This is a genomic window from Microbispora sp. ATCC PTA-5024 (assembly GCF_000511135.2).
Lineage (GTDB): Bacteria > Actinomycetota > Actinomycetes > Streptosporangiales > Streptosporangiaceae > Microbispora > Microbispora corallina.
Map to the genome: position 1 here is coordinate 2,432,359 of NZ_KI866522.1, position 44,804 is coordinate 2,477,162.

The 44,804-nt window shown below is 72.8% G+C and carries 44 protein-coding genes and 2 pseudogenes; 24 read left to right on the plus strand and 22 right to left on the minus strand.

Translation table 11 applies throughout. The features are described from left to right. The coding region (dnaG, locus tag MPTA5024_RS11000; RefSeq protein WP_232326394.1) for a DNA primase at positions 1 to 1,386 on the minus strand (1,386 nt) is incomplete at its 3' end. 171 nt (positions 1,387 to 1,557) lie between these two features. Between dnaG and MPTA5024_RS11005 the strand changes: the two genes are divergently transcribed. Next, entirely contained in the window at positions 1,558 to 2,373 is an 816-nt protein-coding gene (locus MPTA5024_RS11005; RefSeq protein ID WP_036323940.1) for a M23 family metallopeptidase, read from the plus strand. Positions 2,374 to 2,389: 16 nt separating this feature from the next. On the opposite strand, the gene MPTA5024_RS11010 is transcribed toward MPTA5024_RS11005, so the two are convergent. Then, positions 2,390 to 2,818 carry a MarR family winged helix-turn-helix transcriptional regulator gene (locus MPTA5024_RS11010; protein WP_036322201.1) on the minus strand — a complete coding sequence of 143 codons (429 nt, stop codon included), beginning with the start codon at positions 2,816 to 2,818 and terminating at the stop codon, positions 2,390 to 2,392. Positions 2,819 to 2,895: 77 nt separating this feature from the next. Here MPTA5024_RS11010 and MPTA5024_RS11015 point away from each other — a divergent pair, with 77 nt between their 5' ends. Together MPTA5024_RS11015 and MPTA5024_RS11020 are read left to right on the plus strand one after the other, a co-directional pair. Next, positions 2,896 to 3,531, plus strand: coding sequence for a TIGR03086 family metal-binding protein (locus tag MPTA5024_RS11015; protein ID WP_036322203.1), 636 nt, complete (start codon positions 2,896 to 2,898; stop codon positions 3,529 to 3,531). Positions 3,532 to 3,706: 175 nt separating this feature from the next. After that, entirely contained in the window at positions 3,707 to 4,834 is a 1,128-nt protein-coding gene (locus MPTA5024_RS11020; protein WP_036322205.1) for a sensor histidine kinase, read from the plus strand. Positions 4,835 to 4,868: 34 nt separating this feature from the next. On the opposite strand, the gene MPTA5024_RS11025 is transcribed toward MPTA5024_RS11020, so the two are convergent. Continuing rightward, on the minus strand, positions 4,869 to 6,221 hold the full coding sequence (locus MPTA5024_RS11025; protein WP_051457928.1) for a deoxyguanosinetriphosphate triphosphohydrolase: 1,353 nt from the start codon (positions 6,219 to 6,221) through the stop codon (positions 4,869 to 4,871). Positions 6,222 to 6,432: 211 nt separating this feature from the next. On the opposite strand from MPTA5024_RS11025, the gene MPTA5024_RS11030 reads away from it, so the two are divergent. Next, positions 6,433 to 7,257 (plus strand): hypothetical protein, encoded by an 825-nt coding sequence (locus MPTA5024_RS11030; protein ID WP_036322207.1) that lies wholly within the window; start codon positions 6,433 to 6,435, stop codon positions 7,255 to 7,257. A gap of 19 nt (positions 7,258 to 7,276) precedes the next feature. On the opposite strand, the gene MPTA5024_RS11035 is transcribed toward MPTA5024_RS11030, so the two are convergent. After that, entirely contained in the window at positions 7,277 to 9,130 is a 1,854-nt protein-coding gene (locus MPTA5024_RS11035; RefSeq protein ID WP_036322209.1) for a M14 family zinc carboxypeptidase, read from the minus strand. Positions 9,131 to 9,277: 147 nt separating this feature from the next. Beyond that, on the minus strand, positions 9,278 to 11,926 hold the full coding sequence (ppdK, locus tag MPTA5024_RS11040) for a pyruvate, phosphate dikinase (protein WP_036322210.1): 2,649 nt from the start codon (positions 11,924 to 11,926) through the stop codon (positions 9,278 to 9,280). A gap of 363 nt (positions 11,927 to 12,289) precedes the next feature. Between ppdK and MPTA5024_RS11045 the strand changes: the two genes are divergently transcribed. After that, positions 12,290 to 13,771 (plus strand): alpha/beta hydrolase, encoded by a 1,482-nt coding sequence (locus tag MPTA5024_RS11045; protein ID WP_036323943.1) that lies wholly within the window; start codon positions 12,290 to 12,292, stop codon positions 13,769 to 13,771. A gap of 37 nt (positions 13,772 to 13,808) precedes the next feature. Here MPTA5024_RS11045 and MPTA5024_RS11050 read toward each other — a convergent pair whose 3' ends face one another. Further along, positions 13,809 to 14,831: an aldo/keto reductase gene (locus MPTA5024_RS11050; protein ID WP_036322212.1), complete on the minus strand. Its 1,023-nt coding sequence runs from the start codon at positions 14,829 to 14,831 to the stop codon at positions 13,809 to 13,811. Positions 14,832 to 14,937: 106 nt separating this feature from the next. On the opposite strand from MPTA5024_RS11050, the gene MPTA5024_RS11055 reads away from it, so the two are divergent. Then, the gene (locus tag MPTA5024_RS11055; RefSeq protein WP_051457929.1) at positions 14,938 to 15,903 is read left to right on the plus strand and encodes an AraC family transcriptional regulator; all 966 of its coding nucleotides are present in this window, start codon (positions 14,938 to 14,940) and stop codon (positions 15,901 to 15,903) included. A 99-nt stretch (positions 15,904 to 16,002) separates the two neighbouring features. Here MPTA5024_RS11055 and MPTA5024_RS11060 read toward each other — a convergent pair whose 3' ends face one another. The 3 genes from MPTA5024_RS11060 to MPTA5024_RS11070 form a co-directional block, all read right to left on the minus strand. Beyond that, a complete protein-coding gene (locus tag MPTA5024_RS11060; RefSeq protein WP_051457930.1) occupies positions 16,003 to 16,584 on the minus strand; it encodes an ATP-dependent Clp protease proteolytic subunit in 582 nt (193 codons plus the stop codon). Between the two features lie 188 nt (positions 16,585 to 16,772). Further along, positions 16,773 to 18,158, minus strand: coding sequence for a glycine--tRNA ligase (locus tag MPTA5024_RS11065; protein WP_036322216.1), 1,386 nt, complete (start codon positions 18,156 to 18,158; stop codon positions 16,773 to 16,775). 168 nt (positions 18,159 to 18,326) lie between these two features. Next, a complete protein-coding gene (locus MPTA5024_RS11070) occupies positions 18,327 to 18,641 on the minus strand; it encodes an antibiotic biosynthesis monooxygenase family protein (protein ID WP_036323946.1) in 315 nt (104 codons plus the stop codon). A 165-nt stretch (positions 18,642 to 18,806) separates the two neighbouring features. Between MPTA5024_RS11070 and MPTA5024_RS11075 the strand changes: the two genes are divergently transcribed. From MPTA5024_RS11075 to MPTA5024_RS11085, 3 genes are all read left to right on the plus strand, one after another. Further along, complete coding sequence (locus tag MPTA5024_RS11075) at positions 18,807 to 19,238, plus strand: DUF6703 family protein (protein WP_036322218.1); 432 nt, start codon at positions 18,807 to 18,809, stop codon at positions 19,236 to 19,238. A 105-nt stretch (positions 19,239 to 19,343) separates the two neighbouring features. Continuing rightward, positions 19,344 to 19,739 (plus strand): Fur family transcriptional regulator, encoded by a 396-nt coding sequence (locus tag MPTA5024_RS11080; protein WP_036322219.1) that lies wholly within the window; start codon positions 19,344 to 19,346, stop codon positions 19,737 to 19,739. A 124-nt stretch (positions 19,740 to 19,863) separates the two neighbouring features. Next, complete coding sequence (locus MPTA5024_RS11085) at positions 19,864 to 20,412, plus strand: CGNR zinc finger domain-containing protein (RefSeq protein ID WP_157099377.1); 549 nt, start codon at positions 19,864 to 19,866, stop codon at positions 20,410 to 20,412. 13 nt (positions 20,413 to 20,425) lie between these two features. Here MPTA5024_RS11085 and MPTA5024_RS11090 read toward each other — a convergent pair whose 3' ends face one another. Then, positions 20,426 to 21,205, minus strand: coding sequence for an isoprenyl transferase (locus MPTA5024_RS11090; protein WP_036322221.1), 780 nt, complete (start codon positions 21,203 to 21,205; stop codon positions 20,426 to 20,428). 492 nt (positions 21,206 to 21,697) lie between these two features. Continuing rightward, positions 21,698 to 22,420: pseudogene (recO, locus tag MPTA5024_RS11095) on the minus strand (DNA repair protein RecO); the annotation flags it as partial. Between the two features lie 253 nt (positions 22,421 to 22,673). Here recO and MPTA5024_RS44220 point away from each other — a divergent pair. Both MPTA5024_RS44220 and MPTA5024_RS44225 read left to right on the plus strand, forming a co-directional pair. Next, on the plus strand, positions 22,674 to 24,257 hold the full coding sequence (locus MPTA5024_RS44220; protein ID WP_036322223.1) for a CDP-alcohol phosphatidyltransferase family protein: 1,584 nt from the start codon (positions 22,674 to 22,676) through the stop codon (positions 24,255 to 24,257). After that, complete coding sequence (locus tag MPTA5024_RS44225) at positions 24,254 to 24,967, plus strand: DUF5941 domain-containing protein (RefSeq protein WP_036322225.1); 714 nt, start codon at positions 24,254 to 24,256, stop codon at positions 24,965 to 24,967. Before MPTA5024_RS44220 ends, MPTA5024_RS44225 begins: the two co-directional genes overlap by 4 nt. A gap of 116 nt (positions 24,968 to 25,083) precedes the next feature. On the opposite strand, the gene MPTA5024_RS11110 is transcribed toward MPTA5024_RS44225, so the two are convergent. Both MPTA5024_RS11110 and MPTA5024_RS11115 read right to left on the minus strand, forming a co-directional pair. Continuing rightward, positions 25,084 to 25,737: a maleylpyruvate isomerase N-terminal domain-containing protein gene (locus MPTA5024_RS11110; protein ID WP_036322227.1), complete on the minus strand. Its 654-nt coding sequence runs from the start codon at positions 25,735 to 25,737 to the stop codon at positions 25,084 to 25,086. A 176-nt stretch (positions 25,738 to 25,913) separates the two neighbouring features. Further along, positions 25,914 to 26,339, minus strand: a complete 426-nt coding sequence (locus MPTA5024_RS11115; protein ID WP_051457931.1) for an ATP-binding protein — start codon at positions 26,337 to 26,339, stop codon at positions 25,914 to 25,916. 378 nt (positions 26,340 to 26,717) lie between these two features. Here MPTA5024_RS11115 and MPTA5024_RS11120 point away from each other — a divergent pair, with 378 nt between their 5' ends. Then, complete coding sequence (locus tag MPTA5024_RS11120) at positions 26,718 to 27,542, plus strand: helix-turn-helix domain-containing protein (protein ID WP_232326437.1); 825 nt, start codon at positions 26,718 to 26,720, stop codon at positions 27,540 to 27,542. Here MPTA5024_RS11120 and MPTA5024_RS11125 read toward each other — a convergent pair. From MPTA5024_RS11125 to MPTA5024_RS11135, 3 genes are all read right to left on the minus strand, one after another. Continuing rightward, positions 27,539 to 28,453: a LysR substrate-binding domain-containing protein gene (locus MPTA5024_RS11125; protein WP_036322233.1), complete on the minus strand. Its 915-nt coding sequence runs from the start codon at positions 28,451 to 28,453 to the stop codon at positions 27,539 to 27,541. The genes MPTA5024_RS11120 and MPTA5024_RS11125 overlap by 4 nt on opposite strands. A 70-nt stretch (positions 28,454 to 28,523) precedes the next feature. Beyond that, on the minus strand, positions 28,524 to 29,252 hold the full coding sequence (locus MPTA5024_RS11130) for an ABC transporter permease (RefSeq protein ID WP_036322235.1): 729 nt from the start codon (positions 29,250 to 29,252) through the stop codon (positions 28,524 to 28,526). Further along, complete coding sequence (locus MPTA5024_RS11135; RefSeq protein WP_036322237.1) at positions 29,249 to 29,992, minus strand: ABC transporter ATP-binding protein; 744 nt, start codon at positions 29,990 to 29,992, stop codon at positions 29,249 to 29,251. The genes MPTA5024_RS11130 and MPTA5024_RS11135 overlap by 4 nt, the downstream gene beginning before the upstream one ends. Before the next feature lie 72 nt (positions 29,993 to 30,064). Here MPTA5024_RS11135 and MPTA5024_RS11140 point away from each other — a divergent pair, with 72 nt between their 5' ends. From MPTA5024_RS11140 to rocD, 4 genes are all read left to right on the plus strand, one after another. Then, positions 30,065 to 30,763 carry a TetR/AcrR family transcriptional regulator gene (locus tag MPTA5024_RS11140; RefSeq protein WP_051457933.1) on the plus strand — a complete coding sequence of 233 codons (699 nt, stop codon included), beginning with the start codon at positions 30,065 to 30,067 and terminating at the stop codon, positions 30,761 to 30,763. Positions 30,764 to 30,836: 73 nt separating this feature from the next. Continuing rightward, complete coding sequence (locus MPTA5024_RS11145) at positions 30,837 to 31,286, plus strand: Lrp/AsnC family transcriptional regulator (protein WP_036323952.1); 450 nt, start codon at positions 30,837 to 30,839, stop codon at positions 31,284 to 31,286. Between the two features lie 181 nt (positions 31,287 to 31,467). Beyond that, positions 31,468 to 32,238 carry a dimethylargininase gene (gene ddaH, locus MPTA5024_RS11150; protein WP_051458091.1) on the plus strand — a complete coding sequence of 257 codons (771 nt, stop codon included), beginning with the start codon at positions 31,468 to 31,470 and terminating at the stop codon, positions 32,236 to 32,238. Continuing rightward, positions 32,235 to 33,452: an ornithine--oxo-acid transaminase gene (gene rocD, locus MPTA5024_RS11155; protein WP_036322240.1), complete on the plus strand. Its 1,218-nt coding sequence runs from the start codon at positions 32,235 to 32,237 to the stop codon at positions 33,450 to 33,452. Before ddaH ends, rocD begins: the two co-directional genes overlap by 4 nt. Positions 33,453 to 33,482: 30 nt before the next feature. Here rocD and MPTA5024_RS11160 read toward each other — a convergent pair whose 3' ends face one another. Then, positions 33,483 to 35,066 carry an alkaline phosphatase D family protein gene (locus MPTA5024_RS11160; protein WP_036322242.1) on the minus strand — a complete coding sequence of 528 codons (1,584 nt, stop codon included), beginning with the start codon at positions 35,064 to 35,066 and terminating at the stop codon, positions 33,483 to 33,485. A gap of 461 nt (positions 35,067 to 35,527) precedes the next feature. Between MPTA5024_RS11160 and MPTA5024_RS43390 the strand changes: the two are divergent. Continuing rightward, positions 35,528 to 35,792 (plus strand): annotated as a pseudogene (locus MPTA5024_RS43390) (Glu/Leu/Phe/Val dehydrogenase dimerization domain-containing protein); the annotation flags it as partial. 51 nt (positions 35,793 to 35,843) lie between these two features. Beyond that, the gene (locus tag MPTA5024_RS43395; RefSeq protein WP_232326438.1) at positions 35,844 to 36,584 is read left to right on the plus strand and encodes a Glu/Leu/Phe/Val family dehydrogenase; all 741 of its coding nucleotides are present in this window, start codon (positions 35,844 to 35,846) and stop codon (positions 36,582 to 36,584) included. A 95-nt stretch (positions 36,585 to 36,679) separates the two neighbouring features. Here the strand turns inward: MPTA5024_RS43395 and MPTA5024_RS11170 are convergent, their stop codons facing one another. Further along, a complete protein-coding gene (locus MPTA5024_RS11170) occupies positions 36,680 to 37,567 on the minus strand; it encodes a Gfo/Idh/MocA family protein (RefSeq protein ID WP_036322244.1) in 888 nt (295 codons plus the stop codon). Between the two features lie 67 nt (positions 37,568 to 37,634). On the opposite strand from MPTA5024_RS11170, the gene MPTA5024_RS11175 reads away from it, so the two are divergent. The 3 genes from MPTA5024_RS11175 to MPTA5024_RS11185 are packed head-to-tail and all read left to right on the plus strand — an operon-like array spanning position 37,635 to position 38,498. Beyond that, complete coding sequence (locus MPTA5024_RS11175) at positions 37,635 to 37,964, plus strand: PadR family transcriptional regulator (RefSeq protein WP_036322246.1); 330 nt, start codon at positions 37,635 to 37,637, stop codon at positions 37,962 to 37,964. A 1-nt stretch (position 37,965) separates the two neighbouring features. Next, positions 37,966 to 38,295 (plus strand): hypothetical protein, encoded by a 330-nt coding sequence (locus tag MPTA5024_RS11180; RefSeq protein WP_036322248.1) that lies wholly within the window; start codon positions 37,966 to 37,968, stop codon positions 38,293 to 38,295. Next, complete coding sequence (locus MPTA5024_RS11185; protein WP_036322250.1) at positions 38,292 to 38,498, plus strand: hypothetical protein; 207 nt, start codon at positions 38,292 to 38,294, stop codon at positions 38,496 to 38,498. Before MPTA5024_RS11180 ends, MPTA5024_RS11185 begins: the two co-directional genes overlap by 4 nt. On the opposite strand, the gene MPTA5024_RS11190 is transcribed toward MPTA5024_RS11185, so the two are convergent. Together MPTA5024_RS11190 and MPTA5024_RS11195 are read right to left on the minus strand one after the other, a co-directional pair. Next, complete coding sequence (locus MPTA5024_RS11190) at positions 38,464 to 39,393, minus strand: NAD-dependent epimerase/dehydratase family protein (protein ID WP_036322252.1); 930 nt, start codon at positions 39,391 to 39,393, stop codon at positions 38,464 to 38,466. The two genes, MPTA5024_RS11185 and MPTA5024_RS11190, sit on opposite strands and share 35 nt — an antisense overlap. Before the next feature lie 45 nt (positions 39,394 to 39,438). Then, complete coding sequence (locus MPTA5024_RS11195) at positions 39,439 to 39,786, minus strand: YrdB family protein (RefSeq protein ID WP_036322254.1); 348 nt, start codon at positions 39,784 to 39,786, stop codon at positions 39,439 to 39,441. A 112-nt stretch (positions 39,787 to 39,898) separates the two neighbouring features. Here MPTA5024_RS11195 and MPTA5024_RS11200 point away from each other — a divergent pair, with 112 nt between their 5' ends. Then, complete coding sequence (locus MPTA5024_RS11200; RefSeq protein ID WP_036322256.1) at positions 39,899 to 40,597, plus strand: TetR/AcrR family transcriptional regulator; 699 nt, start codon at positions 39,899 to 39,901, stop codon at positions 40,595 to 40,597. Positions 40,598 to 40,617: 20 nt separating this feature from the next. Here the strand turns inward: MPTA5024_RS11200 and MPTA5024_RS11205 are convergent, their stop codons facing one another. Next, on the minus strand, positions 40,618 to 41,553 hold the full coding sequence (locus tag MPTA5024_RS11205) for an NADP-dependent oxidoreductase (RefSeq protein WP_036322258.1): 936 nt from the start codon (positions 41,551 to 41,553) through the stop codon (positions 40,618 to 40,620). 105 nt (positions 41,554 to 41,658) lie between these two features. Between MPTA5024_RS11205 and MPTA5024_RS11210 the strand changes: the two genes are divergently transcribed. Continuing rightward, the gene (locus MPTA5024_RS11210; protein ID WP_051457934.1) at positions 41,659 to 42,279 is read left to right on the plus strand and encodes a TetR/AcrR family transcriptional regulator; all 621 of its coding nucleotides are present in this window, start codon (positions 41,659 to 41,661) and stop codon (positions 42,277 to 42,279) included. 123 nt (positions 42,280 to 42,402) lie between these two features. On the opposite strand, the gene leuA is transcribed toward MPTA5024_RS11210, so the two are convergent. Then, a complete protein-coding gene (gene leuA / locus MPTA5024_RS11215; protein WP_232326396.1) occupies positions 42,403 to 44,166 on the minus strand; it encodes a 2-isopropylmalate synthase in 1,764 nt (587 codons plus the stop codon). A 302-nt stretch (positions 44,167 to 44,468) separates the two neighbouring features. On the opposite strand from leuA, the gene MPTA5024_RS11220 reads away from it, so the two are divergent. Then, positions 44,469 to 44,714 carry a DUF2630 family protein gene (locus MPTA5024_RS11220; protein ID WP_036322260.1) on the plus strand — a complete coding sequence of 82 codons (246 nt, stop codon included), beginning with the start codon at positions 44,469 to 44,471 and terminating at the stop codon, positions 44,712 to 44,714. The last annotated feature ends 90 nt before the right edge of the window (positions 44,715 to 44,804 follow it).

The window sequence follows — 44,804 nt, forward strand, 5'->3', positions numbered from 1 at the left end:
CGGCCTGCCGGGGCGGGCGGCGGCCTGCTGCCCCGGGCCGCGCTGCGGACCGCGCTGCAGGCCGGCGACCTGCTGGATGCGCTGGATGACGAACCCCTCGTCCATGAAGCCGAGCCAGCGGTCGAGGTCGACGAGGTAGGCCTTGCGCAGGCCGGGGTCCTTGATGGAGGCGACGACCGGGGCGGCGGCGTCCAGCGCGGCGAGCCGGCCCTCGTTGGTGTTCAGGTCGTAGCGGGAAAGAACGCTGCGGATGGCGAAGGCGAACAGCGGCTCGCGCCCCGCGATGAGATCGCGCACGGCCGCGTCGCCCTGCTTGACCCGCAGGTCGCAGGGGTCGAGGCCGTCGGGCTGGACCGCGACGAAGGTCTGCGTGACGAACTTCTGCTCGTCCTGGAACGCCCGCAGCGCGGCCTTCTGGCCGGCCGAGTCGCCGTCGAAGGTGAAGATGACCTCGCCGCGGAACTCGGCCTGGTCGAGCAGCAGCCGGCGCAGGACCTTGATGTGGTCCTCCCCGAACGACGTGCCGCAGGTGGCCACCGCGGTCGGGACGCCGGCCAGGTGGCAGGCCATCACGTCGGTGTACCCCTCGACGATGACGGCCTGGGACCGCCGCGCGATCTCCCGCTTGGCCAGGTCGACGCCGTACAGCACCGAGCTCTTGTGGTAGATCGGGCTTTCGGGCGTGTTGAGGTATTTCGGGCCGTCGTCGGAGTCGAGCAGCTTGCGCGCCCCGAAGCCGATGACGTCGCCGGTGATGTCGCGGATCGGCCAGACGAGCCGGCCGCGGAAGCGGTCGACCGGCCCGCGGCGGCCCTCCCGGGCGAGCCCGCCCTTGATCAGCTCCTGCGAGGTGAAGCCCCGGGCCATGAGGTGGCGGGACAGGGCCTCCCACTCTGCGGGGGCGTATCCCACCCCGAAGTGCTCGGCGTCGGCCCGCTCGAAGCCCCGCTCCGACAGGAACCGCCGCCCCGGCGCCGCATCGGGCGTGGCGAGCTGGGCGGCGTAGAACTCGGCGGCGGCCTTGTGGGCCTCGATCAGGCGCAGCCGCTCCCCCTGCTCGCGCCCCGGCACGTAGCCGCCCTGCTCGTACCTGAGCTGGATGCCGGCCCGCTGGGCGAGCCGCTCCACGGCCTCGGTGAAGGTCAGGTTCTCGATCTTGCGGACGAACGTGATGACGTCGCCGCCCTCGGCGCAGCCGAAGCAGTAGTAGTAGCCCCGGGCCGGCGTGACGTTGAACGAGGGCGACTTCTCGTCGTGGAACGGGCACAACCCCTTGAGGTTGCCCCCGCCCGCGTTGCGCAGCTGGATGTGCTCGCCGACGACGTCGGCGATCGGCGAGCGCTCCCGCACGAGCGCGATGTCCTCGTCACTTATCCGCCCTGCCACGCTCGCGAGTCTAGAGCGTGGGGACGACACGTTGAGCTGCGCCCGTCTCATCGGCATCACGGATGAGATCGGTCCACCACGGTACGGATACGACTTTCGCCAACTGGTCGTGACGAATGCGATCGTCCCGGTAAAAAGGACAGGTTCGGTAATGTCGACCAGGTGGAGATCATGCGATCGGGGAGACTGGCCGCCCTCGCGGGCGCCACGTGCCTGGCCGTCTCGTGCGGCGCGCCCGCCGGGGTGGCCGGTGTGAGCACGCTGCCGCCCTCGCCTCCGGTGCCCGTCGCCGGGCATCCGTCCCCGGGCGGGATCGTTCCGCCCCCGGCCGAGGACCCGGTACGGGTGCCTCCGCCGAAGCTGTCGCCCTACACCTACGCCTTCCCGGTGAAGGGGTGCCGGGTGTCCTACTCGCGGAAGCTGCTGGTTCTGCCGAAGACCACGATCTGGGCGGGCCGGGGGTGCGCCTTCGTGTCTCCCGTGGACGGCGTGGTGACCGAGGTGAACGTCCGGAACCAGTGGACGCCGTCCACCGACCGCGGGGCGGACCGCGAGGGCCGCTTCGTCACCGTGAAGGGCGAGGACGGCGTGCTGTACCTGGGCGGCCACCTCGACTCGGTCGAGGACGCCGTGCGGGTGGGCGCCAAGGTGAAGGCGGGGCAGCTTCTCGGCAGGGTGGGCAACTCGGGCAACGCCCGCGACACGGCGCCCAACCTCTACTTCGCGATGTCGTGGCCGGCGCCGCCGCAGTACTGGTGGATCCGCCGCGGCATGGTGCCGCCGTGGACCTACCTGGACTCCTGGGACGACGGCAACCGGACGCTGTCGCCGCGCAAGGAGACCCTGGCGCTGCGCAAGCGGCTTGGCACGCTCCCGGGCTGCGTCCAGCTGTGCGCCTCCAAGCCGGGCTCCCCGCAGAAGGAGCAGGAGACCAAGCCGCCGAAGAAGGCCGACCCCGACGACACGCGGGTGGTCGTGCCCCTGTAGGAGGCGCCGATCGGCTTTACGGCGAGCCCGGCGGGAGGGCGGACAGCGTGCGCAGGGAGCGCAGGAACGGCTCCCTGTCCTCCTCCGCCAGCCGGGCCAGCACCCGTTCCTCCATCGCCCGGATGCCCGCCCGCGCGGCGTCCCGCACGCGGCGCCCCTCCGGCGTGAGCGACAGCAGCCGGGCGCGCCGGTCGCCCGGGTCGGGCACGCGGTCGATCAGGCCGCGGCCCTGCAGGCCGTCGAGCACGGCGATGATCCGCGTCTTGTCGGCCCCGATCGACTCGGCCAGTGCGGCCTGCGTCCGCAGCGGCCGGTCGCCGAGCGCCAGCAGCACCACGTAGGCCCACATCGTCAGGCCGTGCTCCTCCAGCACGGGCCGCTCGGCCTCCACCAGCGCCCGGCTCAGCGTCTCCGTCATCGCGGCCAGGTCGGGACGGTCTCGCACCCGTCACAGCGTACGCGTTGGCAAATGATAAGCATGCGCATACGATATGCACCTGCTTATCTTTTGCGGGAGGCGCAATGGACATACGGGACCTGGACCGGCGGGCCGTCCTCGCGAGCGTGGCGATGGTCGCGCGGATCGGGGCGGGCGATCTCGCCCGCCCCACGCCGTGCGCCGGGTGGACACTGGCCGACCTGCTCGGGCACATGACGGCCCAGCACCACGGCTTCGCGGCGGCCGCCGAGGGCACGGGCGCAGATCGGGAGGCCTGGCGGGTCCGCCCGCTCGGGGAGGACCCGCCTGCCGCCTACGCCGCGGCCGCCGAGCGGGTGACCGCGGCGTTCGCCGCGGAGGGGGTGTTCGGCCGCCGGTTCGCCCTGCCCGAGTTCGGGGATGGGGCGGTGTTCCCCGCGGCGCAGGCCATGGGGTTCCACTTCGTCGACTACCTCGTGCACACCTGGGACGTGGCGCGGTCGCTCGGGACCGTTTACGAGCCCGAGCCCGGCCTGGCGGAGGCGTGCCGCCCGCTCGCCCTGGCCGTGCCGGACGGGGGGACGCGCCTGGCGCCGGGGGCGGCCTTCCGGCCGGCTTTGCGCGCTCCGGCCGAGGCGTCGCCGTTCGCCGAGATCCTCGCGTTCCTCGGCCGTTCCCCCACGTGGGATCCCGTCGCCCGGTCCGCCCCGGGACGGAGCACGGACCCCGAAATCCAGTAGACCTGCCCCGGCCGCCGCGGCGGGGGCACCGGCCGCGGTCAGGACGGCCGCGCACCCTTACGGCGCCCGCCTACCGCGAGCGCCGTAGGAGCCGCGAAGATACTGCGCGTGCGGTAGCCGGCCGATCCTCCGCGCGCAGGAGTCGCCCGCGCCGGCCTCCGGTTAGGGTGCGCGCATGAGCACAGGACGGTCCGCTGTCCGGGCCGGTGCCGGAGACTGGGCGATCGCCGTCTGCGTGGCCGCGACGCTGCTGTTCACCGGGCTGTCCGGGCGGCACTCCGCCACGAACCTCGACCTGCCCGGCTACGCGCTGCTGGCGGCCGGCGGCCTGGCGCTGGGCGCGCGCCGCCGCGCGCCGGTTCCCGTCCTGGCCGTCACCGGGCTGTGCGCGGCGGGGTACCAGGCCGCCGGTTTCGACATTCCCGCCGTCGCGTACCTGTTCGCGGTGTACGGGGCCGTGCGGGCGGGACACCGCACCACCACGGTGGTGGTGAGCGTGATCATGCTGGCCGTTCTCCCCCTCGCGGCGCTGGCCTCGGGCCTGCACGACATCGGCGCGGCCCTGGCGCAGGCCCGAGGAGCCCTCGAGCTGGCCTGGCTGATCGCCGCCGGCGCCGCGGGGGAGGCGCTGCGGCAGGCCGAACGGCGGGCGGACGAGGCCGAGCGCACCCGGGAGGAGACCGCGCGGCGCCGCGCCGACGAGGAGCGGCTGCACATCGCGCGGGAACTGCACGATTCGCTCACCCACCAGATCTCGGTCATCAAGGTGCAGGCCGAGGTCGCCGTCCACCTGGCCCGCAAGCGCGGCGAGAAGGTGCCGGACGCCCTGCTGGCGATCCAGGAGGCCGGGCGGGAGGCGATGCGGGAGCTGCGCGCCGCCCTGGAGGCGCTGCGCGACGACGGCACGGCCCCGCCGCGTGGGCTCGACCACGTACCGGAGCTGGTGAAACGGGCCCGTACGAGCGGACTGGACACGACGCTGACGATCGGCGGACGGCGATGCGATCTGCCGGCGGCCGTGGACCGGACCGCCTATCGCATCGTCCAGGAGTCGCTAACCAACATCGCCCGCCACGCGGCCGCCACCACCGCCTCGGTCCGGATCGACTACCGTCCGGACGCCCTCGCCGTACGGGTCGACGACGACGGCAAGGCCGCGCCGGGCGCCGTCCCGATGCCCGGCATCGGACTGCTCGGGATGCACGAACGCGTCGCCGCCCTCGGCGGCCGGCTGCGCGCCGAACCCCGCGACGAGGGCGGCTTCACCGTCCAGGCCGAGCTTCCCATCGGCAGCACGCCGTGATCCGTGACCTGCCGGGCGGCCTCACAGCGAGCCGTCACCAGGACTGGCGGCGGCCCCAGGACGTGACCCGTGACGGCACGGCCCGGGCGGCCGGCGGCGCGGACGCCAAGCGGCGGTGCCAGGCCATGGCGGAGGCGTCGGTGAGCGAGGCGATCTGGTCCACGACCGCGCGCAGCCGGGCGGCGTCGTCGGGCGCGTTCGCGAAGTCGGCCCGCAGGGCCGGCTCGAGCGTCTCCGGCGCGCCCTGGACGATCAGCGCGCCGAGCTCGGCGATCAGCTCGCGCTGCCGCGCCTGGGTGGCGTGGTGGTCCTCCCGGGACATCACGTAGCGGCCGGTGACGCCCTTGAGCAGCGCGCACTCCAGCCGGGTGAGGCGGGGCACGACCAGGTCGGCCGAGTAGCGGCCGTCCGGCTCGTCGTGCGACCGCGGCCCCGCCAGGGCCCGGTACCCGTACGCCTCCCGGGTGGCGTCCTGCGCCGAACGGCAGAAGCGGCCGATGAGCGCGCTGGTGAGGCGCTTGAGAGCGGCCAGGTCGACGAGCCCGGAGTCGAACCGGCCCGGCCACAGCGGCCCGGCGACCAGCCGGGCGAAGATCTCGGCCAGCTCGTTCAGGTCGGCGTCGGGGACGTACCAGGCCCGGGCGAGCCGGCACACCTCCAGGCGCTCCTCGGGGTCGCGCAGCTCGGCCGCCGTGACGTACCCCGACAGCAGCGCGTCCTCGAGGTCGTGGACGGAGTAGGCCACGTCGTCGGCCCAGTCCATGATCTGCGCCTCGAAGCTCAGCCGGCGCTCGGGGGCGCCCTCCCTCACCCAGGCGAAGACGCCCAGGTCGTCCGGGTAGACGCAGTACGGCTGGCCCTCGCCGGCCTGGGGGACCCCCGGGAGCCGGCAGGTCGAGGCGGCCCAGGGATACTTGCAGACCGCGTCGAGCGAGGCCCGGGTCAGGTTGAGCCCGGCGCTGCGGCCGTCCTCGGTGACGACCTTGGCCTCCAGCCGGGTCAGCAGCCGCAGGTTCTGCGCGTTGCCCTGGAACCCGCCGCACGGCCGCGCGAGCTCGTCGAGCGCCGCCTCGCCGTTGTGCCCGAACGGCGGGTGGCCGAGGTCGTGGGCGAGGCAGGCCGTCTCCACGAGGTCGGGGTCGCGGCCGAGGACCTTGCCCATCTCCCGCCCGATCTGGGCGCACTCCAGCGAGTGGGTGAGCCGGGTGCGGGGGCTGTGCAGGCTGGAGTAGTCGGCGGGGGTCACCACCTGGGTCTTGGCGGCCAGGCGGCGCAGCGAGGCGCTGTGGAGCACCCGGGCCCGGTCTCGCTCGAACGCGCTCCGCTCGGGGTCTCCCGGCGGCTCCGGCACCCATCGTGCCTGGTCGTGCTCGTCATAGCGGGCCATTGGTCCTCCTTGCCTCACCGCTTGTGCGACGCCTCCCTCCGGCCGTCCCCGGCAGCGGGGAATGGAGCGTACCCGCGTTCGTCCCGTCTCACGACACCCGATCCGCAGTAGTGGTGAAATAGACCTCTTCGTCCCTCTTGTCGCGACCCCTGGCATGAGTGATACTCGGCTTTCCTCGGACACTCTGGGAACTCCCCGAGAAGGAGCCCTGGTGGTGGATCACGAGCTCACGGAGGTCCTCCGATCGGGGCCCTTCGAGCACGCCCTGCGGGCCGCCATCCGGGCCCGGGGGCTGAGCCTCGACCGCCTGCACGCCCGGCTGCGCGAGCGCGGCGTCCGGGTGAGCCTGTCGAGCCTGAGCTACTGGCAGCGCGGCCGGTCGCGTCCCGAGCGGCCCGCGTCCCTCGCGGCCGTCCGGGAGCTGGAGGCCATCCTCGCGCTGCCCGACTACTCCCTGATCGGCCTGCTCGGGCCGCCCCGGCCCCGCGGCGGGCTCGCCCAGCGGGCCCGCGACCCGCTCGCCGTCCTCAGTCACCACGAGCAGGTGACGGTGGACCCCGAGCGCGGACGGCACCGGGCGCACGCGCGGACCGTCCTCCGGGCCACCGTCCCCGGGGTGGACCGCCACCTGGTCGCGCTGCCGCCCGGCGCGACGCTGCTGCGGGCCGAGTACTGCCGGGTGGGGCGCAGCAGCGCGGACGAGACCGGCACCGGGCTGCTCACCGAGCTGATCTTCGACAGGCCGCTCGCCGCCGGGGAGACCCACGTCGCCGAGTACTGGGCGGCGTTCTCCCCCGCCGCGCCGCGGGCCGACCGGCACGAACGGCGGATCCGGGTCCCCGTGGGCCAGGACCTCGTGCAGGTCAGGTTCAAGGGCGCCCGCCTGCCTGTCCGGTGCTTCCACACCTGGTCCCCGGACGCCTCGGCCCCGCCGCGGGACGCGGGCGAGCTGCGCGTCGACGCGTTCGGCGCCGCGCACCTGCTCGACACCGACGTACGGCCGGGCGTCCGTGGGATCCGGTGGGAGTGGGTGTAGGCCCGCCCCCACCGGACGGTCAGGACTTGGTGATCTTCACGTCGTCGATCCCCGCCTCGACGAGGCTCGCCGTCGACGCGTCGGCGGCCTCGATCTGGAGCCGCACGGTCTGGCCCGCGAACGCGTTCAGCGACGCGGTCGCCACGCTCCACGAGCCGTTGCGGTTGACGGCGGCGCCGAGCTGCTCGAACACCGTGCTCGTCGTGCCGCCCACCACCTTGACCCGCAGGTAGTCGGCCGACGACGCGTTCGACCCGTGGGCCAGGTACCACGAGAACGACAGGCTGAGCGTCCCGGACGCGGGCAGCGTGATCGCCGGCGAGCGGATCGTCGTCACCCCGCCGTCGACGTCGTTGTCGCCCGCGCTCGCGCCGGCGGAGGCGCCCGTCACCAGGTCGTAGCTGCCGCTGACCGTGGTGCCGAGCTGCTTGGCCCCGCTGGAGGTCGTGGCGGCGGGGTCGGCCCGTTCCCACGCCCCGGACGTCGCGGTGTCCGTGCCCGCCGGGTTCGCGGTCCATCCGGTGGCCGTCTCGAACGTGTCGGAGTACACGGTCGTGGGCGGGGTGCCCGTGCCGCAGTAGGCGGCCTCCTTGCCGATGACCCGGTAGACGCAGTCGGCGTACTGCGTGAGCAGCAGCACCGCCGCCCGGTTGCGCGAGGTCTGCGCCGCGATCGCCTCGTCCGGCGGGTAGAACCCCGGGCTGTCCGTCGTCGGGTACATCTCGAACGTGTACGTGAAGATCTTCTGCGTGCCCCACATCCAGTCGTCGATCGAGCCGTCCGTGATGTAGAGGTCGCTGGCCTGCTCGGGCGTGTAGCCGTTGGTCGCGGCCATGCTGCGGCCCAGCGTCGCGTACGCGTCGTGGTCGTCCTGGGTGAGGCCGGGCCCGGTGTCGGCCGTCGTGTACCCGTACGGCCAGAGGATCAGCTCGCTGTAGGTGTGCCAGTCGATGGCCGCCTTGATCTGCTGGACGCCGCCGACCACCCGGCTGCGGACCCAGTTGGCGGCCGCCTTGACCTCGGGCGCGGACTCGGCCGCCGAGCCGCGGTAGGTCTCGCTCGACGCGCTGCCGGACGAGCCGCCGCAGCAGCCCCAGTTGTAGGCCCAGTTGCGGTTGATGTCGGTGCCGACCGCCGACGATCCGGAGTTGGGCTGGCGGTTCTTGCGCCACGACCGGTACGACCCGGTCGCCACGTCGTACTCGGTGCCGTCCGGGTTGAGGTCGGGCAGGATCCAGATCTCCCGCGAGTTCACCAGGTCGGTGATCTGGCTGTCGGTGCCGTAGTTGTCGGCGAACAGGTGCATCAGGTAGAGCGCCATCTCCACCGTGAGGTGCTCGCGGGCGTGCTGGTTGGCCGTGAAGAGCACCTCGGGCTCGTTCTCGTCCGTCCCGACGTTGTCGCTGATCTTCACGCCGATCAGGTCGCGCCCCTCGTAGGAGCGGCCATAGGTGAACGTGCTCGCGATGGCGGGGTGGGCGGCGACGATCGCGTTCACCTCCGCCGTCAGCTCCGCGTAGTTGTGGTAGCCGGAGTCGGCCGACGGGAAGTCGAGGATCTGCGCCTCCTCGAGCTCCTTGACCGTGTAGCCGAGCCGGCGGATCGCCGCGGCCTCGTCGGCGGTGGCGGTCACGGTCACGCTGCGGCCGTGCACGGCGTCGATGGCGGCCCCGGTCCTGGCCACCGCGGTCCGCTGCGCGGCGGTCGCCGGGCCGTCGACCGTGTACCGCAGGGACGGCGGCGGCTCGGGCGCGGACGCGGCCGTCCCCGCCGGCCCCGCCGAGGACACGGCCGGCGACGGCGTGCCCACGAGCAGGACGGCGAGGAGCGCCGCGACGCTTCCCAGCACGGGCAGGTGGTGACGTCTTCTCACTCCACGTCCTCCCTCGGGTAGGTACGTAGAGTGATCAAACCGTTCCGGGCCATCAATAGCCCGGAACCCGCCGCGGCGCCTCCGTCAACCGCCGCCGTTTTGACCAGCGGCTTCCACAATCGGTCGCGATGCTCTGTGGATTTCCACTCAGCGGGTGTCGGACCCTCCGCTCACCAGCGCCGCGCGCCCCGCCTCGAGCCGGGCCACCGGGATGCGGAACGGCGAGCAGGAGACGTAGTCGAGCCCGAGGTCGTGGCAGAAGTGCACGGAGTCGGGGTCGCCGCCGTGCTCGCCGCAGATGCCGAGCTTCAGGTCCGGGCGCGCCCTCCTGCCCTCCTCGACCGCGATCCGCATCAGCCGCCCGACGCCCTCCCTGTCGATGGACTCGAACGGCGAGACGCCGAAGACACCGAGGTCGAGATACTTGCCGAAGAACGAGCTCTCCACGTCGTCGCGTGAGAAGCCCCAGGTCATCTGGGTGAGGTCGTTCGTGCCGAACGAGAAGAACTGCGCGGCCCCGGCGATCTGCCCGGCGGTGAGCGCCGCGCGCGGCACCTCGATCATGGTGCCGATCAGCGCGCTCACCCCCGCCTCCGCCAGGATCCGCACGGCCTCCTCACGCACGATCTCCAGTTCCTGCACCGCCCCGACGAGCGGGATCATGATCTCCGCGCGGGGGTCGGCGCCGCGCCGCGCGGTGGTGGCGGCGGCGGTCGCGACGGCCCGCACCTGCATGGCGAACAGCCCGGGGACGGCCAGGCCGAGCCGCACCCCGCGCAGGCCGAGCATCGGGTTCTCCTCGTGCAGCCGCCTGACGGCCTCCAGGAGCCTGCGGTCCCGCGCGGACGCCCCGTCCCCGGCGAGGGCCACCCGGACGGCCAGATCGGTGAGGTCCGGCAGGAACTCGTGCAGCGGCGGGTCGATGAGCCTGATGGTGACCGGCAGGCCCTCCATCGCGGCGAACAGGCCGGTGAAGTCGTCCGTCTGGAGCGGTTCGAGCGCGTCGAGCGCGGCCTGCCGCTCCTGCGGGGTCGAGGCCAGGATGAGGTCCTCGACGAGGCGGCGGCGCTCCCCGAGGAACATGTGCTCGGTCCGGCACAGCCCGATGCCCTGGGCGCCGAACCTCCGGGCGCGGGCGGCGTCCTCGGGGGTGTCCGCGTTGGCGCGCACGGCCAGGCGGCGTACGGAGTCGGCGTGGGTCATCAGCCTGTCGACCGCGGCGACGAGCTCGCCGTCCACGGACCGGCCCTCGAAGTACTGGGCGACGGGCGACGGCGCCACCGGCACCTCGCCGAGGTAGACGGCGCCGGTGCCGCCGTCGATGGAGATGACGTCGCCCTCCTCGACCGTGATCCCACCGGGGGCGGTGAAGCGCCGCTCGTGGGGGTCGACGTCGAGCTCTTCCGCGCCGCAGACGCACGTCTTGCCCATGCCGCGGGCGACGACGGCGGCGTGCGACGTCTTCCCGCCGCGCGAGGTGAGGACGCCGCGCGCGGCGATCATCCCGGACAGGTCGTCGGGGTTGGTCTCCCTGCGGACGAGGATGACGTCCTCCCCGCGCCCGGCGAGCTCGACGGCCCGCTCCGAGCTGAACACCGCCTTGCCGACGGCCGCTCCGGGCGAGGCGTTCATGCCGGTCGTCAGCCGGCGGTTGTCCGACGTACCGGAGAAGCGGGGGAACATCAGCTGCGCGAGCTGGTCGCCGGTGACGCGCACGACGGCCTCGTCCAGATCGATCAGGCCCTCGTCCACCAGCTGCGAGGCGATGCAGAACGCGGCCTCGGGGGTGCGCTTGCCCACCCGGGTCTGGAGCATCCACAGCTTGCCGCGCTCGATCGTGAACTCGATGTCGCACAGGTCGCGGTAGTGCCGCTCCAGCGTGCCCATGATGTCCAGCAGTTCGCGGTAGGAGGCCGGGTCGATGGTCTCCAGCTCCTGCAGCGGGACGGTGTTGCGGATGCCCGCCACCACGTCCTCGCCCTGGGCGTTCTGGAGGTAGTCGCCGTACACGCCCTGGCGGCCGGAGCCGGGGTCGCGGGTGAAGGCCACGCCGGTGCCGGAGTCGTCGCCGAGGTTGCCGAAGACCATGGCGACCACGTTCACCGCGGTCCCGAGGCCGGCCGGGATGCGCTCCTGGCGGCGGTACAGGACGGCGCGGGGGGCGTTCCAGGACGCGAAGACGGCCGCGACGGCCAGGTCCATCTGCTCGCGGGGGTCGGAGGGGAACTCGCGGCCCGCCTCCCTGCGGACGATGCCCTTGAAGGTCTCGACGAGCCGCTGCAGGTCGGCCGCCTCCAGGTCGGTGTCGTGCCGGTCGCCCTTCAGCTCGTCGAGCGCGTCCTCGAAGTGCTCGCCGTCGATGCCGAGCACGGTCTTGCCGAACATCTGGATGAGGCGGCGGTAGGAGTCCCATGCGAAGCGCTCGTTGCCCGCCTGCTTGGCCAGCCCAAGGACCGACTGGTCGTTCAGCCCGATGTTGAGGACGGTCTCCATCATGCCCGGCATGGAGAACTTGGCCCCCGACCTGACGCTGACCAGCAGCGGGTCGTCGGCCTCGCCCAGACGCCTGCCCATCCGGGCCTCCAGTGCGGCCAGGTGGGACGCGATCTCGTCGCCGAGCCCCTCGGGCATGCCGCCGTGACCGAGGTAGTGGCGGCACGCCTCGGCCGTGATCGTGAAGCCGGGAGGCACCGGGAGCCCGAGGTTGGTCATTTCCGCCAGATTGGCGCCCTTACCGCCGAGGAGATCTTTGAGATCCTTGTTGCCCTCGGTGAAGTCGTAAACATACTTGGGCATGTGACGCTCCTTCTCCGACTTCAATGAAACGCGCTGACGCAGCCTGCATCCGGACTCTACCGGTGAAAATGATGACCAAACGTCACTCCATCGGAGAAAAGGTGTATCCGCAGGTGGGTACGCTTGTGGAGGTCTAATCCACTTCTCGCAGCGGCAAAGTGAGCCCGGCTTTCCCCGGCATCCGCACTGGTATAAACCAATTCACGGCCAAGGGCCGGGACCCGCGCCTCTGTTTCGCCGCGGTTAAATGGTGTAGACCATTCTCTCCGCCCGTCCGCACCGGCGCGTTCGCGCCCTTAAGGGAGGGGCCTGCGGTATAAAGGAGCAACCCTCCGAATACAGTCGAACGACGGAGGGGTAGTGGTGTCGCGGAGTGTCTGGCGCGTCGCGCTGGCGGGATTCCTGGGGACGGGCTGCCTGGTGACGGCCGTATCGGGATGCGGCGGGACCGGGCTGTCCCCCGCCGGGTACGCCAGCCGGGCTGACACGCTGCCGTGGCACCAGTGCGAGGAGACCTCCTCGTCGGCCGGGTTCGAGTGCGCGACCCTGCGAGTGCCGCTCGACTACGCCAAGCCGCAGGGCGAGAAGATCGGGATCGCCCTGATCCGTCTGCGGGCCACCGACCCCTCCCACCGACTCGGCTCGCTGCTGTTCAACTTCGGCGGCCCCGGCGGGTCGGGGGTGACCACCCTGGCCAACGCGGCCTCGGCGTTCTCCGTGCTCGGCCGCCGCTACGACCTCGTCAGCTTCGACCCCCGGGGCGTCGACCGCAGCAGCGGCATCCGCTGCCTGAACGGCCCCCAGATGGACCAGTACATCGCCCGCGAGCCGAGCGGGAGCACGGCCACCGAGACCCGGCTGGTCACCGAGTTCGCCGAGGGGTGCGAGCGCAACGCCGGCCGCATCCTGCCGTACGTCGGGACCGTCAACGCCGCGCGGGACATGGAGTCGATCCGGCAGGCGCTGGGCGAGTCGCGCCTCAACTACCTGGGCTTCTCGTACGGCACCCACCTCGGCGCCGTCTACGCCACCCAGTTCCCCAAGAAGGTCGGCCGCATGGTGCTCGACGCGGCGGTGGACCCGTCGGTGAGCATGCTCGACATGGCCAAGACCCAGGCCCTGGGCTTCCAAAGGGCGTTCGACGACTACCTGGCCGACTGTGCCAGGACCCGCACGAGCTGCCCCCTGGGGGCCGACCCGCCGGCCGCCACCCAGACCGTGATCAAGCTGCTCGACGACCTGGGCAAAACGCCCGGGAAGGCGGGCTCCCGCGTCGTCACCGAGGACATCGCCCGGGCCGGCATCACCCAGGCCCTCTACAGCAAACTGACCTGGCCGCTGCTCACCGAGGCGATCAACGAGGGCAGGAAGGGCGACTACCGGGGCCTGCTGGCGCTGGCCGACCAGTACGCCGGACGGCAGCCCGACGGCACCTACTCGACCCTCCAGTTCTCGCTGCCGGCCGTCCTGTGCGCCGACACGACCGACCGGCCGTCCGTCGCCCAGGCCGAGGACCTGGCCAAGCGGCTGGAGAAGCAGTCGCCCATCTTCGCCTCCACCGCGATCAGCGCCGGGAGCTGCAGCGTGTGGCCGGTCCCCGGCGACGACGCCGCCCGCCGCATCAACGCCACCGGGTCCGGCCCCATCGTCGTGGTGGGCACGACCAACGACCCCGCGACGCCGTACCAGTGGGCGCCGCGCCTCGCGGCCCAGCTGCGCACCGCCGTCCTGCTGACGCTGAACGGCGAGGGCCACGGCGCCTACGGCCAGAGCGCCTGCATCGACAACTCCGTCAACTCCTACCTGCTGGACGGCAAGGTCCCGGCCCGGGGCACCCGCTGCTGAGCGGACCCCGCCCTCGGGCGCCGGCGCGCCGTGGGGGTCAGGCCGTCTGGGGGAGCCGGTAGGCGCCGCCGTCCTGGATCCAGGCCGGGTACTCGGCGGGTAGCGCGCTGACGCCGTCCAGCTCCGCGAGGTCCTCCTCCGTCAGCTCCAGGTCGACGGCCGCCAGGTTCTCCTCCAGCTGCTCCGGCCGCCTGGCCCCCAGGATCGCGCTGGTGACTCCGGGCTGGGCGAGCACCCAGGCCAGCGCCACGCGGGCCACCGTCGTCCCGTGCCGGGCCGCGACCGCGCGCAGCGCGTCGATCACGTCATAGGCCCGCTCCAGGTCGACCGGCGGGAACGCGAACCGGGCGCGGCGGGCTTCGCCGTCCGCCGTGCCCTCCCGCCCGAACTTGCCGGACAGCAGCCCGGCCGCGAGCGGGCTCCAGACGAGCAGGCCGAGCCCCTGGTCGCGGACCAGGGGAAGGATCTCCCGCTCGATGTCGCGCCCCGCCAGCGAGTAGTACGACTGCAGGGAGGCGAACCGCGCCCAGCCCCGGCGGCCGGAGACGCCGAGGGCCTTCATCGTCTGCCAGGCCGTCAGGTTGGACGCGCCGGCGTAGCGGACCTTGCCCTGGCGCACGGCGTCGTCGAGCGCGGCCAGCGACTCCTCGAACGGCGTGTACGGGTCGTAGTTGTGGATCTGGTAGAGGTCGACGTGGTCGGTCCGGAGCCGCCGCAGGCTGTCCTCCAATGACCGCATGACGTGCAGCCGCGACTGGCCCGAGTCGTTGGGCCCGGGACCCACCCGGGCCGTCGTCTTGGTGGCCAGGACGACGTCACGGCGGCGGGCGCCGAGCACCTGGCCGAGAAGCTCCTCCGACTCGCCGTCGCCGTACACGTCGGCCGTGTCGATCAGGTTCACCCCCCGGTCGAGGGCGGCGCCGACCAGCGCGTCGGTCTCCTTGACGTCCAGTCCCCCGACCGCGCCCCACAGCTGGGACCCGCGTCCCCCGAAGCTCATCGCCCCCAGTGAGACACGGGAGACGAACACGCCGGTTGTCCCGAGTTGCGCGAATTGCATACTTTTGTACCTTTCACGTGGTGGGTCGCCGGAACGCTACAGCCGCAGGTGAGGGGCGATCCATAAGACAGAGTCCGTGATGCATGCGCGACCGTCCGGAGGTGCGATGGACCGTCAGAGGGACCCCCTGTCCGACGTCCTGATCATGGCGAACGTCGGCGCGGCCTACGCCTCGCGCTTCGAGGCGACCGGCCGCTGGGCGCTGCGCTTCCCGGCGTACCGGCACGTGAAGGTCGGCGCGGTGGTGTCGGGCGCGTGCCTGCTCGCCCCCGACGGCGCTCCCCCGGTACGGCTCTCGCGGGGCGACTGCTACCTGCTCGCGGGCGGGCGGCCGTACCAGGCGGGCAGCGGCCCCGGCCTCGCCCCCGACGACGGCGCCGAGGTCTACCGGCAGGCCCGCGACCCGCGGAATGTCCGGTACGGCGGGGCGGGTCTTGAGGCGGCCGGGGAACCGGCCGTGCTGGTGGGTGGGAGCATCACGCTCGACGAGGTGACGGCCGCCCTGCTGCTGGAGCACCTGCCCCCGGTCGTCCGCGTACCGGCCGGCGGGCCGCAGGCCCGGGTCCTGCGGCCGTTGCTGGACGTGCTCGGCGCGGAGACGACGGCCGCTGCGCCGGGCGGGGAGGCGACGGTCCGGAGGCTGACGGAGATCATGTTCATCCAGGTACTCCGGGCGCACCTGGCCGAATCAGAGGGGCTGCCGGGCTGGATCGGCGCGCTGGGCGACCCGCAGATCGGCGCGGCGCTGGCTCTCATGCACCGGCAGGCGACCCGCCGATGGACGGTGGCCGGTCTGGCGGCGGCGGTGGGGATGTCGCGGTCCAGCTTCGCCCAGCGCTTCAAGGAACTGGTCGGGACGACCCCGCTCGACTATCTGATGCAGTGGCGCATCAAGTCCGCCGCGCGGGCACTGCGGTCCGGGGACCGCACCGTCGCCTCGGTCGCGGCCGAGTGGGGGTACGGCTCGGAGAGCGCCTTCAGCAACGCCTTCAAGCGGGTCACCGGGCTCCCGCCGGCCCGGTACCGGACGGCCGAGCCCGTCCCCCCGGCCGGGCCTCCCCTCACCGGCTGACCCGCCGCCGTCGTCACCGCGGGAGACCGCCGAGCCCTCCGCCGGCCCGCCGCCGCCTCGCCCTGCGAGACCGCCCAGCCCGCCCGCGACGTGGGCGGCTCAGCTTCGCGTGCGCACGGCTCCAAGCCCGGCCACGACGTGGTCGACGATGCCGTACTCCTTCGCCTCCTCGGCCGTGAACCAGCGGTCCCGGTCGGAGTCCTCCTCGATGCGCTCCAGCGGCTGCCCGGTGTGGAACGCGATCCGCTCGGCCAGCGTCTTCTTCGTGTAACGCATCTGCTCGGCCTGGATGGCGATGTCGGCGGCGGTGCCGCCGATCCCGCCGAGGGGCTGGTGCATGACGATCCGGGCGTGCGGCAGGGCGTACCGCTTGCCGCGGGCGCCGGCGCACAGCAGGAACTGGCCCATCGAGGCGGCCAGGCCCATGGTCACCGTCACAACGTCGTTCGGGACGTACTGCATGACGTCGTAAATCGCCATTCCCGCGGACACCGAGCCGCCGGGGGAATTGATGTAGAGGCTGATGTCGCGGCGGGAGTCCTCCGCGGTGAGCAGGAGCAGCTCCGAGCAGATCCGGTTGGCGATCTCGTCGGTCACCTCCTGGCCGAGCACGACGATGCGCTGCTCCAGCAGGCGTTGCCCCAGCTGAGCCGAGGCGAGCGGGTCGGACGCCGAGTCCATGCGGTCCCCCTGTCGATCGTGGATTCACCGGTGAGGCGACCATATCCCCGCGCCCCGGGAAAAGGCCGGGTCGTTTCGCCCTGAGCACATTTCACTATTGGCGCATTATTCCCTCAGTGAAATTCGGGAATGAACAGCGAAAGGCGCCTCCCGGGAATCTCCCGGAAGGCGCCTCCCCTGCCCGCGCGTCAGTCGTTGAGGTGCTGGCGCAGGTACGACTCGACCTGGTCGAGCGCGACCCGCTGCTGGGCCATGGTGTCCCGCTCGCGGATCGTCACGGCCTGGTCCTCGAGGGTGTCGAAGTCGACCGTGATGGCGAACGGCGTGCCGATCTCGTCCTGGCGGCGGTAGCGGCGGCCGATCGCGCCGGCATCGTCGAAGTCCACGTTCCATCGGCGGCGCAGCCGGGCGGCCAGGTCGCGCGCCTTGGGCGACAGGTCGGCGTTGCGCGACAACGGGAGCACGGCGACCTTGACCGGCGCCAGCCGGTGGTCGAGCCGCATGACCGTGCGCTCCTCCATCACGCCCTTCGCGTTGGGCGCCTCGTCCACGGTGTAGGCGTCGAGGAGGAACGTCAGCGTGGCCCGGTCAACACCCGCCGCCGGCTCGATGACGTACGGCACGTAGCGCTCGCCGGTGTCCTGCTCGAAGAACGACAGGTCGGTGCCGGACGCCTTGCCGTGGGCCGTCAGGTCGAAGTCGGTCCGGTTGGCGATGCCCTCGAGCTCGCCCCACTCGCCGCCCGCGAAGTTGAAGCGGTACTCGACGTCGACGGTCCGCTTCGAGTAGTGGGACAGCTTCTCCTTGGGGTGCTCGTAGAGCCGGAGGTTGTCCTTGTTGATGCCGAGGTCGACGTACCAGCGCAGGCGCTCGTCGATCCAGTACTGGTGCCACTCCTCGTCGGTGCCGGGCTTGACGAAGAACTCCATCTCCATCTGCTCGAACTCGCGCGTCCGGAAGATGAAGTTGCCCGGGGTGATCTCGTTGCGGAACGACTTGCCGATCTGGCCGATGCCGAACGGGATCTTCTTGCGGGCCGACTGCTGGACGTTCAGGTAGTTGATGAAGATGCCCTGGGCCGTCTCGGGACGCAGGTAGGCGAGGCCCGACTCGTCCTCGACCGGGCCGAGGTAGGTCTTCAGCAGGCCGCTGAACTGCCGCGGCGGCGTGAAGGTGCCCTTATTGCCGCAGTTGGGGCAGGTGATGTCGGCCAGGCCGCCCGCCGGCTCGCTGCCGTGCTTGTCGGCGTACGCCTCCAGCAGGTGGTCGGCGCGGTACCGCTTGTGGCACGACTGGCACTCGGTCAGCGGGTCGGTGAAGGTGTCGACGTGGCCGCTGGCCTGCCAGACCTCCCGGGCGAGGATGACGCACGAGTCGAGGCCGACGACGTCGTCGCGGCCCTGGACCATGGCCTTCCACCACTCGCGCTTGACGTTGTTCTTCAGCTCGACACCGAGGGGTCCGTAGTCCCAGGACGCGCGGAGGCCGCCGTAGATCTCGCTCGACGGGAAGACCAGCCCGCGGCGCTTGGCGAGGCTGACGATCGTTTCCAGGACGTCGGTGCGACGTGCCATCAGTGGGACTCCATCCGGCTGGGTGTCGGCGTTGAGATCAGCTCGGGATCCGCGGGACCCCGCTCGATCGACCGGGCAGGCCGGCGTGATCTCCGCCGGGGCAGCCGGATCGGCTGGGCACCTGCCCGAATCTGTGGTCAAGCTTAGGGGACTCGCGCGCCCCCGCGCTCAGGCCTTGCCGACAGACCCGGCCGCGCCGCCGTCCGGCAGGCCGTAGACGCCCTCGAACGCGCTCGGCTCGTTGATCATCAGGGTCATCAGCGGGTACATCGCCATCCGGGCCGCCGACAGCGCCCGCCGGTAGAACCCGGCGCCCTCCCACTCGCTGACCAGGGCCCACAGGACGGGCTCGTCGACCGACCGGCCGACCTGCCCGCGCAGGTATCCCGGCTGGGCGGCCAGCACGTCGAGGATGGCGCGGGCCTGGACGGCGAACTCGTCGGCCTGCGAACCGGGCACCGAGTAGCGGATCACGGCGAGCATGGCGTTCAGCATGCCATCCCGCCGCCGCGCCGCGTCCCGCCGCCCGTCCCGTACGCCGCCCGAGGCCGGAGGCATGCGCCGCGCCCGGCAGGTGCCCACGGCCGGTGTGGGCGGGGGTGCGGCGTGGAGGTGCGCCGCGGCGGCGGGGGTGACTAGGCTCGTCGTGTGGCACGCGACTCCGACCCGACACGTCGTCCCAAGGCCCCCGCGCACCCGCTGGCGAGGAAGCCGGCCCCGGGGACGGCCGGGGCGCGGCCCGCGCGACCGGCGCGGCGGCCGCTGCCGGCGGGGGAGCAGTTCTTCACCCCCGGCGCCACCGGGCTGCGGCGGTCGGTCGAGCTGAAGAGCGCCACCCCGCTGGTGTTCCTCTTCCAGCTGCCACGGTGGGTGGTGCCGGTTGCCATGGTCGCGCTGCTGCTCGCCGGACTGGTCGTCGCCGACTGGCGGGGCGGGATCGCGGTGCTCCCGGTGCTGGCGTTCGTCCTGTGGCTGGCCTACCTCTCGTGGCCCTCGCTGCGCCCCGCGGGACGGCTCCTGCGGGTGGCGCTCGTGACCTTCATCGTGCTGCTCGCGGCCACCCGATTCGGCCTAATCTGAGGAGTGGAGCGCATCGGGGAACGCCCGGCGGGAGCGGCTCGCCGCAGGTCCGATCCCCGCTGCGGGCTCGGTAGATTCGTGGGGAAGCCGCACACAGGAGTCCTGATGACCAAGAGCCGCGACGCCGTTCACGAGATCCTCCGGCAGAGCACGGGGTTCCGGAGCGCGCAGGACGTGTTCGCCGAGATGCGCGCGGACGGCTCGAAGATCGGCCTCACCACCGTCTACCGCGCCCTGCAGTCCCTGTCCGACGCCGGCCGCGTCGACGTGCTGCGCACCGACGAGGGCGAGTCGGTCTACCGCGCCTGCCAGAGCGAGTCGCACCACCACCACCTCGTGTGCCGGCACTGCGGGCTGACGGTCGAGGTGGCCGGGCCCGACGTCGAGCGGTGGGCCGAGGTCGTGGGCGCCGAGCACGGCTTCACGCAGGTCACCCACACCGTCGAGGTCTTCGGCACCTGCGGGTCGTGCGCGGCGGCCGTGTCGGCGGCGAACGCCTGAGCTCCCGTCGCCGGCGCCCCCGCACCGGTCGGCGGCGCACCCCGCGTCGCACGCCGTGCGGCGACGCCGTCCCACGCGGGCGCCCGGAGAGGTACGCTGCCACCGCCGGACAGAGGGAGAGGCCGTGCCGTTCAGCCATGACATGGTGTACTCGCTGGCGACCGTGGTCGAGCTGATCAACACGGGCGCGGGCGAGCGCGACGGGCTGGCCGGGGTCGAGGACCTCGAGACGTTCGTCCGCCAGCGTCAGGTGAGCGGCGTCGGCCGGGTGACCGGCCACGACCTCGCCGAGGTGCGAGCGCTGCGGCGCGACTTCCACGAGGTGTTCACCGCGCCCGACAGGCGGGCCGCGATCGCGCTGCTCAACACGCTGCTCGGCCGCACCCGCATCACGCCGAGCCTCACCGAGCACGACGGCTTCCCCGTCCACGTGCACTACTTCGCGCCGGGCGCGTCGGTCGCCGAGCACCTCGCCGCGGACTGCGGGGTGGCGCTCGCCCACGTGATCGTCGAGGACGAGTGGGAGCGGCTGAGGACGTGCGCCGCCCCCGACTGCTCCCACGTCTTCGTGGACGAGTCGCGCAACCGCTCCCGGGTCTACTGCGACAGCCGCACCTGCGGCAACCGGATGCACGTGGCCGCCTACCGGGCCCGGCGCCGCCCCGCGTCCTGACGGACGTGAGGCGTCAGGCCCCGCCCGCCTCGTTGGGGATCGCCCCGCCGTACCGGCGGTCGCGCTTGGCGTAGATCTCGCAGGCCTGCCACAGGTCGCGGCGGTCGAAGTCGGGCCAGAGCTGGTTGAGGAACACCATCTCGGCGTACGCCGACTGCCAGAGCAGGAAGTTCGAGGTGCGCTGCTCCCCCGACGAACGCAGGAACAGGTCGACGTCCGGGATCTCGGGCTCGTCGAGATAGCCGGCGAAGAGCTTCTCGGACACCTTCTCCGGCTTCACCCGCCCTGCCGCGATCTCCCGTGCCAGCCGTACGGCGGCGTCCACGATCTCGGCCCGGCCGCCGTAGTTGACGCAGAACTGCAGGGTCAGGGTGCTGTTGCGGACGGTCATCTGCTCGGCGTCCTGGAGCTCCTTGATGACGCTCTTCCACAGCCGTCCCGGACGGCCCGCCCAGCGCACCCGCACGCCCATCGCGTGGAGCTGGTCGCGGCGCCTGCGGATGACGTCGCGGTTGAAGCCCATCAGGAAGCGGACCTCGTCGGGCGAGCGCTTCCAGTTCTCCGTGGAGAAGGCGTACGCCGACAGGTAGGGGATGCCGATCTCGATCGCGCCCTCGATCACGTCGAACAGCGACGCCTCGCCCATCTTGTGCCCCTCGGTGCGGGGCAGGCCGCGGGCCTTGGCCCAGCGGCCGTTGCCGTCCATGACGATCGCGACGTGCCTCGGGAGAAGGTCGCGCGGGATGGGCGGAGGGGTGGCGCCGGACGGATGCGGAGTCGGTGGACGGACCATGTTCCGAGCGTATTGGGTCGGGTGAGGTCCTCAGGTGCGGGAGATGTGCGGATCCTGCGCGAATTCGCCGCCCCGCCGCACGGCGTCCTCCCCGGCCCGGGCGCCCCGCTCCGCGCCCCGCTCCGCGCCCCACTGCGCGCCCCAGGTCGCGTCGTCCTCCGGCGGGCCCGGCTCACGATCAGGCCGCCCGGACGCCGACGCGTCGTCCCCTGACGGCGCGGGCTCGTCACCGGGCCACTCCGGGTCCCAGGCGTCGCCGCCCGACGGCCCGGGCTCACGGCCGGGCTCGGAATCCCCGGCCTCGTGTCCCGGCCGGCCGGGCTCCGCCACCGGCCACTCCGCCGGCCACGCGTCGCCCGCGGTAGAACCCGCCGCGTCTCCCGCCACGTCGCTCGAAGCAGGCCCCGCCGCGTCTCCCGCGGGCTCGCCGCCGGGACGGCCGGGCTCCCGGGTCAGCCACCACGCGCCGGGGACCGGGCCTGCGGGCCACTCCCTCTCGACGTGGCGCAGCGAGCGGATGCCGTGCTCCAGGTGCCACTGCAGGTAGGCGGCCACCAGGCCGCTGCACTCGGTGCGGTGCCGGGACTCGGAGGCGTCCGCCGCCGGCCAGTCGCCGCGCAGCAGCGCGATCATGAGCGCGATCGTCTCCGCGGCCGGGACGGCGGCGCCCGGCGGGCGGCACGCCCCGCACACCACGCCCCCCGCGACGATCGCGAACGCGCGCACGGCCTCCGCGCCGCAGCGGGCGCACTCCGACAGGGCCGGGGCGTACCCCGCGACCGCGAGCGAGCGCAGGAAGAACGCGTCGAGCACCAGCCGGGCCTCGTGACCGCCCTCGGCGAGCGTGCGCAGGCCGCCGACCAGCAGGAGGAACTGGCGCAGCGCCGGCTCCTTCTCCCCCACGGTGAGCCGGTCGGCGGTCTCCAGCATCGCGGACCCCGCCGTGTAGCGGGGGTAGTCGCCCACGATCGCCTCGCCGTACGGGTGGAGGGTCTCCACCTGCGTGATCACGTCGAGTGTCCTGCCCGCGTGGAGCTGCAGGTCGACGTGCGAGAACGGCTCCAGGCGCGCGCCGAACCGCGACATGGTCCTGCGGACGCCCTTGGCCACGCCGCGGACCTTGCCGGTGCGGCGCGTGAGGATCGTGATGATGCGGTCGGCCTCGCCCAGCTTCTGGGTGCGCAGCACGACGCCCTCGTCGCGGTAGAGGCTCACCTGACCATGGTAGGGGCGGCCGCCTCGCCGGATGTTCGCCGCATCCCACCTGGGTGAAAGGTGAAATTTCGGTAATGATCTGGAGACGATGCCATGCTCGGCGGGGGCCGGAAGCTGCACGACAGGTAGTCGTACGGTAAACCTGGGGTACGACGGCTCTTCCGGAAGGTCACTAAGCTTCTGCCTCCGGCGGAATCCCCGCGCCGGTCAAGCCTGACGGCCTGATCTCCCCCCCGCTGCTCGAAAGGGTGCCATGACCCGCGTGATCCTGCTGGGCTCGCCGCCCGGCCCGATCGCTTCGCCGCCGCCGGGCGGCCAGCCCGCTCTGCCGGCCGACATCACGCTGGCGTCCCTGCCCGGGGCCCCGTCGGCGTACGGCAGGCTGCTCGCGCAGCTCGCCTCGCTGGACCCCGAGCCGGTGACGATCGCCCGGCCGGGCGACGCCGCGGTCTACCGGGGGCACCCGGGATGGGTGGTCGAGAGCGCGGACGTGGCCGGCGACCTGCGCGCCGTCGCCGACGCGGCCGAGGCCGCCGACGGCAACCTGCTGATCCTCCCGGCGGACGCGCTCGTCCACGACGAGCTGATCTACCAGGTCACCAAGGCCAAGCGGGCGGCGCTCGCGCTCATCGTCCGCGAGGAGCGCGACGAGGACGGCCCGGAGGAGCCGCCTATCGACGAGGCGGACCCGGAGATCGGCCGCAAGGTGCTGGAGGGGCTCCCCCAGCGCACCCGGGCCGGCCGTGGCCGGGTGATCTCGGTCGGCACGGCGTACCACGCGGTGACCCGCCCGAACGCGGCGCTGCTGGGCCCGATCCACCTCCACCAGCGGCACGCCGCGGTCCTCGCCGAGGCCGCCCGCGAGCTGGCGGAGATGGCGCACCTGTTCGGCCCCGAGGACGACGTCACCGAGCTCCTCATCCTCGGGCTCGTCCGGCGCGGGGTGTCGGTCGGCGTGCGCGGCCGCCGCGACCTGTTCTACCGCCGGATCCGCAGCCAGCGGGAGGCCGACGAGGCGCAGGTGGAGATGGCCGGCTTCAACGAGGACCGGGCCCGGCTCAACAACGCGGTGAAGGGCGCCGACGGCTTCTTCACCACCTTCTTCGTCAGCACGTACTCGCGTTTCATCGCCCGGTGGGCGGCCCGGCGCGGGCTGACCCCCAACCAGGTCACGCTGATCTCGATCGCGCTCGGCCTGCTGTCGGCCGGCGCCTTCGCCACCGGCACCCGGTGGGGCGCGGTGGCCGGCGCGGTGCTCATCTACTTCGCGTTCGTCTTCGACTGCGTCGACGGCCAGCTCGCGCGGTACGCCCGCAAGTTCGGCGTGCTCGGCGCCTGGCTCGACGCGACGTTCGACCGGTTCAAGGAGTACGCGGTCTTCGTCGGCCTGGCGGTCGGGGCGACCGTGTCGGGGCAGTTCGGGGACGGCGAGGGCGTCTGGACGCTGGCGCTGGTGGCGCTGGCCCTCCAGACGGTCAAGCACCTGCTCGACTTCTCCTTCGGCGCGGCCAACCGGCGGCGGGCGCCGGTGCCGCTGCCCACGCTCGCGCTGACCGTGGCCGACGACCGGCCGCTGCGCGCCGCCCTCGAGGAGCGCAAGGCGACCCGCAACACCGGCGTCCGCAGCCTCCTGAGGCTCTGGACCAGGGCCGGGAAGTTCCGCGCCGTCCACTGGGCCCGCAAGATGATCGTGTTCCCCATCGGCGAGCGCTTCGCGGCCATCGCGATCACCTCCGCGTTCTTCGACCCCCGCGTCACCTTCCTCACGCTCGTGATCTGGGGCGGCGTCGCGGCCACCTACACCCTCACCGGACGTCTCCTGAGGTCTCTCGCATGATCACCCAGCCGCAGGCCCCCGCGATCACCGACCCGGACGAGGAGCGCCGCCGCGTCCAGACCATGCGGCTGCTGGCCTACCGCGACGACGGCCCCCTCGCCGCCGCGCTCAAGGGCCGGCTGGGCCCCGGGCTGCCGCCCGTGCCCGCGACGCTCGCCGCGCTGGTCGTCATCGTGGCGCTGGCCGTCGCCGGGACGTTGACCGACGGCCCGATCCTGCTGGTGCCCGTGCTGGTCATGGTCGTGCTCGTCGTGCCGACCGCCGCGCGCGACCACCTGGGCAAGTTCGACTGGCTCACCCCGCCGCTGCTGCGGGCCGCCGAGTTCCTCACGATCATCCTGCTCGGGCTGGCCGAGGACACGCCCAAGTGGCTGCTGTTCGTGCTGCTCTACATCGTGGGCTACCACACGTACGACACGGTGTACCGGACCCGGCAGAGCATCTGGCCGCCGTCGTGGATCTTTCTCGCCGGGCTCGGCTGGGAGGTCCGCCTGCTGATCCTCGGCGTGGGGGCCGCGGCCGGGGTGCTGACCCCGGTGACGGCCGTGCTCACGGCGTACCTGCTGGTGCTGTTCTCCGTGGAGAGCGTGCTGAGCTGGGTGCGGCTGGACAAGGCGTCCGCCCAGGCTCAGGCCCAGGCCGACCAGGACCTCGAGCAGTCGCCCGAGGACGCGGCCGAGCAGGTCACGGGCGACGCCGAGCGCGCCTGACCCGTCGTTCGTTCGAAGGCCGACCCCGCGAGGTCCTTCAGCCGGTCCGCCTCGCTCATGCGAGGCGGATCAGGCGGGCGGCGCGGACGCGGGCGGCCGATGTGAGCGCCGGGCGGCTACCGCCTGGGCTCGCCGTACCACCGCCACGTCGACAGGCGGGGACGGCCGGGCAGTTCGGCGCGGCCGGTGGCCCACAGCAGGGCGGGCCAGGGGTCGGCGTCCGCCGGGACGTCCGGGAACAGCCGGCCGAGGACGCGGTCGCACAGGCCCGCGGGCGGCGTCCAGGCGAGTCCGAGCCCCTCGGCCATGTCATGCGTGTGGACCAGCGTCTCCACCACCCCCATCGCGGCGAAGCCCTCCGGGTCGGACGCTCCGAAGACGTGGTGGGCCAGCGCCTCGGGCGGCGCCGTCCGCACCACGGCGACCAGCAGCGCCCCGCTCGCCCGCAGCACCCGCAGCAGCCCGGCCGGGCCCGCCGACCGGTCGGCGTGGACGGCGTTGGCCGGGCCTCCCGGCCGGCGGCTCTCCCACAGGAAGGGCACCTCGCCGGGCTCGGCCGGCGTGGACGGCTCGGCGGCCCCGAGCTGCGCGGCGTACGCGAACAGGTCGTCGGCCAGGTGCTCGGCCGTCTCCCAGCAGGTCCACTCGAGCGTCCCGGCCGGACGTTCCCACGCGTCCGGAGGCGCCTGCGCGAGGACGCCGGCGGCGAGCCTTACGGCCTCCGCGAGGTCGTCGGCGGTGACGGGAGAGAGCGCGGCTGAGGCGGACATGCCCCCGAACGTACGCCATCACGTCGGGCGACGCTCATCCCGATCCCCTCGGAAAACAGGCCGGAGTGACGAGGCGCCGCTCCTCCGTGACGCTCCTCCGTGACGCTCCTCCGTGACGCTCCTCCGTGACGCTCCCAGGCCCGCGGGCCCCGGGCGGGGACGTGTACGGCGGGCGTTCACCCGTGGGCGTCGAGCAGCGCCCAGACCACCTTCCCACCGCCCCTGGTGAGCATCCATCCCCAGGCGGCGCTCAGCGCGTCGACCAGGTGGAGGCCGCGGCCGGACTCGGACAGGTCGCTCCAGGAGGAGACGGCCGGGACGCGCTCACTGGCGTCGCTGACGCCACAGCCGAGATGAAACCGGTCGTTCACCAGCTGGAGGCGGATCGGCGGGGCGCCGTCGCCGGGAGCGTGGCGAAGAGCGTTCGTCACGAGTTCGGACACGACCACCTGGGCGTCGGGCACGAGGTGGGGCAGCCCCCAGCCGCGCAGGGTCTTGTCGGTGAAGTCGCGGGCGACGGCGGCGGAGGTGGTCCGGCCGTGGAGCGCGCAGGTCGCCGTCGGCGGGACGGGGAGGGCCGCGACGTCGTCCCGCTCGAACACGGAGGTCAACCACGGAGGCGCAGTCGCGGCTCCCGGGCCTGCCAGCTCTGCAGTCATCGCCGATCCCTCAGGTCTCACCCATTACATGATGTGAATATCCCTGTCGTCGTGTATCTTGCCCTGTGCCTTGCGAGTGCAAGCACGCGTGCACGTGCAAATGTTGTCCGGCCCCGAATTTCATGGGAAGTTCACCGAAAAGACGACGTCACCCACCAAGTTGGATGATCATGTCTCTGCACCTCCCGCGTAATCAGAGACCGATCGGCTGAGAATTTCTTCCGGAGCGTCGCCATGGAGACCAGCGTGAACAGGGCTCAGGCAGGGGCGCCTTCCTACGTGGAGGGGGTCGCCCGGGGTGGCCCGACCGTCCTGCGGATCATGCTGGGGGCGCAGCTGAGGCGGCTGCGCCGCGAGAGCGGCCACACGCCGGAGACGGCGGCCCGGACCATCAGGGCCTCGCACGCGAAGATCAGCCGTCTGGAGCTCGGCCGCGTCGGCTTCAAGGAGCGCGACGTCGCCGACCTGCTCACCCTGTACGGCGTCACCGACCCCGGGGAGCGGGAGACCCTGCTCCACCTCGCACGGCAGGCCAACGTCCCGGGCTGGTGGCACAAGTACAGCGACGTCCTGCCGGGGTGGTTCGAGTTCTACGTCGGCCTCGAGGAGGCCGCCTCCGTCATCCGCTGCTACGAGCTGCAGTTCGTCCCGAGCCTGCTCCAGACTCCCGAGTACGCGCGGTCGGTCGTCCTCATGGGCAACACCGGCCGGGCGGGCGACGACGTGGAACGCCGGGTCGACCTGCGGATGCGCCGCCAGGAGCGGCTGGAGGGGCCCGAGGCGGCGACGCTGTGGGCCGTGGTGGACGAGGCCGCCCTGCGCCGGCCCACCGGCGGCGCCGAGGTCATGCGGGCCCAGATCGAGCACCTCATCGAGATCACCCGCAGGCCCAACGTCACCCTCCAGATCGTGCCGCTGGAGGGGAGCGTGCACCCGGCAGCCGGCGGGCCGTTCACGATCCTGCGCTACCAGGCGCCGGAGCTGCCCGACGTGGTGTACCTGGAGCAGCTCACCAGCGCCCTCTATCTCGACAAGCCCGAGGACACCGAGGCGTACACGCAGGTGATGAACACGCTGTGCGTGCAGGCGCACCCCGCCTCCCGCACGACGGCCGTCCTGGAGCACCTCCTGGACGAGCTGCGCTAGGAACCGCGGGCGGCGAAGAACGACTGGCAGGTGTCGGCGAAGGCCGTGGCCCGGGCGGTGGGGCGCACCCCGCGCACCGAGGCCAGCACGACGTCGAGGGCCGGGACCTCGTCGCTGATCGGCACGCTGACCACCCGGCCGCCGTCGTAGGTCTGGTCGCTCGCCGCCCGCTGGTTGAGTATCGAGTAGCCGTGGCCGCCGGCCACGAGCGCCCGGGCGGTCTCGTAGCTGGAGGTGCGGAACCGCACCCGGGGCTCGGTGGGGTAGAGGGTCCGGAAGTAGTCGCGGCTGCGCGGCAGGTCGAGCAGGATCATCGGCTCGCCCGCCAGGTCGGCGAGCGAGACCGACTCCGCCTGGGCCAGCGGGTGGCCGGGCGGCAGCAGCGCGAACGGCCGGGCCTGCGTGAGCAGCCGCACGTCGAGGTCGAGCGCGAGGTCGACGGCGTAGACGAGGGCCACCTCGCACCGGCCGTCGAGCAGGGCCGACTCCATCGCCGCGATCTCCCCCTCGGCCACTGTCACCCGCACCCCCGGGTACCGCCCGGCGAACTCACGAAGCAGCCGCGACAGGTAGAAGGGCGCGAGCGTGGTGAGGCAGCCGACGGTGAGCTCCCCGGTGAGGCTGCCCGCGAGGCCGCGGGCCGACTGGGCGAGCGCGGCCGCGTGGGACAGGAACTCCCGCGCCTCCACGAGGAAGCGCTCGCCCGACCGGGTCAGCGAGAGCCCCCTGGCGTGGTGGCGGATGAGCAGCTGGACCCCGAGCTCCCGCTCGACCTGGGCGATGGCGGCCGAGATCGCCGACTGCGCCACCATGAGCTCGCGGCTGGCCGCGGTCATGCTGCCGAGCTCGGCCGCCGTTACGAAGTAACGCAGCTGGACGAGGGTGAAATTGACGTCCGCCACGCCACCCATTGTGACCGTCTCTGTCCCGTACGGCTCCCGCAACCCGGTATGAATTCCGAATGCCTTTTCCGGTCGCTGATCAGGCGTTTTCCTTCTGGAAGCGCGCGGTGCCCACCGCCATGCCCACGACCACGAAGACCAGCGACACGACGACGCCCCACAGAACGGCCGGCGAGGCGTACGACCCGGCGAACAGCGCCCGCAACGCCTCCACCGCGTACCGGAACGGTGTGAGCCGGGAGACGACGTCGAGCCAGGCGGGGGCGAGCGACATCGGCAGCAGCGCGCCCGACAGCAACATGAGCGGGATCACCGCGGTGGACATGAGCGCGGGGAACAGCTCCTGGCGGACCGAGAGCGCGGCCGCGTACGACAGCGCCGCCATGCCGATGGACAGGACCGTGACGAGCAGCAGGCCGAGCAGCACGCCGGCCAGCGGCGCGCGCAGGCCGAGGGCGTAGCCGATCACGGTGATGCCGACGGCCTGCACCAGCAGCACGACGCTGTCCTTGAGCACGCGGCCGAGCAGCAGCGTGACCCGGCTGACCGGGGTGACGCGCAGCCGCTCCAGCACCCCGAACCGCTGGTCGAAGACGATGCCGAAGCCGACCAGCCCGGAGCTGAGCAGTCCGAGCTGCATGAGCAGGCCCGGCACGAGCGTGTCCCACGAGCCCACGCCGCTGCGGTCGAAGAGCGGTCCGAACAGCACGAGGTACAGCAGCGGCTGGACGGCGCCGAAGACGATCGCGAAGCGGCTCTTGAAGGTGCCGCGCAGGTAGTGGCCGGCGAGGGTGACCAGGGCGCTCACGCGGCGGCCCCCTCGCGCAGCGCGCGGCCGGTCAGCGCGAGGAACACCTCGTCGAGCGTCGCTGCGCCCTCCGCGGCCTTCAGCTCGGCCGGCGTGCCGGACGCGACGATCCGGCCGTGGTCGATGATGAGGACCCGGTCGCAGAGCGCGTCGGCCTCCTCCAGGTAGTGGGTCGTCAGGAAGACCGTCACGCCGTCCCGGTCGCGCAGGCGCCGCACGTGCTCCCACAGGTTGGCCCGGCTCTGCGGGTCGAGGCCGGTCGTCGGCTCGTCCAGGAACAGCAGGCCGGGCCGGTGCAGCAGGCCCATGACGATGTCCGCCCGCCGCTTCTGCCCGCCGGACAGGGTGGCCGCCATGCGCCGTTCGAGCCCGGCCAGCTCGAACTCGGCGAGGAGGGCGGAGACCCGCTCGCGCGCCTCCGGGCGGCGCATGCCGTACAGCCGGGCCTGAAGCTCCATCTCCCCGCCGATCTCCGTCATCGGCCCGATCATCCCGCCCTGGGCGACGTACCCGATGCGCCGCCGGACGCCCGTCGGGTCGGCGAACAGGTCGTGCCCGGCGACGGTCGCCGTGCCGGAGGTCGGCCGAAGGAGCGTCGTCAGCATCCGCAGCGTGGTCGTCTTGCCCGCGCCGTTGGGGCCGAGGAAGCCGACGATCTCCCCGGCGGACACGTCGATGTCGATCCCCCGTACGGCCTCGACCGTCCCGAAGGTCTTGGTGAGTCCTCTCGCGTGAATCATGCCGGTAGAGTAACACCAAATTTGGAGTCACTTAAAGTTTTGTGTCACTCCATCGCTCGTACACTGGACGGCGTGGAGGAGAGCCTGCGCGAGCGGAAGAAGCGGGAGACCCGTCAGCGGATCGCCGACGTGGCCATGGGCCTGTTCCTGCAGCGCGGATTCGACAACGTCACTGTGGCCGAGGTGGCCAGGGCCGCCGACGTGTCGGTGAACACGGTCTTCAACTACTTCCGCACGAAGGAGGACCTCTTCCTCGACCGCAGCGCCGACGTCGAGGGCATGCTGGCCCGCGTCGTCCGCGGGCGGCGTCCGGGCGAGACCGTCGTCGAGGCTCTGCGCCGCGACTTCTTCGACTCGCTGGCGAACGGCGACTGGCGCTACGGCATGCACGAGGGCGTCGACCTGTTCGCGCGGCGGGTCCGTGAGAGCCCGTCACTGTCGGCGCGGCTGCTGGAGCTCGACTACCGCCGTGAGGAGCACCTGGCCCGCGCGCTCGCCGACGAGGTGGACGCCGACCCCGACGACCTCACCCCGTGGCTGGTGTCCGCCCAGGTGTGCGCGGTCATCCGGACGCTGACCCGCCACTTCGCGGTCCGGCGGATGGCCGGGGAGGAGACCGGGCGCATCCTCGGCGACATCCGGGAGCGGGCCGAGCGCGCCTTCGACCTGCTGGAGCGCGGCGTCGGCGACTACGCCCTCCGCTGGGACGCGCCCGCGACGCGGCCTGCCCCCGGGGACCTGCCGTCCCCCGCCTCCGCGCCCGCCGAGTGATCGCGGCGTGCGGACACACGCCCGGGCCCGGGCGATCGGCGCGCCGGGGCCGGCGACCGGTATACAGGTCCACGTGAAGTTGGACGACCTGGACCGCGCCATCATCAGGGCCCTCGTCGAGGACGCCCGGGCGACGTACGCGGAGATCGGCGGGCACGTCGGGCTGTCCGCCCCCGCGGTCAAGCGGCGGGTGGACCGCCTCGTCGCGAGCGGCGCGATCACCGGGTTCAGCGCGCGCGTCGAGCCGTCGGCGCTCGGCTGGACCACCGAGGCGTACGTCGAGCTGTTTTGCCGGGGCAAGACGTCGCCCGCGGAGATCGGGACGGCGGTCTCCCGGCACCCCGAGGTGGTCTCGGCCTGCACCGTGACCGGGGAGGCGGACGCTCTGCTGCACATCCGCGCGACCGACGTGCGGCACGTCGAGCGGGTCATCGAGCGCCTCGCGGCGGAGCCGTTCGTGGTGCGGACCAAGAGCGCGATCGTGCTCTCCCGGCTGATTAACGGATCGCCGCAAACCACCTGAAGGACGCAACCGATCGACGCATGGTCGCAACGCGGGCGCATTGGCCGGGCCGCGTCCTGATTCCTACGCTGAAGACCCGTTCACCGGTTTCCCGTATGGAGTCTGGATGACAATCGCGCCATCGACACAGGCCACCGCCGCTCCGGCCGGTGACCGCACGAGCACCGCGCGGCACTTCCTGATGTGCCGGCCCGAGTTCTTCGCGGTCTCGTACTCCATCAATCCGTGGATGGACCCGGCGAAGGGCGCCGACGCCGGGACGGCCGTGCGGCAGTGGGAGGGCCTCCGGCAGGCGTACGAGAGCCTGGGGCACACGGTCAGCCTGATCGACCCGATCGAGGGGCTGCCCGACATGGTGTTCGCGGCCAACGGCGCCCTGGTCGTGGAGGGAAAGGTCTACGGCGCCCGGTTCGCGCACGCCGAGCGCGCGGCCGAGGGCCCGGCGTACCTGCGCTGGTTCGTCGAGAGGGGCTACGAGACGCTGGAGCCGTCGTTCACCAACGAGGGCGAGGGCGACTACCTCACGCTCGACGAGATGATCCTCGCCGGGACCGGCTTCCGCACCGACGTGGCCGCCCACATGGAGGCCCAGGAGTTCCTCGGCCGCCCGGTGGTCACGCTGCGACTGGTGGACCCGCGCTTCTACCACCTCGACACCGCCCTGTTCCCGCTGGACGGGCGCAACGTCGCCTACTACCCGGACGCGTTCTCCGCCGGCAGTCAGCGGGTGCTGCGGCGGCTGTTCCCGGATGCGGTGATCGCGACTGCGGCCGACGCGGAGGTGCTGGGCCTCAACGCGGTCAGCGACGGCCGGAACGTCGTCGTCAACGCGGAGGCGACCGGCCTCGCGCTCGAACTGAAGCGCCGCGGGTTCGAGGTCCTCCCCGTCGACCTGAGCGAGCTGCGCAAGGCCGGCGGCGGCCCCAAGTGCTGCACCCTGGAGATCCGATGAACAGCGAGGAGCTCATCCGGCTCGCCGAGAGCCGCAGCGCCCACAACTACCACCCGCTGCCCGTCGTGATCGCGGCGGCCGAGGGCGCGTGGGTCACCGACGTGGAGGGCCGGCGCTACCTCGACTGCCTGGCCGGCTACTCGTCGCTGAACTTCGGCCACGGCAACCCGCGGATCCTCGACGCGGCCCGCGAGCAGCTCGACCGGCTCACGCTGACCAGCCGCGCGTTCTTCCACGACCGGTTCGCCGCGTTCGTGTCCGGGCTGGCCGACCTGTGCGGCAAGGACATGGTCCTGCCGATGAACACCGGCGCCGAGGCCGTCGAGACCGCGATCAAGGTGGCCCGCAAGTGGGGCTACGAGGTCAAGGGCGTGGCGAAGGACAAGGCGAACATCGTGGTCATGGAGGACAACTTCCACGGCCGCACCACCACGATCGTGGGCTTCTCCACCGACCCCGACGCGTACGGCGGCTTCGGCCCGTTCACGCCCGGCTTCCGCGTCGTGAAGTACGGCTCGGCGGAGGCGGTGCGCGAGGCGATCGACGAGAACACGGTGGCCGTCCTGCTGGAGCCCATCCAGGGCGAGGCCGGCGTCCTGGTGCCGCCGGAGGGCTACCTGTCCGCGGTCCGCGAGATCTGCACCGACAACCGGGTGCTGCTCATCGCCGACGAGATCCAGTCGGGCCTCGGTCGCACGGGCGAGACCTTCGCCTGCGACCACGAGGGCGTCGTGCCCGACGTCTACGTCCTCGGCAAGGCGCTCGGCGGCGGCGTGGTCCCGGTGTCCGCCGTGGTCGCGGACGAGGACGTTCTCGGCGTCATCCGCCCCGGGCAGCACGGATCGACGTTCGGCGGCAACCCGATGGCGTGCGCGGTCGGCACCGCGGTCGTCGAGATGCTGAAAACGGGCGAGTACCAGCGGCGCGCCCGGGAGCTGGGCAGGTTCCTCCACGACCGGCTGCGTGAGCTGGCCGCGCCCCGGGAGGGCCGCCACGCCATCGTCGCGGTGCGCGGGCGCGGCCTGTGGGCCGGGATCGACATCGACCCGTCGCTGGCCACCGGCCGCCAGGTGAGCGAGGCGCTGATGCGGCGCGGCGTGCTCGCGAAGGACACGCACGGCTCCACGATCCGGCTCGCCCCGCCCCTGGTCGTCTCGCGCGACGACCTGGCCTGGGCCGTCGGGCAACTCGAGGCCGTCCTGCGGGAGCTCTGACCGGTCCCGTACGGCTCGCGCCGCCGGGGGTCACGCGCTCAGGCGCCTGCCCTCGCGCGGCGTGAGCCGTACGGAGTCGACGTCCTTGTCGTGGGTGAACCACGTGACGGTGGCCGCGGCGTCCTCCAGCCGTACCGAGGTCATCATGTTCGGGAACCACGGGCCCTTGCTGATCTTCCAGCGGATGGGCGGGCCGGGAACCCGGGACACCAGGTTGAACAGCCGGCCCAGCACACCCGCCAGCCCGAACGACGCCACGATGTTGGAGAACCGCAGCGTCCTGCTCAGCGGGTTGCGGATCGGCGAGCAGACGATCTGGTGGATGCGGCCGCCGCCCTTGCGCCGTACGGAGGCCATGTAGGAGTAGTGGACGTCGCCCGACAGCAGCAGGACCGTGGCCGGCGGCCGTCCCCTGCGCCCCTCGGCGACCCCCACCAGCACGCGGGCGAGGTCCTCGAACGAGCGGCGGAACGCCCCCCAGTGCTCCAGGTCGAGGAACTGGCGGACCCGCTCCCCCCAGCGGGCGAGCGCCCGCCCCCACATGCCGTCGCAGACGGCCTCGTTCCAGCTCTCGATGTGGTGGATGCCGGCGGGCAGCAGGATCGGCAGCGACGAGCCGACGATCAGGTGGTTCACGTCGCCGGTCGCGTGCTCCTCGAACCACGCCCACTCGTTGGTGTCGATCATCCGCCGCGCGCGCGGCGTCAGATCGCGGGCGTTTCGGCTGTCGAGCACGATGAGGCGGGAGTCGCCGAAGTCCCTGAGGTAGCTCCAGCGCACCGAGTCGGCGTCCTCGTCGGCCCGCTTGGCGAACGCGTCGAGCGCGGCGTCGCCCTCGCCCGCCCGCAGCGCCGCGAACACCGGGTCGCTCTCGCGGTCGGCGGGCGGCAGGTTGCCGAGGTGCTGGTAGACGAAGTACGAGCCCAGCCCGGAGACGATGCGCCGCCGCCACCAGGGCACCTCGTCCATCTGCTCGCGCCAGGTCTGCGAGGTGTTCCAGTCGTCCCTGATGTCGTGGTCGTCGAACATCATCAGGCTCGGCACCGTGGCCAGCAGCCAGCGGACCGGCGGGTCGCACCACGCCTGCCGGTACAGCTCGGCGTACTCGTCGTAGTCGACGACCTCCTCCGGGCCGTCGTCGCGCCGGGAGGCGATGAACTCCTTCATGTCCGGCGTGAGCTCGTCGGCGTACACCTGGTCGCCCAGCATCAGGATCAGGTCGGGCCGGTCGTCCGACCCCATGAGCCGCCGGCCGTACGAGTGCAGGACGTCCACGCCGTGGGTGCGCACGTACGGCTCGTCGTGGGGCACGCTCGTCCGGCACGAGCCGAAGACCAGGGTGCGCAGGTCGGTGAGCGGGCGGATGACGCTGGGCGGCAGGTCAGCGACCGGCCACACCTCGTGCCCGTCCAGCTCGACGCTGTAGGCCACCGGCCCGTCGAGGCCGACGTCCAGGACGGCGTAGTGGTGGCCGTGCACGCTGAACGTGCTCTCCTTCGAGCAGGCGTCACCCGCCCGCACGGTCACCACGCACGGCTCGGTCGTCTCCACCCATATGGTCGCGCTCGCCGCGTCGGTGTGGCGCAGCAGCGGGCCCAGGACAATTTCCGGCACGCGTTCCTGTCTACTGCAATCTCAGGGCAAAGCGCGACTCAGGGGGCTCTATAGCCAAAGCGATCAACGGCTCGCTGTCCATATCCGTTATGGCGTATATCGCGATCAGCGACTGAGGGGATTGGATCGAGGAGGTCGCTCCCCGGCTCCCCCCGCGCACGTCAACGACGACGGGCGCGGGGCCGGGCGGGCGGCCTGCCGTCCCCGTCCGATCCGGAGGAGCACTCCCCGACATGACCATCACGGACTTCCCGACAACGGCGTCGGGGGTTCGGGACGCGGTCCCCGATCCCCTCTCCCCCCGTCCCTCCACTCCGGGGGACCGCGCGCTCGCGGCCGCCCGGTCCCGCCTCACCGAGGCGTCCCGGTTCCTCGGCCTCGACGACGGCCTGCACCGGATGCTGGCCACCCCCCGGCGCTCCCTCGCCGTCTCGGTCCCCGTACGGCGCGAGGACGGCCGCATGGAGGTGGTCCAGGGCTGTCGCGTGCAGCACAACCTGCTGCGCGGCCCGGCCACCGGCGGCGTCCGCTTCCATCCGTCCGCCGACCTCGCCGGGGTCACCGCGCTCGCGATGGGGACGACCTGGGCGTGCGCCCTCCGGCGTCCCGTACGGCGGGGCCGCGGGCGGCGTCGCCGTCGACCCCCGCGAGCTGACGCCCCGCGAGCTCGAACGCCTCACCCGCCGCTACGCGAACGAGATCCTCCCGCTCATGGGGCCGGAGAAGGACGTCCCGGTCCCGGACGCCGGCAGCGACGAGCGGACCGTCGCCTGGATCATGGACACCTGCGGCGGCGACGCCGGCCATCCGATCCCCGAGACGGCGACCGGCGCGGCCGGGGCCACCGCCCGCGGCCTGGAGATCGTCGCCCTGCGGGCGCTGGACCGCGCACCCGGGGGTGTCACGGTCGCCGTTCAGGGCTTCGGCGCGGTGGGGGCGCTCACCGCGCGGCGTCTCGCCGACGCCGGCTGCCGGGTCGTCGCCGTGTCGGACGCCACGGGCGCGGTCGTCCGGCCGTCCGGCCTGGACGTCGCCGCCCTCCGCGCGCACACGGCGGAGGCGGGCTCGGTGCGCGGCTTCGCCGGCGCCGACGCGCTCGGCCGCGACGAGCTTCTCGGACTCGACGTGGACGTCCTGGTCCCGGCGGCGCTCGACGGCGCGATCACGGCCGCCGAGGCGTCCCGCGTGCGGGCACGCCTGGTGGTCGAGGGCGCCGACGGCGCGGCCACTCCCGAGGCCGACCTCGTCCTCGCCGACGCCGGGAGGACCGTGGTGCCCGGCATCCTGGCCGGCGCCGGCGGCGTGATCGCCTCGTACCTGGAGTCGGCGCAGGACGCGCAGGCCCGCTCGTGGAGCGCCGGCGAGGCCGGGGCGCGGCTGCGCGACTTGATGGAGGACGCGTACCGGGCCGTCCGGGGGCTGGCGGACGACGAGGGGCTCACGCTGCGCCGGGCCGCCCACGCGATCGGGGTCGGCCGGGTCGCCGAGGCGCACCGGCTCCGCGGCCTCCATCCCTGACCCGCAGGCCGCCCCGCGGCGGCCTCCAACTCTGACCGCCGGGCCACCCCGCGACGGCCAGCCCCGAAGCGCCGGTCACCCCTCGGCGCGCCGCCTCACCCGGCGGCGGCGACGATGTCCTCGCAGAGGGCGTGCGTGGCGAGGGCGTCGTCGGCGGTGAGCAGGCGTCCCTCCCGCACCGCGTCGAGGAAGGCGCGGCAGATCGGCTCGATGCCGCGCTGCCGCGCCACCGGCGTCCAGTCGCCCCTCCGGGTCAGCGCCTCGCCGTCCGCGTAGTCGACCACGTCGCCCAGGTTGACCACCCTGCGCTTGCCTCCCCCGCCCATGACCTCGCAGGTCTCCTCCGCGGCGCCGCTCGTGCGGCTCATGACCCCGAGGGCCGTGAAGCCGTCCCCGCCGAGCTCGAGGACGACGTGCTCCAGCAGGCCGTCCCGGACCCGCGTCCTGACCGAGGTGCGGGTGACCTCCCCCGGCACGAGGAAGCGCAGGGTGTCGACGACGTGGATGAAGTCGTCGAACACCACGGTCCGCGGGTCGGCCAGGGGTCCCCGGCGGTTCTTCTGCATGAGGACGAGGTCGCGCGGCAGCTCGCGGAGGGCGGCGTAGCCGGGGGCGTGCCGCCGGTTGAACCCCACCATGAGCGACCGGCCGCGCTCCCGCGCCAGCCGGACCAGCTTCTCGCAGTCGGCGAGGTCGTAGGCGAGCGGCTTGTCGACGTACACATGCACGCCGGCCTCCAGCAGCGCGGTGACGATCGGGACGTGCGCGCCGGTCGCGGCGTGCACGAACGCCGCCTTGATCCCGGCGCCGAGCAGGTCCTCGACCGAGGTGAAGCGCGGCCCGATCCGGTAGGCGTCCCCGAGACGGCCGAGCCTGTCCCGGTCGCGTGTGCACAGGTGCGGCTCCACCCCGGGGGTGGCCGCCAGCACGGGCAGGTACGCCTTCTCGGCGATGTCCCCGAGCCCGATGATGCCGATTCTCATGCGGCCCACCCTAGCCCTTGCTCATTTCCGCTTACTAAGTGAAACTGAATAACCAGGGGAGGCGGGAATGGGACGACGAACACCGGACCTGGGCCGGTTCACCGATGTCGCGTTGCTCGTGCTGGTCAGCCTCGCGGAGGGCGACAAGCACGGCTACCGGATGATCCAGGACATCGAGGAGTTCTCCGGCACCTCACTGGAGCCGGGGACCCTGTACGGCGCGCTGATGCGGCTGGAGGAGCGCGGATGGATCGAGGCGCTCCCCTCCGACGAGAGGAGGCGGCCGTACCGGATCACTCCTCAGGGCGTGGACGCCCTGCGCGAGCAGCTCGCGACGCTGCGCCGGATCGAGGAGACGGGCAGCCGCCGGGCCCGCCCGTCGTGGGGGGTGGCCTGACATGCGCCGCCTGGCCGCCGCCGTGCTGCTGCTCTACCCCCGCGCCTGGCGGGCCCGGTACGGCGAAGAGGTCCGCGACCTGGTCGCGAGCCGTCCCGTCCGCCCCCGCACGGTCGCCGACCTGCTGATGGGCGCCGCCGACGCGTGGATCCACCGCGGCACCGCGATCCGGGCCCGGGGCCTGTCCCCCGGCCTCGCGGTCCCCGTCCTCGCCATCGGCGCGTGGGCGCTGCTGTTCCTGTGGAACCCGGGGATCCGCGACGTGCCCAGCCTCCAACGGGGATGGGGGGCCGCGCGGGAGACGGGAGCGCTCGCCCGGATCCTCGCGTGACGGCCGCCCTGGTGGTCGTCGCCTGGATCCCCGGCCTCGCCCTGGTGGCCCTCGGCCTCGGCGGGGAGTCCGCCCGCTTCCTCGTGGCCGTCGCCGTGTCTGCCCTGTGCAGCCTCGTCATGTCCGCCGCCGCCGTGCTGCTGCGATCACCCGGCGGACGGGGCCTGATCAGCGCTCGCGCCACCAGCGGACCGTGGCCGTGAGCGCGTCGTCGAGCGGGGTGGGGGCGAGGCCGAGGACGGCCTGCGACGCCGTGGAGTCGAGGACGAACGGCCGGTCGAACTGGTAGCGGGTCTCGCCCATCTCCCGGAGCATCGGGACGGCCAGGCCCGCCGCCTTGAGCGCCCATCCGGGGACGCGGCGCAGGCGGGGCGCGGGGGCGCCGGCCAGCGCGCAGACCCGCTCGGCGACGTGGCGGATGCTCACCGCGGGGCTCGTGGGCACGTGCCACGCCCTCCCCCACGCGGGTTCCGCGGCCGCCGCCGCGACCAGCGCCCGCGCCACGTCCGGCAGGTACGTCCAGCTGTGCGGGACGTCCGGGTCGCTCAGCACGGTGGCGGGCCGCCCGGCCAGCAGCGGGGGCACGAAGCGCGAGCCGAGGTACGCCTGGTCGGACGCCTGGGGACCGAAGTAGTCGGAGCCCCGCACCTCGGTCACCCGCACCCGGCCGGCCTCGTGCGCGGCGAGGGCCCGCTCCCACATCCGGGCCCGCACGCGGCCCTTGACGCCGGAGGAGGCGAGCGGCAGGTCCTCGGTCATCGGGCCGCCCACCGGGCCGTACGCGTAGAGGTTGCCGAGTGTCGTCAGCACGGCCCCGGACGCCTCGGCGGCCGCCAGCAGCGAGGCCGCGACCGGGGGCCAGTCGCGCGGCCACCGGTGATACCTGGGGTTCGCGCAGTTGTAGAGGGCGTCCGCCCCCTCGGTCACGCGCCGCATGGCCTCGGGGTCGGCCGCGTCGGCCGTGACGAGGGCGACCTCGGGACGGCGCGGCCCCGAACCGGACCGGGTGACGACGACGACCTCCTGCCCCTGGTCCGCCAGCAGGCCGGCCACCTGCCCGCCGACCTGGCCCGCTCCGACGACGACGTGCTTGCCCATGACTTCTTCTCCTTCGCAGATCGGTCTCTCGGGGTGCGCGAGGGCTCAGACCGCGTGGAACGTGAGCCGCAGGACCGCGTCGACGACGTACACGACGGCGAAGACCACACCGGCCGTGACGAGCCCGGAGCCGGCCAGCGCGAGCGCGCCGGCGCCGAACCAGGCGGCCTCGAACACCGCGCGGGCGATCCCGTGCAGCTGGTGGGGCGCCTTCCCGCCCGCCATGAACAGCGCCCACAGGGTCGCGAGGACGGCGGGCGCCCCCAGGCCCAGCAGGATCCGTACGGCGAGGTTCGGGCCGGTGGTGAAGCCCCAGTAGCCGGCGGCGCCGAGGACGCCGAGCTCGAGGAAGAACATCAGAGCCGCCGCGCCGCCCCGCACCACTGTGAGCATCGTTTCCCCTAGAAGTTCATCGCTCTCTTATGAGAGCAATGCTCTCGCCAAAGGTGGATTTCGTCAAGAGCGGTGCTCTCGGATTTTTACGGTGCTCTGCTAATGTGGGCCCATGAACGCGAGCCGTACCGCACGGGAGCGGGTGAGGGCGGAGCTCATCCGGGAGATCACCGACATCGCGCGGCGTCACCTGGCCACCGAGGGGGCGTCCGGGCTGTCCCTCCGCGCGGTCGCCCGGGACATGGGCATGGTGTCGTCGGCCATCTACCGCTACTTCCCGAGCCGCGACGACCTGCTGACCGCCCTCATCATCGACGGGTACAACGCCCTGGGTGAGGCCGTCGAGGACGCCGACGCGGCCTGCCCGCGCGAGGACGTCACCGGCCGCTGGCTGGCCGTGTGCCGCGCCGTGCGGGAGTGGGCGCTGGCGCACCCGCACGAGTACGCGCTGCTCTACGGCTCGCCCGTGCCGGGCTACCGGGCCCCGCTCGACACGGTCGCGCCCGCGATCCGGGACACGGCCGTGTACGGCCGCATCGTCGCCGACGCCCACCGGGAGGGCCGGCTGTCACCCCCGGCGTTCTGCCCGCCGCCCCCGGCGGTGCTGGCCGGCGACGCCGAAGTTGTCCGCACGCTCATGCCGGACGTGCCGGACGACGTGGTCACGCGCGCGATCGCCGCCTGGACCTGCCTGTTCGGGATGGTGAGCTTCGAGCTGTTCGGCCAGTTCGAGAACACCATCACCCATCGGGCCGAGCTGTTCGACCACAACATGACGTGCCTGGCCGCCCTTCTCGGCCTCCCGGTCTAGCCGCGGGCGACGCCGGGTCGTCAGGCCCCGGGAACGGTCAGGACGACCTTGCCCCGCCGCGGTCCCTCCGCCGCGAACGCGTGCGCCCGGGCCGCCTGCGCCAGGGGGAACGCCTCCTGCACGGGAAGGCGGAAGCGTCCCTCCTCGAAGAGGGCGGCCGCGGCGGCGAGACCGTGGCGGCCGCCCGGCTCGCCGCCGAGCTCGCCCATCGAGAGGCGGACCCCGAGCCGCGGGCCGGAGAAATCGGCGAGCGTGACCACCGACGCCGCCGTGCCGGTGAGCGCGACGAGTTCGGGGAGCGACCCGGCGCCGGCCACGTCGAGCGCGCGGTCGACCGGTCCTTCGGGCAGCCCGCGGACCCGCTCCGGCAGTCCCCGGCCGTACGTGACGGGGGTCGCGCCAAGCCGGGCGATGAACGCCTGGTTGGCCGGGCTCCCCGTCCCGATCACCCGGGCGCCCCTGGCGATCGCCAGTTGCACGGCGACGCTGCCGACTCCGCCCGCCGCGCCGTCGATCAGCAGCGTCGTTCCCTCCCGCACGTCGAGCAGGTCGAGCGCCCGGGTCGCCGTCTCGACGCTCGTACCGCTCGCGCCGGCCTCCTCCCACGGCATCGAGGCCGGTTTCGCCGTCCAGAACGTCAGAACCGCGAACTCGGCGCTCGCCCCGCCGAGCCGTGAGACGTCGACCGCGCCGAACACCTCGTCCCCGACCGCGGTGCCGGTGACGTCCGGGCCCACCTCGTCGACGACTCCCGCCGCGTCGACCCCAGGAACGTGCGGCAGCGCGAGCCTCTCGCCCGCCGGGGACCGTCCCGCGCGCAGAGCGAGATCCACCGGAGAGACCCCGGCGGCTCTGACCCTGACGCGGACCTCCCCACGCCCCGCGTGCGGCTCGGGGACTTCGCCGAAGGCGAGCACCTCAGGGGGACCGAACCTGTCGAACCGGACAGCGAACAACGCGCACCTCTTCCACGCTGGAGCAACACGACCGCGCACTACCGTAGGAGCGGAAGAGGAGCAGCCGTCCCGGACGGCGGCGAAGTGAGAGGCGGGCGGGGCGCATTGACTCGGAAACGCCGTTCGGACGCCGAGGACAACCGCAGACGCCTGGTGGAGGTCGCGCGCGCCGCGTTCGCCGCGGACGGCCTGGACCTGCCGGTGCGCGAGATCGCCCGGCGCGCGGACATGGGCGCCGCCACCGTCTACCGGCACTTCCCGTCGCGGGACGATCTCGTCGCCGCCGTGCTCGCCGAGCGGGTCGCGCGGTGCGAGGAGGACATGCGGGCCGCCCTCGCCGACCCGGACCCACGCCGTGCGCTGCGCGGCGCCATCCTCCGTTTCGCCGAACGGCAGGCCCACGACCGCGGTCTGAACGACGCGCTGCTCGGCTCGCACGCGGCGGGCGCGGCGTTCGCCGAACTGCGCCGCGCGCACGCCGCGGCGTTCGCGCGGCTGGTGGAACGCGCACGACATGACGGCGCCGTCCGTCACCAGGTGTCGGTCGAGGACGCGCGGACCGCCCTGAGGGCGATCGCCTCCCTCCGGGCCCTCCCGGCCCCGAGCGCGTCCTCGGTCATCCCGAGACTGACGCGTGTGCTGCTGAACGGGCTGCTGAACGAGGAGGAAGCCGGACCGGGCGCGCCGACCGGGCCCGGACATGCCGAAGGCGGCAGCCCGGGATGACCGGAGATGCCGCCTTCGACGTGTGACCGGTCCGCCGCCTCGTGGGCGGGTCGCCGGAGATCGTGGAGGATCACGGGGCGGGCGGGGACGGATCACGACCCGGCGCCCCTGTGCGGAAAGGGCTCAGCGCGCCGCCGGACGGGAGACGCGGTTGACCGCGGAGATGATGGCCTTGAGGGACGCGGTGGTCGTGTTGCCGTCGATCCCCACGCCCCAGAGCACCTCGGCGCCCTCGGGACCGGCGACCTCGCACTCGACGTACGAGGCGGCCTTGGCGTCGGTGCCGGAGCTCAGCGCGTGCTCGGTGTAGTCGAGGACCCGTACGGCCACGCCGACGCCGGCGAGCGCGTCGCAGAACGCGGAGATCGGGCCGTTGCCGATGCCCTCGATCTCCCGGACCTCGCCCTCGAGGCGGACGTCCGCGCTGATCGCGTCCTTGTCGTCGACGGTCGAGGAGTGGCGGTGGGCCAGCAGGCCGACGCGGCCCCACGGGCGGGCGGGGTCGGGCAGGTACTCGTCGGTGAACAGGTCCCACATCTCGTGCGCGGTGACCTCGCCGCCCTCGGCGTCGGTGCGGGCCTGGATGACGCGGGAGAACTCGATCTGCAGCCGCCGCGGCAGGTCGAGCTGGTGGTCGGCCTTCATGATGTAGGCGACGCCGCCCTTGCCCGACTGGCTGTTGACCCGGATCACGGCCTCGTAGGTGCGGCCGATGTCCTTGGGGTCGATCGGCAGGTACGGCACGGCCCAGGCGAACTCGTCCACCGGGACGCCGGCCGCGGCCGCGTCGCGCTCCAGGTGCTCGAGGCCCTTCTTGATCGCGTCCTGGTGGGAGCCGGAGAAGGCCGTGTAGACCAGCTCGCCGCCCCACGGGTGGCGGGGGTGGACCGGCAGCTGGTTGCAGTACTCCACCACCCGGCGGATCTCGTCGATGTCGGAGAAGTCGATCTCGGGGTCGATGCCCTGGGAGAACAGGTTCATCCCCAGCGTGACCAGGCACACGTTGCCGGTGCGCTCGCCGTTGCCGAACAGGCAGCCCTCGATCCGGTCGGCGCCGGCCAGGTAGCCCAGCTCGGCGGCGGCGACGGCGGTGCCCCGGTCGTTGTGCGGGTGCAGGGACAGCACGACCGAGTCCCGGTGCGCCAGGCGGCGGTTCATCCACTCGATCTGGTCGGCGTACACGTTCGGGGTGGCCATCTCGACGGTGGCCGGCAGGTTGAGGATGACCTTGTGGTCGGGGGTCGGCTGCCACACGTCGGTGACCGCGTTGCACACCTCGACGGCGTACTCCAGCTCGGTCCCGGTGAAGGACTCGGGCGAGTACTGGAAGTAGATGTCGGTGCCCTCCATCTCGGCCGCCAGCTTCTTGCACAGCCTGGCGCCCTCGACGGCGATGGCCGTGATGCCGTCCCGGTCCAGGCCGAAGACGACGCGGCGCTGGAGGGTGGAGGTGGAGTTGTACAGGTGGACGATGGCCTGCCGCGCCCCGCGCAGCGACTCGAAGGTCCGCTCGATCAGCTCCGGACGGGCCTGGGTCAGGACCTGGATCACCACGTCGGAGGGGATCCGCTCCTCCTCGATGATCTGACGGACGAAGTCGAAGTCCGTCTGGGACGCCGCCGGGAAGCCGACCTCGATCTCCTTGTAGCCCATCCGCACCAGCAGGTCGAACATCTTCAGCTTGCGGTCGGCGTCCATCGGGTCGATGAGCGCCTGGTTGCCGTCACGCAGGTCCACTGCGCACCATCGGGGGGCCCGGGTGATGACCTTGTCGGGCCAGGTGCGGTCGGTCAGCCGTACGGGCTCGAACGGCGCGTACCGATGGAACGGCATGGGGCTGGGCTGCTGAGGATTGGGCTGCTGGGAATCGGGCTGCGGCATGTTCATCGTGCTCCTTGTCGGGCGCCCGGCGACCTCGGCATGACAAGCCGATCGATTCGGTAAGGGGTCACCGGAGGAAGGACCTGGCGGCCGACGCGCATGCCTCTCGCACCGCGGCGAGGGAGCCGGCCTCTTACAGGCCCTCGCCGCGGCGGATAAGAAGGAGTCCGCGCAGCATGTCAACGAGGCTAGCAGACGGCCGCCACCGGCCGAGACCGTTGCCCACATCCCGAGACGTCCCCCTATGTCCTGAGACGTACCTCCAGGTGACGCAGGCTAGGGTGATCCCACGCGAAGGAGGCGATGGCATGAAGGACAACGAGATCCTCGGGCAGATCAAGGAGCTCGTCGACGAGGAGCACGGGCTCCGTCAGCGGCTCGCGGCCGGCGAGCTGACCTCCGAGGAGGAGCACGCCCGCATCACGTACATCGAGGAGTCGCTCGACCGCTGCTGGGACCTGCTGCGCCAGCGGCGGGCCCGCCGCGACGCCGGCGAGGACCCCGACTTCGCCGCTCCCCGCCCCGTCAGCGAGGTCGAGAACTACCAGCAGTGACCCCCGCGCCCGCCGCGACGGCGGACGCCGGGAGCGAACGGCACGCCGCGGCCCGGCCGCGGCCGCAGGGCGAGCACCGGCACACGGCCC

Excerpts from the sequence above, each read along its gene's own strand:
- MPTA5024_RS11005 (WP_036323940.1), top strand. The coding sequence starts at position 1,558 with ATGCGATCGGGGAGACTGGCCGCCCTCGCGGGCGCCACGTGCCTGGCC.
- MPTA5024_RS11015 (WP_036322203.1), top strand. The coding sequence starts at position 2,896 with ATGGACATACGGGACCTGGACCGGCGGGCCGTCCTCGCGAGCGTGGCG.
- MPTA5024_RS11020 (WP_036322205.1), top strand. The coding sequence starts at position 3,707 with ATGAGCACAGGACGGTCCGCTGTCCGGGCCGGTGCCGGAGACTGGGCG.
- MPTA5024_RS11025 (WP_051457928.1), bottom strand. The coding sequence starts at position 6,221 with ATGGCCCGCTATGACGAGCACGACCAGGCACGATGGGTGCCGGAGCCG.
- ppdK (WP_036322210.1), bottom strand. The coding sequence starts at position 11,926 with ATGCCCAAGTATGTTTACGACTTCACCGAGGGCAACAAGGATCTCAAA.
- MPTA5024_RS11050 (WP_036322212.1), bottom strand. The coding sequence starts at position 14,831 with ATGCAATTCGCGCAACTCGGGACAACCGGCGTGTTCGTCTCCCGTGTC.
- MPTA5024_RS11055 (WP_051457929.1), top strand. The coding sequence starts at position 14,938 with ATGGACCGTCAGAGGGACCCCCTGTCCGACGTCCTGATCATGGCGAAC.
- MPTA5024_RS11060 (WP_051457930.1), bottom strand. The coding sequence starts at position 16,584 with ATGGACTCGGCGTCCGACCCGCTCGCCTCGGCTCAGCTGGGGCAACGC.
- MPTA5024_RS11065 (WP_036322216.1), bottom strand. The coding sequence starts at position 18,158 with ATGGCACGTCGCACCGACGTCCTGGAAACGATCGTCAGCCTCGCCAAG.
- MPTA5024_RS11070 (WP_036323946.1), bottom strand. The coding sequence starts at position 18,641 with ATGCTCGCCGTGATCCGCTACTCGGTGCCCGGTTCGCAGGCCGACGAG.
- MPTA5024_RS11080 (WP_036322219.1), top strand. The coding sequence starts at position 19,344 with ATGACCAAGAGCCGCGACGCCGTTCACGAGATCCTCCGGCAGAGCACG.
- MPTA5024_RS11090 (WP_036322221.1), bottom strand. The coding sequence starts at position 21,205 with ATGGTCCGTCCACCGACTCCGCATCCGTCCGGCGCCACCCCTCCGCCC.
- MPTA5024_RS44220 (WP_036322223.1), top strand. The coding sequence starts at position 22,674 with ATGACCCGCGTGATCCTGCTGGGCTCGCCGCCCGGCCCGATCGCTTCG.
- MPTA5024_RS44225 (WP_036322225.1), top strand. The coding sequence starts at position 24,254 with ATGATCACCCAGCCGCAGGCCCCCGCGATCACCGACCCGGACGAGGAG.
- MPTA5024_RS11110 (WP_036322227.1), bottom strand. The coding sequence starts at position 25,737 with ATGTCCGCCTCAGCCGCGCTCTCTCCCGTCACCGCCGACGACCTCGCG.
- MPTA5024_RS11120 (WP_232326437.1), top strand. The coding sequence starts at position 26,718 with ATGCTGGGGGCGCAGCTGAGGCGGCTGCGCCGCGAGAGCGGCCACACG.
- MPTA5024_RS11125 (WP_036322233.1), bottom strand. The coding sequence starts at position 28,453 with ATGGGTGGCGTGGCGGACGTCAATTTCACCCTCGTCCAGCTGCGTTAC.
- MPTA5024_RS11135 (WP_036322237.1), bottom strand. The coding sequence starts at position 29,992 with ATGATTCACGCGAGAGGACTCACCAAGACCTTCGGGACGGTCGAGGCC.
- ddaH (WP_051458091.1), top strand. The coding sequence starts at position 31,468 with ATGTGCCGGCCCGAGTTCTTCGCGGTCTCGTACTCCATCAATCCGTGG.
- rocD (WP_036322240.1), top strand. The coding sequence starts at position 32,235 with ATGAACAGCGAGGAGCTCATCCGGCTCGCCGAGAGCCGCAGCGCCCAC.
- MPTA5024_RS43395 (WP_232326438.1), top strand. The coding sequence starts at position 35,844 with ATGGACACCTGCGGCGGCGACGCCGGCCATCCGATCCCCGAGACGGCG.
- MPTA5024_RS11170 (WP_036322244.1), bottom strand. The coding sequence starts at position 37,567 with ATGAGAATCGGCATCATCGGGCTCGGGGACATCGCCGAGAAGGCGTAC.
- MPTA5024_RS11175 (WP_036322246.1), top strand. The coding sequence starts at position 37,635 with ATGGGACGACGAACACCGGACCTGGGCCGGTTCACCGATGTCGCGTTG.
- MPTA5024_RS11180 (WP_036322248.1), top strand. The coding sequence starts at position 37,966 with ATGCGCCGCCTGGCCGCCGCCGTGCTGCTGCTCTACCCCCGCGCCTGG.
- MPTA5024_RS11190 (WP_036322252.1), bottom strand. The coding sequence starts at position 39,393 with ATGGGCAAGCACGTCGTCGTCGGAGCGGGCCAGGTCGGCGGGCAGGTG.
- MPTA5024_RS11195 (WP_036322254.1), bottom strand. The coding sequence starts at position 39,786 with ATGCTCACAGTGGTGCGGGGCGGCGCGGCGGCTCTGATGTTCTTCCTC.
- MPTA5024_RS11200 (WP_036322256.1), top strand. The coding sequence starts at position 39,899 with ATGAACGCGAGCCGTACCGCACGGGAGCGGGTGAGGGCGGAGCTCATC.
- leuA (WP_232326396.1), bottom strand. The coding sequence starts at position 44,166 with ATGAACATGCCGCAGCCCGATTCCCAGCAGCCCAATCCTCAGCAGCCC.
- MPTA5024_RS11220 (WP_036322260.1), top strand. The coding sequence starts at position 44,469 with ATGAAGGACAACGAGATCCTCGGGCAGATCAAGGAGCTCGTCGACGAG.